This is a genomic window from Bacillota bacterium, assembly GCA_023511835.1.
In the GTDB taxonomy this organism is placed as follows: domain Bacteria; phylum Bacillota; class Sulfobacillia; order JAIMAT01; family JAIMAT01; genus JAIMAT01.
This window is the reverse complement of the sequence record JAIMAT010000009.1, coordinates 1-48,029: the sequence shown is the minus strand read 5'-3', so window position 1 is coordinate 48,029 and position 48,029 is coordinate 1. Positions and strand designations below refer to the sequence as shown.

The window sequence follows — 48,029 nt, the reverse complement described above, 5'->3', positions numbered from 1 at the left end:
CGGCCTCCACCGGCGCGGCCGTTGGCGCGAGGTGCTGCCGCTGGAGCGCTGCCCCATCGCGCTCCCCCCCATCCAGGAGGCGCTGGGCGCCGTCGCCCGCTGGGCCGAGGCCGAGGCGCTGCCGGGCTACGACAAGGAAGCCAACCGGGGATTCCTCCGCCACCTGCTCCTCCGCGCCTCCGAGGCCGGCGGCCGCTGGATGGCGGTGTTGGCCACCACCTCTCCGGCGGCGCTGGAGGGCGGGGAGGAGCGCTGGCGGGGGGCGCTGGAGCGGCTGGGCGAGCGGCTGGCGGCCGTGGAGGGCTTCGCTTCCTTGCAGTGGGTGGAGGATGAGGAGCCCGGCGACGCGCTCCACTTCGCCGGGGCACCCCGGCTCGTGCGGGGCGTCGCCGCCGTCGAGGAACGGCTGGGCGGCTTCCGCTTCGCCCTGGCCCCGCAGAGCTTCTTCCAGACCCACACGGCCCAGGCGGAACGGCTGCTGGAGGCGGCCCTGGAGCTGGCCGCGCCGGCGCCAGGCGAGCGGGTGCTCGACCTCTTCGCCGGCATGGGCACCTTCACCCTGCCGCTGGCGCGCGCGGTCGGTCCGGACGGCGAGGCGGTGGGCGTGGAGGTGGTGGAGGCCTCCGTAGAGGCGGGTCGTGCCGCCGCCCGCGCCAACGGCGTGGCCAACGCGCGCTGGGTGGCCGCCAAGGTACGGAGCTTCCTGGCCGGGTTGAGCGGCGAGCGCCCCTGGTCGGCCGTGCTGGGCGAGGCGCCGCTGCCCGCCGGCTGGCACCCCGACCTGGTGCTCCTCGACCCGCCCCGCTCGGGAGCGGGCCGCAGGGTGATGGAACGCATCGCGGCGCTCCGCCCGCGGCGCGTCCTCTACGTCTCCTGCAACCCGGTGGCGCTGGCGGAGGATCTGGCGGTCCTCCTGCCGCTGGGCTGGGAGCTGGACGTCGCCCGCCCGGTCGACCTCTTCCCCCAGACGCCCCACGTGGAGACGGTGGCGCTCCTCCGCCCCGCCGGGGCAGGCGGAGCCGGCTGAGGCGCCGCGACACGCCGCGCGCGAGCCCCCGGGGCCGGGTGTCGGGCGGGGTCGGGCGGCACCGTTCAGGCGATCCGCTCCAGCGCCTTGCGGAAGAAGCCGACGGGCAGGAGCGCCGCCAGGAGGGCGAAGGCCGCCAGGGCCAGAAGGCTGGGCGCCAGCTCCGGCGTCCATCGGCCGGTCACCAGCGCGCGGCAGAGGCGGACCACGTGGTAGAGCGGCAGGAACTCGGCCGCCGTCCGCACCACCGGCCCCAACCGCTCGACGGGGAAGAAGATGCCCGAGAAGAGGAACATGGGTTGGACCACCAGGCTGAAGTAGTAGGAGAGCTGCTCCTCCGCGCGCGCCAGCGAGGCCACCGCCAGCGCCGGCCCGCCGAAGATGACGCCGGTCAGCGCCAGGACCGGCAGGACGGCCAGCGCCCACCAGGAGCGGACCAGGCCGAAGGCGGCCAGGACCAGCAGAAAGAAGCCGCCGTAGAGGACCGCCCGCGTCGCCTGCCAGAGGAGCTCGCCGGCCGTGATCTCCTCCGGCGCCAGCGGCGAGGCCATCATGGCGTCGTAGGCGCGCGTCCAGTGGAGGCGGTCGTAGCCGCCCCAGACCAGGTCGAAGGAGACGGCGTTCATGGCCGTCGAGGCGACCAGGCCCGGGCCCATGAACTCGACGAAGCTCATCCCCTGGATGCGGGTGACGTAGAGGCCGAGTCCCAGCCCCAGCGCCAGCAGGCTGAGCACCGGCTCGCCGAAATGCGCCAGCAGGCTGGAGACGTAGAACTTCCTCCATGCCGTCCAGTCGCGCAGCCAGACCGTCAGCGCCCCCCGTGTCGGGCGCGGCCAGGCCCAGTCGCCCAGGCGCGGCCACTCTTCGCGTCCCCGTCCGGTCTCGCCGCTCATTCCTCCTCCAGCTCCCTCCCCGTCATGGCCAGGAAGAGATCCTCCAGATCGGCCTCCCGCAGGCGGTAGTGGCGCGTCCGCAAACCCTCCTCGGTCAGCGCACGCAGCAGCTCCTCGCCCGCCGGGGTGAAGAGCTGCCAGCCGCTCCGCGTCCGTTCCAGCCGGCGCACCAGCTGCGGGTGGCGGCGCGCGAAGCCGCCCAGCCGGCCGCCCAGGCCGTCGCCTCCGGCGAGCGGCTCGTCCAGCTCCACCACCTCGCCGCCCAGCTCCCGCCGCACCAGCGCCTCGGGGCGGCCGCGGGCGATGATCCGCCCGTGGTCCATGAGCACCAGGCGGTCGGAGAGCCGGCGGGCTTCCTCCATGTAATGGGTGGTGAGGACGATGGTGACGCCGCGGTCACGCAGCTCCGCCAGCCGCTCCCAGACCAGCACCCGCGCCTGCGGATCGAGGCCGGTGGTGGGCTCGTCCAGCACCAGCAGCTCCGGCTCGTTGACCAGGGCGCGGGCGATGGCCAGGCGCCGCCGCTGCCCGCCGGAGAGGTGCTGCGGCCGGACGGCCGCCTTCTCGCCCAGCGACATGAAGTCCAGCAGCCGCCACGCCCGCCGCTCCGCCTCGGCGCGCCGCAAGCCGTAGTAGAGGCCGTGCAGGACCAGGTTCTCCAGCGAAGTCAGCCCCTGGTCCAGGTTGTCTTCCTGGCTGACCACGCCCATGCGCGCCTTGATGGGCCGGAGCGGGCCGCGCACGTCCAGGCCGAGCACGCGCAGTTCGCCCCGGCTCGGCGGGACGCGGCAGGTGATCATGCGAATCGTGGTGCTCTTCCCCGCCCCGTTGGGCCCCAGGAAGCCGAAGCACTCCCCCCGCTCCACCCGGAAATCGACGCCCGCCACCGCCGTCAGCTCGCCATAGCGCTTGACCAGCCCCCGCGCCTCCACCGCGGGGCCGGCCCTCTCCCCGTTCCGCCAGGAGCCCCGGACCTCTGCCTCCTCGATCGGCTCGTCCCCCCTCGGGGGCCGGCAGGAGCGCCGGCGCACCCCCTGAAATTTAACCGCGGTGATCGAATGCCCCGGATCACGCCCGAGGGTCTGCAGCAGCTCCAGGAGGAGCTGCACCGCCTGAAGACCGCCGGCCGCCGACAGGTGGCCGACGCCCTGCGCGCCGCCCGACAGCTCGGCGATCTGGTCAACAACGAGGACTACCAGCAGGCCCTGGCCGAACACGACCGCCTCGAGCGCCGCATCGCCGAGCTGGAGGCCTTCCTACAGGCGGCGGAGGTGGTGACCGCCGCCCCCGAGGGGACGGTCGGCCTCGGCTCGCGCGTCGAGGTCCGCGACCTCACCACCGGCGAACATCTTCGTTTCCGGGTCGTGGGCGCCTCCGAGACGGGCCCCGTGGAGGAGCTGGTCTCCGCCGACTCGCCCGTCGGCCGCGCCCTCCTCGGCCGCCGCCCCGGCGAGGTGGCCGAGGCGCGCCTCCCCGGCGGGGAGATCGTCCGCTTCGAGGTCCTGGCCATCGAGTCGTCCCGCTCCTCCGCCTGATCCACCCGACCGCCGGCCCGCCTCCGCGTGGCGATGATAGGCTAGGGCGGAATTCGCCGCCCCGGCAAGGAGGCGGCCGGAGGTGAACCGCGCGATGCAACCGACCAACCGGGTCGTCCACGTCGCCCCCGAGGTGGAGGAAGCCCTGCGGCGCGGGCGCCCGGTGGTGGCGCTCGAATCGACCCTGATCGCCCACGGCCTACCGTATCCGGACAACCTGGAGGTCGCCCGCGAGGTGGAGCAAGCGGTCCGCCGCGAGGGTGCCGTCCCGGCCACCGTCGGCGTCGTCGCCGGCCTTCCCACGGTCGGCCTCGACGCCGCGGAGCTGGAGCGCGTCGGCCGTTCCGACGTGCCCAAGCTGGGCGTACGCGACCTGCCCGTCGCCGCCGCGCTGGGCAGCGACGGCGCCACCACCGTCGCCAGCACCGCCTGGCTGGCCGCCAAGGCGGGCATCCGGCTGATGGCCACCGGTGGCCTGGGCGGCGTCCACCGCGACGCGCGCGAGAGCTGGGACGAGTCCAACGACCTGGTCACCCTGGCGCGGACACCGGTGACCGTGGTGGCGGCCGGCGTCAAATCGATCCTGGACGTGGCCGCCACGCTGGAACGCCTGGAGACGCTGGGCGTCGCCGTGGTGGGCTGGCGGACGCGGCGGTTTCCGGGCTTCTACGTCCGCGACAGCGGCCTCGCGCTCGACTGGAGCGTGGAGGAGGAGGGGCAGGTGGCGGCCATTATGGCGGCGCAGACGGAGCTGGCCTGCGAGTCGGCGCTGCTCGTCGCCAACCCGGTGCCGGAGGAGGAGCAGCTCGACCCGGCGCTCCACGACCGCGTCCTGCGCGAGGCGCTGGCCGAGTTGGAACGTCGCGGGATCCGCGGGAAGGGGGTCACGCCCTTCCTCCTGGAACGCTTCCACCAGGCCACCGGCGGCGAGAGCCTGCGTGTCAACCGCCGTATCGTGCTGCACAACGCGCGCCTGGCCGCCCGCATCGCGCGCGCCTGGGCCGAGCGGGCGCGGCAGCGGCCCCGGCCGTGAGCCGTCCCGGGCACCCTGCCCAGGCGGCGGGAGCACGGAGGCGGCGGCACCGGCCCGTCATCCTTTGCGTCGGCGACGCGGCCACCGACCTGGTCGTACGGCTGGCGGGACCCGTCGCCCGCGGCGGTGACACCCCGGCGCGCATCGAGCCGCGGGCGGGCGGCTCCGCGGCCAACACCGCAGCCTGGCTGGCCCGCTCGGGCCGGCCGCTGGAGGTCCACTTCGCCGGCCGCGTCGGCAGCGACCCCTGGGCGCGCTTCCAGGAGCGCGAGCTGCGCCGGCTGGGGGTCCACACCCACCTGGCCAGGGATCGGGGCAGGCCCACCGGCCTGATCGTGGTCCTGGTGGAACCCGGCGGCGAACGCACGATGCTGACCGACCGCGGCGCCGGCTTGGCTCTCCAGCCTTCCGACCTGCCCGCGGAGCTCTTCGCGCCCGGTGGCCACCTCCACCTCTCCGGTTACGTGCTGCTCGATCCGGGCCCGCGCGCCGCCGGCCGGGAGGCCATCCGCCGCGCCCGCGCACGGGGCATGAGCATCAGCGTCGACGCCGCCTCGGCCCCCCTGCTGGCGGCGGCGGGCGCTCCCGCCTGGTTCGCCTGGACGGGCGGTGCGGGCCTCCTCTTCGCCAACGAGGCCGAGGCAGCCGTCCTCCGCCCGGAGGCGCCGACGCCCGAGGCAGCGGCGCGGGCGCTGGCCGCCCGCTACGGGGAGGCGCTGGTCAAGCTGGGCGCCGCCGGCGCCGTCTGGGCCTCGGCCGACGGGCGGCTTCTGCGGGCTCCGGCCGCGCCGGCCGACGTCCTGGACACCACGGGCGCCGGCGACGCCTTCGCCGCCGGCTGGCTGGCCGCCCGCCTGCACGGCGCGACGCCCGCGGAGTCGCTGGATGCGGCGCTGGCCCTGGCGGCCAAGGCGGTGCAGACGGTGGGAGCCCGGCCGGGGTGAGCCTCCGGCGCCTCGCCCCGACCGGGCTCCCTCCCGTTCCGTCCCGGCGCCGGCGCCCGCGCGGGTGCAGGCGGAGGCGGGACGATGGAAGCCTTTTACTGGACCTCGATCTGGCCGTACATACCCAGGTCCTTGTGTCCCGGCTGCGTGCACCAGACCTGGTAGGTCCCCTTCTGCAGCGTGACGGTGACGCTGGTAGACTGCTTCGGCTGGAGCGCCTGCGGGTTGCTCTGGTCGACGCCCGGCCCCTGGATGGCGAAGTCGTGCGCCATGGTGCCGTCGTTGGTCACCTTGAAGGTGACCTGGCCCGGCTTCATCTGCATCGAGCTGCCCTTGGTCAGCGCCGTGCCGTTGATGACGATCTTGTACTCCTGCAACGAGACCTGGGCCGTGTTGGAGCCGCCGCCGGCCCCGGCCGAGCCGCCGCCGCAGGCGGCGGCCACCAGCGCCAGGGCGGCTACGACGGCCCATGCGGCCAGGAGCGGCCGCCATCCCTGCCTCCACGCAGCACGCATCGAAGCCCGAACCCTCCTAGAACCTGGATAGGCGGGGCAGGCTACCCCACGATGGCAGTCTGCACTGCGGAGGCGGTCGCGACTATCACCACTTTGGGCTATTGCGTATTGTCAAACCGGCATAACGCCGCTCAGGAAGCGCCCTGCCGGCCCGATCCCCAGCGGCCGCTGTAGACGCAGGGACCGTCGTCCACCGCCGCGCAGCCGGTCCGCTCCAGTCGCACCCCCAGCAGCCGCTCGTAAAGGGCGTGGTCGTGGGCGCAGGCCTCCGGGTAGCGGGCGGCCACCCTGGCAATGGGGCAGTTGTACTGCAGGAAGTCGAACTTCTCGCCCTCGCTGCGCAGCTCGCCCCGGTAGCCGCCCTCCCGCTCCGCCTCGATCAGCTTGCGGAGCCGGCCCGCCCCCTGCTCCTCGCCCAGGCGGCGCGCCAGCAGCGCCCCCATCTCGCCCGCGCGCTCGGCGAAGAGCCGGTCGACCAGTTCCCGTCCGCCGACGCGCTCGGCCGCGCGCAGGAACTCCAGGGCGAAGGCGTCATAGGCCTGGCCGAAGGTCTCCTGCCCCGCCTCGGTCAGGAAGTAGACGTGCGCCGGCCGCCCCGCGCCGCCGCGCCGGCGGCCGACGCGGACCAGGCCGTCCCGCTCCAGGATGGCCAGGTGCTGGCGGACCGCCATGGCCGTGATCCCCAGCTGCGTGCTCAGCTCCGCCACCGTGGCGCCCGGATGCTGCTGGAGAAGGCCGAGGATCTCCGCCCGCGTCGATCGCGTCCCCTCCGTGCCGGCCACCCCCTCCACCCCCCGTCCTGGCGGGCGGGAAGCTCTTTTGTTGAGATTACCCTCTTGGCCCGCCGGCTGACCATCACCCTTGCGCGCGACCCGCCGTCGCCCCGCCGCCCCGCCGCCCCGCCCGGGGCCGGCCGCCGGACGGAGCCGCCGGGAAGGGGCCGCCGCCCGCGCGCGGAACCTTCCAGAGGTCGGCGCCGCCCCTGCCGGGGCCGGCGCGAAAGGATGGTGGAGCATGGGCAGGCGCCTGCGCCTCGAGGACTACTACCTGCACCGCAGCGTGCTGGAGACGGCCCTGTCACCCGACGGGCGGCTGGCGGCCGTGGTCGTCCGCTACGCCCGGCGGCGCCCCGACGAGCACCAGCAGAGCCTCTGGCTGCTGGCGACGGACGGCTCCCAGCCGCCCCATCGTCTCACCCGCGGCGCCACGCACGACCGCGCCCCCGCCTGGTCGCCCGACGGGCGGTATCTCGCCTTTCTCTCCTCGCGCGCGGACGAGGTGGAGGTTGCCGACGCGCGTCCGTCCGGGGAGGGTGACGAGCGGCCGGCGGCCGATGCCGGCTCGCCACCGGGGAAGGGCCGGCGGGGCGAGGCCAGAGCGCAGATCTGGTGCCTGGACCTGCGCCTGGGGGGCGAGCCGCGCCAGTTGACCGACCGGCCGGAGGGCGTGGCCGAGTTCGCCTGGTCGCCCGACGGCCGGACGCTGGCCTTCGCCGCACGCGACCCCTCCGAGGAGGAGCGCCGCTACCTGGCGGCGCTGCGGGAGGGCCGCGGGCCGGTGGTCATCGACCGCGTGCAGCACAAGTTCGACGGGCAGGGCTTCCTGGACGACGTGCGCACGCATCTGTTCCTGCTGGACCTGGCCACGCGCCGGGTCCGCCGCCTCACCTCCGGGCCCTCCGACGAGCGCCAGCCCTGCTTCTCGCCGGACGGCCGTTGGGTCGCCTTCGTCTCCAACCGGACCGGGGATCCCGACAACAACCGGCGCAACGACCTCTGGATGGTGGCCGTCGACGGCGGCGAGGCCAGGCGGCTCACCCTCGGCGACGTGGACGCCCGCTGGCCCCGCTTCTCGCCCGACGGGCGCTGGGTGGCCTTCGTCTCCCCGCTCGAGCCCGAGAACGTCTACAAGCTGAGCCACCTGCTGGCGGTCCCGGTGGAGGAGGCGCGCCCGGTCGAGGACCTGGCCGGCCACGTCGGCAAGGGCTGGCGGAGCATCGGGGGCGTCGTCCCCGACCTGCCGCCGGCGGCGCTCGCCGGCCCGGGCGCGCTCCCGGAGGAGGAGCGGGTCCGGAACGCGCGGCGCTACCCCGAGCCGCTGGAGCGGACGCCCGCGCGCCTCCTGACGGCCGGGCTGGACCGGCCGGTGGAGGGGCCGCCCCTCTGGCTGGACGGGGGCATCCTCTTGGCCACGGTGGCCGACCGCGGCCAGCGGCGGCTGGCGCGCCTCCGTCTGGAGACGGCGCCCGCGCTGGCGGCCGAGCCCTCCGGCGTCGCCGGCCGGGCGCCGGAGGCGGCCCGCGAAGAGGGGGCGCCGGCGGCCGAGCTCCTCCTGCCCTTCCGGCGTGACCGGACGCTCTTGCAGGCGCAGGCGGCGGCCGGCCGCCTTCTGCTCCTCCTGGACAGCCCCCAGGGCGGGCAAGAGGTGGTCAGCGGGCCGCTGGAGGCGGCTGAGCGGCCGGAGGAGACGGCCTGGATCCCGCTCTTCCGCCCGCAGGCGGAGCTCCTTGCCGAGTGCGAGGCGGCGCGCATGGAGCGCATCGCCTTCCGCGACGGGGACGGCTGGGAGGTGGAAGGGCTGGTGACGCTTCCTCCCGGGTGGGAGCCCGCCCGGGGCGCGCGTCCCCTGCTGGTGGTCATTCACGGCGGCCCCATGGCTTACGACCAGCCGGCCTTCCGCTTCGACGTCCAGTGGTGGGCGGGGCTGGGCTACCTGGTGCTGCAGGTCAACTACCGGGGCTCCACCGGCTACGGCGAGCGCTTCTGCGAGGTGATCCGCGGCGACTGGGGGCCGCGCGAGCACGACGACGTCATGTGCGGCGTGGAGGAGCTGGTCCGGCGCGGCTGGGCGGACCCGGAGCGCCTCTTCGTCACCGGCTTCTCCCAGGGAGGGATCATGACCAACTGGGCCATCGGCCACACCGACCGCTTCCGGGCCGCCGTCTCCGAGCACGGCATGTGGGAGTACGCGGCCGCCTTCGGCACCGATGACTCGCACCTCTGGTGGCAGGACGACCTGGGCGTCCCCTGGCAGAACCCCGAGGGCTACCGGCGCATCGCGCCGGCGCAGGCCGTCGCCTCCATCCGCACGCCGGTTCTGATCATGGCCGGGCAGGAGGACTGGCGCTGCCCGCTGGATCAGGCGGAGATGATGTACGTGGCGCTCAGGAAGCGCGGCCTGCCCGCGGAGCTGGTCGTCTGGCCCGGCGAGCACCACGCCGTCTCGCGACCGCGCCGCGCCGTCGACCGACTCAGGCGGGCCGCCCTCTGGCTGGAGCGGTGGGGCGGCCAGCGCGTGCCCGAGGAGGACCGCCGCCTGCCCGAGACAGGCGAGGCGGAGGCCGGCCGGGCCGGGGCCGGCGGCGGGCGGTGAGCGGCGTGCGTACGGCCGCCCTGGAAGTGCTGGAGCGGGCCGGCGTCACCTACGAGCTGCGCGCCTTCGAGCAGGTGGAGCGGACGGCCGGAGAGGCGGCGGCCAAGGTGGGCTGGCCGCTGGAGCAGACCTTCAAGACCCTGCTGGCGCGCGCCGTACCCGAGCCGGGCGGGCGCGGCGGGGCGTACTTCCTCGCCTGCCTGCCGGGGGACGCCCGCCTCTCGCTGAAGAAGGCGGCGCGGCTGCTCGGCTTGAAACGGGCGGAGATGGCGCCCGAGGCCGACCTCCGGCGGCTGACGGGCTACGTGCGCGGCGCCTGCTCGCCGCTCGGCTCCAGGCGCCCGCTCCCCCTCCTCGTCGACGAGCGGGCGCTTCTCTACGGGCGGATCATGGTCAGCGCGGGCGCCCGCGGCCTCCAGCTCCTCCTCGACCCGCGCGACCTCGTCCGGCTGACGGGGGCGACGGTGGCCGACCTGGTGGAGTGAGGCGACCGAAGGGGGTGGAGAGCCCGATGGAGAACCGGCTCCTCGTCCGCCGCCCCGTGCCGGGCACGGCCAGCCGGCTCAGCCTGGTCCGGGGCGACATCACGCGCGAGCATGTCGACGCCGTCGTCAACGCCGCCAACCCGAGCCTCCTCGGCGGGGGCGGCGTCGACGGCGCCATCCACCGCGCGGCGGGGCCCGAGCTGGACGCCGAGTGCCGCCGCCTCCACGACGAGCTGGGAGGCTGCCCGCCAGGCCAGGCGGTGGTCACCACCGCGGGCCGCCTGGCGGCGCGCCACGTGATCCACGCCGTCGGCCCCGTCTGGCATGGAGGCGGCCGCGGCGAGGCGGCGACGCTAAGCAGCGCCTATCGCCAGGCACTCGCCCGCGCGCGCGAGGCGGGCGACCGGAGCGTCGCCTTCCCCTCCATCAGCACGGGCGCCTACGGCTACCCCGTGGCCGAGGCGGCGCGCGTCGCGCTGCGCGCGCTGGTGGAGGACCTGCGCGAGGCGGCCGGCCGCGGGCTTCCCGCCGTCGAGGAGGTGCGCCTCGTCCTCTTCAGCGACGCCGACGCCGCCGTCTACCAGGCGGCGCTGGACGAGATCTTGCCCGAGGGGGTGCCTGAAGCCGTGCGCGTCGAACTGGACGCCGTCCGGCGCGAGGACCTGCCGCTCTTCGCCCGCTGGTTCCGGGAGCCGGAGCTGCTGGCGCTCCTCTACCCCGGCCCGCTCCTGCCGAACAACGAGGAGGACGAGGAGGAGTGGTACCGCCGCCAGCGCGAGGCCCGAGCGGCCGGCCGAGAGTACACCTTCGCCGTCCGCCTGCGCGGCTCGGGCCAGCTGCTGGGATCGGTCGCCCTGCGCCTGCACGAGCCCAAGAACCGCTCGGCCACCTTCGGCATCGCCCTGGGCGATCCGGCGGCGCGGGGGAAGGGCTACGGCTTGGAGGCGACACGTCTGACGCTGGACTTCGCCTTCGGCGAGCTCAACCTGCACCGCGTCGAGCTGGAAGTCTTCGCCTACAACCTGCGCGCCTACCGCATGTACCTGCGCGCCGGCTTCCGCGAGGAAGGGCGCCGCCGCGAGGCCGTCTTCCGCGAGGGTCGCTATCACGACGCCGTCTGGATGGCCATTCTGGAGGAGGAGTGGCGGGCGCAGCCCCGCGACGACCTCCCGCGCTGGCTTCCTCCTGTCGGCGCCGGCCCCGCCGTTGCCCCCGCCTCCGGCCCCGCCTGAGGCGGAGGCCTGCGCCGGGGCGCCCGCCTGCCATCCCGCGCCGGCGGCGTTCAGGCGCCGCCGGCCGCCTCCTCCCGCTCCGCCTCCGGCGCCGTGCGCCAGCGGCGCAGCAGCCGGAGCACGTCGGCCAGCGTGGCCGCCGTGGCGTCGGGCAGGACGCGGCCCACGTACGGCTCGTTCCAGGCGTTGGGCACCTGCGTCAGCCAGACGGCGCGCATGCCGGCGCGGCGCGCGCCCTCCACGTCGGCGGGCAGCAGGTCGCCCACCACCGCCACCTCCCCGGGGCGGAGCCGCCACCGGCGCGCCACGTGCTGGAAGATGGCCGGCGCCGGCTTCCGCAGCCCGAAGCCGGCCGAGCTGACCACCGGGTCGAGGTAGGGGGCGAAGCCCAGGCGCTCCACCTCCTGCTGGACGAAGCGGTGGCGCGAGGCGTTGGAGACTAGCCCGACGTGGAGGCCCTCGGCGCGGAGCGCCCGCAGCACCTCCACCGCCCCGGGCAGCGGCCGCCAGCCCAGCAGCTCCGGTTCGAAGAAGGCGTCCAGCGCCTCGCCGGGCGAAAAGCCGGCCGAGCCGGCCACCCGCTCCAGCCCCGCCTCGCGCAGCGCCCGGGCCAGCAGCTCCTCCGCCGTCACCTCGCGCTCGCCGTGCTGGTACGTCTGCCAGGTCGCCCGCCAGATCCGCCCGAAGGTGTCGCGGAGCGCCCGCGCCGCGGCGGCGTCCAGCCTCGCCGCCGCATACCCCTCCAGGGCCGCCAGGCCGGGCTCCAGGAAGGCCTCCCAGTAGCCGTCCGCCCGCATCAGCGTGCCGCCGAGATCGAAGATGACGCCACGCAGCGGCTCCTCCCGGCGCTCCTCGCCCATCTTCAGGCTCCCTCCCTTCCCGGACCGCAGCCCTCGGCCACCGGCTCGCCCCACCCCGGCCGCCCGGGGCCCGCCGCCCGCTCCGCTTCCGTCTCCGCCGCCTCCTCTCCCTCCCCCCGCGTCCTGGGCGCGCCCTCCTCGTCGGCCACCGCGTAGGCGGCCGGATCTCCGCCTGGCGTCCGGAGCGCGAAGAGAAGCGCCAGCCCCCCGGCCGCCACGATCCCCCAGAAGGCGGCGCCCAGCGCCGAGCCCAGGGCGCCTCGCAGCACGCCCAGGTAGGCCGCTCCCAGCTCCGCCCGGCGCGAGGGATCGAGGAGAAGGTTGACGTCGGCCAGCGGTCGACTGGCGGCGGGGAGACGGCCCGCCGCCGCCAGCGGCCCCAGAAGACCGAGAAGGCGCGCGTCCAGGAGGAGGCTGAGGACGGCGACGCCGACGGTGGAGCCCAGGTTGCGCACGAACTGGTTGAGCGCCGTCGCCACCCCGCGCCTTCCCCAGGGCACGGAGCTCTGCACGCCGATGAGGAGTGCCGTCGAGCTGAAGCCCAGCCCCAGGCCCATGACCACCATCAGCGCGACGGTGAAGGCGAGCGGCGTTCCCGCGTGGAGCCCCAGCGCCAGCAGGCTGGCCGCCAAGTCGAGGAGCATGCCCAGCACCACCATGCGCCGGTAGCCGGACCGCAGCACCACCCGGCCGCAGAGGATGGAGCCCAGCGGCCAGCCCACCGACATGGGCGCCACCACCGATCCGGCGGTGGCGGCCGTCCCCAGCTGCACCCCCTGCACGAACATGGGCACGAAGGTGGTCATGCCCGTCATGGCCGCGCCCGAGAGGAGCCCCACCAGGCTGGCGACCAGGACGATGGGGTTGCGAAAGAGGTCGAAGGGCAGCATGGGCTCTGCGGCGCGCCGCTCGGCCGCGACGAAGGCGGCGCCGGCGGCGGCGGAGGCCGCCAGCAGGGCGACCGCCGGTCCCGGGGAGGCCGCCTGCCCCTGACCGAGGAGTGTCAGCGCCAGCAGGAGCGCCACCACCGCGGCGACCAGCGTCACGGGGCCGGCCACGTCGACGGGCGGCCGCCGGCGTACCCGCGACGGCTCCTCCAGGAAGCGGGCCACCAGCAGGACCGCTGCGACGCCCAGCGGCAGGTTGACGTAGAAGATCCAGCGCCAGCTGAGGGCGTCCACCAGGAAGCCGCCCACGGCGGGGCCGATGATGGCCGAGACGCCCCAGACGCCCGAGAAGAGGCCCTGCATGCGGGCGCGCTCTCGGAGCGAGAAGATGTCCCCGATGATGGTGGCGGTGATGGGCTGGACGCCGCCCGCCCCGAGGCCCTGCAGGGCGCGGTAGGCGATCAGCTGCGCCATGGAGTGCGCCTGCCCGGAGAGCGCCGAGCCCGCCAGAAAGAGGAGCGTGGCGGTGACGAAGACCCGCTTCCTCCCGTACAGGTCGGCCAGCTTGCCGTAGATCGGCACCGTGGCGGCCGAGGTGAGCAGGTAGGCCGAGATCAGCCAGGAGAAGAGCTCGACCCCGCCAAGGCTGCCGACGATGGTGGGGATGGCCGTGTTGACCACGCTCATGTCCATGGCGGTGAGGAAGGTGGCCACCATCACCGCCACCGTCACCATGCTCCGGCCCCTTCCGGCGGCGCCGCCCGCCGGGACGCCCTCGGACGCCGCCCCCACCCCCTCTCTGCTCCCCTTCCCCGGCGACCGCGACATTCTATAGCGTCCGGCTTCTTTTTTCACGGCCTCCCGGCCTCCCCCTCCCCCGCCGCCGGGAGAGGAGCGGCGCCCGCCGGCGGCGAAAGGAGCGCCATCTTCGAGAGGAGGCGTCCGCATGGAGCCCGGCCCGGAGAGGGCGAACGCGCAGCTCCCCCTGGCGCAGCTGAAGGGTGAGGTCGAGCGGCTGGTCGACGAGCTGGCCGCCCCGCTGGAAGAGGTGGCCCGCTCCATCCACGCTTACGCCGAGACCGCCTTCCGGGAGGAGCGCTCCGCCGCCCTGCTGGCGGGTCGCCTGGAGGCGGCGGGCTTCCGCGTGCGCCGGGGCGCGGCGGGCATGGCCACCGCCTTCCTCGCGGACTGGAGCCCCGCGGGCGACCGCGCCCGGCCGGCCGTCGCCCTCCTCTGCGAATACGACGCCCTCCCCGGTCTGGGCCATGCCTGCGGGCACAACCTGATCTCGGCCGCCAGCTGGGCGGCCGCCGTCGCCCTCAAGCGGGCGCTGGAGCCGCTGGGCGAACGCTTCCGCGGCCGTCTGGCCGTCTTCGGCACGCCCGCGGAGGAGGAGGGCGGGGGCAAGATCCTGCTCGTGGAGGCGGACGCCTTCCGCGACTTCGACGCGGCCATGATGTTCCACCCGGCCACCCAGGACGTGGCGGGCAGCGACGCCCTGGCCTGCGTGGACGTGCGCTACCGCTTCCACGGCCGGGCCGCCCACGCCGCCGCCGCGCCGCAGCAGGGGATCAACGCGCTGGACGCCGTCCTCCTCTTCTACGACGCCGTCAACGCGCTCCGCCAGCAGACCTCCCCCTCCGCCCGCCTGCACGGCATCATCACGCGCGGCGGCGACGCGCCCAACGTCATACCCGACCTGGCCGAGACCACCTGGATCGTGCGCGAGCGCGACGTGGAGTCGCTCCTGCCCCTGCTGGAGCGGGTCCACGCCTGCGCCCGCGGCGCGGCCCAGGCCACGGGCTGCCGCCTGGAGGTGGAGCAGGGGCGGGTCTACGCCGAACGCGTCCCCAACTCGGTGCTGGAGGGCCTCTTCGCCCGCAACGCCGCCCGCTTGGGCCTCCGCCTGGGCGAGCCCGATCCCGCGGGCTCCGGCTCCTCGGACATCGGCAACGTCAGCCGCGTCCTCCCGACCCTCCACCCCTACCTGGCCATCGCGCCCGCCGACCAGCCCAACCATTCGCGCGCCTTTGCCGAGGCGGCCGTCTCGCCGCGCGGGCTGGCGGTGGCGCGGACGGCCGCCAAGCTGCTGGCGGCGACGGCGCTCGACCTCCTCTTCACCCCGAGCCTGGTGGACCAGGCCTGGGAGGAGCTCCGCCGCCGGCGGCGCCGCTGAAGGCCGGCGCGGCCGGGCGGGCGCACGGTCGCGGACGTTCACCCCTCCAGCCAGCCCTCGGCGCGCAGGCGGTCCTCCAGCCGCCGGCCCTCGTCGGCCGCCAGCGGCCGCAGCGGGCGGCGCGGCTCGCCCAGGTCGAGGCCGCGCAGGCGCAAGGCCGCGTAGTGCGTGGAGACGGCCGGCCCCTCGCCCAGCAGGACCCGCAGGCGGTCCAGCCTGCGCTGCGCCTCGGCCGCCTCCACCGGGCGGCCGGCGTGCCAGGCGTCCAGCACGCGGCGGAGCGCCTCGGGGAAGACGTTGGCCACGCCCGAGACGGCGCCCGTGGCGCCCAGCGCCAGCGCGGGCAGCAGGTGGCTCTCCGTCCCCACGTAGAGCGCCAGCGGTCGGGACGCCTCGCTGACCGCCGCCAGCATGGCCTGCACGTGGGCGAAGTCGCGGCTGGAGTCCTTGACACCGGCCAGGTTGGGCAGTTCGCCCACCAGGCGGCGGAGGAGCGCCGGCGTCACCTCGTTCCGCGCGTGGCTGGGGATGTTGTAGACGTAGAAGGGAAGCCCGTCGGCCGCCTCGCCCACGGCCAGGAAGTGGTCGCGCAGCGCCTCCTCGTCGTACGGATAGTAGTAGGGCGTCACCGCGGCCACCGCCGAGGCGCCCGCAGCCCGCGCCGCGCGGGCCAGCCGGACCGCCTCCGCGGTGGTGGCCGCGCCCGCGTGGACCACCACGGGCACCCGGCCGGCGGCCGCCTCCACCACGGCCCGCGCCAGCTCCTCGCGCTCGCCCGGCTCCAGCAGCGGGAAGAGGCCGTTGCTGCCGCCGACGAAGAGGCCGTCCGCCCCGCCCTCCAGCAGCCGGTCCACGTAGGCGCGCAGCCTCCCCGTCTGCGGCCGTCCCGCCGCGTCGAAGGGCGTCAACATGGCCGGCAGGAGCTCCGGCGCCTTCCCGTTCCCCGTCATCCCGCCCGCCTCCCCTCCACCTCGTCCAGCGCCGCGCGCAGCCGCCGCGCCCCCTCCTCCAGCGCCTCCGCGGGCACGAAGGAGAAGCAGAGGCGGGCCCGGTCGCCCCCCTCGCGCCCGAGGAAGAAGGCTTCCCCGGCGACGAAGTCGACGCCGTGCCGGCGCGCCGCCTCCAGGAGCGCCTCCGCCTGGACGCCAGGCGGAAGCGTCACCCAGTGGAAGAAGCCGCCGCCCGGGCGCGACCAGTGCAGCCTTCCGCCCAGCTCCCGGCCGAGCGCGGCCTCCAGGACGTCGCGCCGCGCGCCGTAGTGCCGGCGCAGCTCGGCCACGTGCCGTTCGAAGAGCGGCACGCCCTCCCCGTCGCGCGCCTCCAGATAGCCGGCCACCGCCGCGGCCGCCAGCGCCACCCCCTCGCCGCCGGGCTGCACCCGCGCGTAGGCCTCGCGCAGGTGGCGCGGCGGCAGGCACCAGCCCAGGCGCAGCCCGGGCGCCACCAGCTTGGAGAAGGTGCCCAGCAGCACCACCCGCTCGGGCGCCAGCGCCTTCAGCCGGGGCGGGGGCGGCTCGTCGAACCAGAGCTCCGCGTAGGCGTCGTCCTCCACCAGGTAGAAGTCGTACGCCTCCGCCAGCTCCGCCAGCCGCCGGCGCCTCTCCTCCGGCAGGAGGGCGCCGGTGGGATTCTGGAAGCTGGGGACGACATAGAGGAACTTGGGCCGCTCCGCCGGTGCCGCCTCCTTCAGCGCCTCCTCCAGCCGCTCCACGTCCACCCCCTGCTCGTCGCAGGGCACGCCCCGGAGACGCGCCTCGTGCAACCCGAAGACGCGGAGCGCCCCATAGTAGGCGGGCTGCTCCACCCAGACGGGATCGCCCGGGTCGAGGAAGAGCCGCGCCACCGCGTCGAAGCCGCGCGTGCTGCCCGCCGTCAGGAAGAGCTCCTCCGGCTCCACCGCCAGCCCGCGCCGGCCGAGGAGCTCCGCCAGCGCCCGCCGCGCGCGCGACGGGGCGCTCCCTCCCCCGTACTGCAGCAGCCGGTCCGGTTCGGCGGCCAGCGCCTGCCGCAGGGCGGCCTCCAGCTCCGCCACCGGGAAGGTGGCCGGATCCGGGTATCCCCAGCCCAGGCTGATCCGGTCGCCGGAGACCCCTTCGCCGCCCGGAAGGGCGGCGCCGGGCAGCTCCTGCGCCAGGGCGCGGCGTGCCAGCCGCTCCTGGCGCCCCGTCACCCCCGTACCCCTCATCGCCGCCTCTCCGCCTCCCTCGAGGAGTCGTCCGCTGCCGCCGTCCCGGCCGCCCGCCCCGTCGCGCCCCGCCCGGCGGGCGCCGGCACCACCCAGACCTCGGCCGCCGTCGCCTCGGTCAGCGTGTATACCTGGTCGCCCCGGCGGATGACGCAGCCCTGGTAGGGATCCGAGGTGAGCAGCTCCAGCTCGGCGCCGGGCACCAGCCCCAGCGCCCCAAGGTACTCCAGAAGCGGCCGGATCTCTTCCGCGCGCTCGCGGATCCGTTCCACGCGCAGCCGGCCGGGCGCCGCCTCGCTGAGGGGCGCCCCCCGCTCCCGCGCGCGCGGCGCGTTGCCGGGGATGGGGTTCCCGTGCGGGCAGGTGGCCGGCGAGCCCAGGTGGCGGTCGAGCGCCGCCTCCACCACCGGCGAGACGGCGTGCTCCAGCGCCCCCGCCTCCTCGTCGGCGGTCGCCCAGTCCAGGCCCAGCCGGTCGGTCAGCCAGCGCTCCACCAGCCGGTGGCGGCGCACGACCCGCTCGGCTTCGCGCCGGCCGCGCTCGGTCAGCTCGATGCGCCGGTCGCCGCCCACCCGGACAAAGCCCTCGCGTTCCAGCCGGTGGAGCGCCTCGCTCACCGCCGGCGCCGAGAGCCCCAGGAAGTCGGCGACACGGGCCGCGATCACATGGACGCCCTCGTCCTCCAGGATGTAGATGGCCTTGAGGTAGTCCTCCGAGCCGCTGGTCACCCCGTCCCTCCCCGCCGCTCCGGAGCCGCCGGAAACTTGCCGGACCATTTTCGCGCCGCGTGGCCGCGCTCCTCCAGGGCCACGAAACGGCGGGGCGGCGGAGGCCCCGGCCGGCCCCGCCGCCCCGCTCGCCCGCCCTGCGCCCCCGGCGCCGGGCGACCTACTCGATGGGCACCCGGTGCCCGTCGTCCTCCCGTTCCGCCCGCGGGATGTGCAGCTCCAGAAGCCCGTGGCGGAAGGTGGCCCGCGCCTTCTCCGGCACCACCGCCACCTCCAGGGGGATGACGCGGTGGAAGCTGCCCTGGCGGCGTTCGCGCCGGTAGAACTGGCCCTCCTCCACCGTCGTCTCCTCCTCGCTGCTGCCGCGGATCACCACCCGGTCCTCGTAGACCCGGACGTCCAGGTTCTTGGGGTCGACGCCCGGCAGCTCCACCTTGACCACCAGCTCGTCGCCGCTCTCGTAGACGTCGCTGCGCGGGCCCCAGAGCCGCGTCCAGGCCAGCGCCGGCTCCTCGAAGAGGCGCATCAGCTCGTCCCGCATCCTCTCCAGCTCATCGAAGGAGCTCCACATCCTGCGGGCCCGCCAGCGCCTGGGAAGCGGACGATCTTCGAACATGGGCGATCCTTCCTTCCCGTCTCGGGGCGGGACGGCCGCCGCGCCCCGCGGCCGGCCGGAAGCCCGCCGGTCAAAGATGGTTTCCGCCGTCACCGCCTTTGATGTACGACGACGCCGGCGGGGGGTCAACCGGATCGCCCCCGTCCTGGGGTAGGCTCAGTGGGGGGTGATGGAGGCGTGTCGGGCTTCCTGGGTCGCATCTGGCGCCGCCGCCGGGGACCGGCCGAGTCGCTCCGCTGTCTCCTCTGCCAGGAAGCCTTCCCCGTGGAGCCGCTCCCCCCCACCCCCGGCCACGGCCAGCGCCAGGCGGTCTGTCCCCGCTGCGGCGCCGTCTACCGCCAGGCCTACGGCTGGGATCGCCAAGGCTTCTGGCAGGGTCCATGGAAGCTGGTCCGCGAGTAGCTCAGCGCGGCGCTTCCAGCGCTTGGCCGGCGCCCACGTGCCTCTGGCCGTGCTCCCAGGCCCGGTAGGCGCGCTCGTACGGGTGCGGCGGCTCCGGCAACACGCCCAGGCGGAGGGCGGCCTCCTGCGGCCAGCTGGGGTGGCGGAGCAGCTCGCGCCCCAGCACCACCAGGTCGGCCCAGCCGTTGGCCACGATGGCCTCGGCGAATTCCGGCTCGGTGACGCGGCCCACCGCGGCCACCGGAAGCGACAGCTCCCGCCGCACGCGCATGGCCGCCTCCAGCTGGTATCCGGGGTACTCCTCCGGTTGGAGCGGGACCGCTCCCCCCGAGGAGCAGTCGAACAGGTCGGCGCCCTCCTCGTGGAGCGCACGCGCGATGCGCACCGTCTCCGCCGCGTCCAGCCCGCCGGGGGCGTAGTCGCTGGCGGAGAGGCGGACGGCCAGGGGGAACTCGCTTCCCACCTCGCTGCGGACCGCGCGCACCACCTCGCGGGCGAGGCGGAGCCGCCCCTCCTCCGAACCGCCGTAGGCGTCCTCGCGCCGGTTGACCAGCGGCGAGAGGAACTCGTGGAGAAGGTAGCCGTGGGCGGCATGGATCTCGATCCAGTCGAAACCGGCGCGGAGCGCCCGCCGCGCCGCCTCGGCGAAGCGGGTCACCACCTCGGCCAGCGTCCGGGCGTCCATCGCCACGGGGACGGGATCGCCCGGCCGGAAAGGCTCCGCGGTCGGCCCGATGATCCGCTCCCCGCGGGCGCGGCCCTTCCTGCCGGCGTGGGCGAGCTGGACGCCCGCCGCCACGCCCTGGGCGTGGAGGAAGTCGACGATCCGGCGGAGCGGTCCCACCTGCTCGTCGCTCCAGAGCCCGAGGTCGTGCTCGGTGATCCTCCCCCGCGCCTCCACGGCGGTCGCCTCGAGCACGATCAGGCCGGGCCCGTAGGCCGCCCGGCTACCGTAGTGGACCAGGTGCCAGTCGCGGGCAAGCCCGTCCTCGGCGGCCATGTACTGGCACATGGGGGACATGACGATGCGGTTGCGCAGCTCGAGGCCGCGCATCCGGAAGGGACGGAAGAGATGGGTCACGCGCTCACCCTCCTGCGTTCGGCGCGAGTTCGAAACCGTTCCCTAGCCTAGCAGGTTCGGGTGAGAGGCGGGACCGACGGCCGACGGGCGCGACACCCGGCTCCCAGGCCGGCGGACCCTGCGGGTGGGAGCCCGGTTCTCTCAGCCTTCCGCACCCGCCGCCCCCGCCGGCAGGAGCAGCTCGCGCAGAACGGGCAGCGCCGGCGCCCCATGGGCCAGGAGCTGGTCGTGGAAGGTGCGCAGGTCGGCGGAGAGGCCCTCCTGCCGCCGCCTCCTCCGCCAGGCCTCGCGCAGCTCGAGGATCTCCAACTTGCCCAGGGTATAGGCGAGGTACATGGCGTCGGTCGTGCCTCGCAACGCTTCGCGACGTGCGGCCACCGGCTGCATGTGACACTCGCTGCGGAAGAGGTCGACCGCCTCCTCGAAGCGCATGCCGCCCACGTGCAGGCCGATGGCCACCAGGTAGCGGCCCGCCCGCTCCAGCGCCTCCATGGCCTGGCTCAGGCGAAGGCGCGGGTCGCCTTCGCCCAGCCCCTCGTCCAGCATCATCTCCTCGGTGTAGTGCGCCCATCCCTCGGTGAAGGTGGTGGCTCCGAAGACCTTGCGCACGCGACTCGACGAGGCCGGCAGGTGGAGGAACTGCACGTAGTGGCCCGGGAAGACCTCGTGGACGGCGATGATCTCGGCGGTGTAGCGGTTGAGCGTCCCCAGGTGCTGCTCCTGCTCCTCGGCGCTCCAGCGCGGGTCGGGGAGCGTCACCTGGAAGAAGGCCCGGTCGGACTCCCGCTCGAAGGGGCCGGGGGGATCGATGGAGGCGAGGGTGGTGGAGCGCATGAAGGGAGGCGTCTCCACCACCGCCGGGTCGACGGGGCTGGGGATGGTGACGATCTGCCGCTCCTCGCAGAAGCGGCGGAGCCCCGCCAGGAGCCCGCGCGTGAAGTCCAGCACCTCGCCGGCGGCCGGGTGCTGGCGGGCCTGCTCGTGCAACACCTCCAGCGGGTCGCGGCCCGGGTCGATGCGCCCGGCGGCCTCGCGGAAGAGCTCCTGCAGCCGGCGCAGCTCCTCGCGGCCGCGCCGCTCCAGGAGCTCCAGCGGCTCCTCCACCCCCTCCTCCCAGCGCAGCTTGGCCCGAAAGAGCTGCTCGCCCAGGGCGAAGCTGCCGTGCGCCCGCGGAAGGAGCTCCTCCTGTACCCAGGCGGTGTAGCGGCGGAAGGCGTCGACCACGCGGCGATTGGCTTCCTCGAAACGGGAGCGCAGCGCCGCGTCGCCCACCCCCCGGAAGGCGGCGGGGAGGTCGCGCTCGAAGAAGGCCGTGGTGGCCGGCAGCTGCTCCAGGGCGATGCGCGCCCGCACCTGGGGCGGGTTCTCCAGCTGGTCCTGCGCCGCTTCGAAAAGCGCCGGCATCGCCTCCTCGCGCGCCACCAGGGCGGCGAGCCGTCTCTCCGGCGTGGCGAAGTCGCGCCGCGCCAGTCCGAGCACGGACCAGGCGGCCATCTCCATGGGGAACGAGGGATCCGTGGCCCAGGGCCGCTCCTCTTCCAGCTGGAGGCGGAGGCTCTCCAGCGCCATGCGCAGCGTCTGCCAGTCGGCTCGCTCCCGGGGCTCCAGCCCGGCGGGGTCGAAGGCCTCCAGCTGGTGGAGGAGCTGGCGCGTCTTGCGCGCCGCCTCCGCGACGGCCTCGCGGCGGAAGTCGCCGAGGCGGTCGTCGCGGTCGTGGATCCCCAGATCGGTGGCCATGGCGGGCGTCCAGTCCAGCTGGTGGTCGATGACGCGCGCCGCCAGCTCCTCCAGCTCGCGGCGCGCCTCTTCCCGTCCGTCTTCCCGGTTCGTCCCCGAGCCCCCCTCCCCGCGCGGCCCGGTCCGCCCCGTCGGCGGCCGGCCGCCCACAAGGAAGTTCCCTGGCAGCGCCGCCCTTCCCTCCCTTCACCGGTTGCACAGGGGGGCCGAGGGCGGCCGGGGGACCGCCGCCGGCCCCCGTCGCGCCCCGCGGGCTACCCGGTCAGCTGCCTGCGCCACCGGGGCGGAAGCCGCCCGGCTCGTTCCAGCCGTAACCCGGCCCGGCCGCCGGCGCCGGCTCGCCCGAGCGGACGTCCGGCCGGCCCCACGGTTGCGGCGCGGGCGCTCCCCAGCCGCCGTCGCCGATGGGGCCCGGCCCGGCGGGCACGCCGGCGAAGCGGCCGGCCCGGCTCGCCCAGACGCTGCCCAGGTCGCTGCGCATGCGGTCGAGGGCGCTGCGGAACCAGGCGACGGTCTGGGGGTCGGCGTTCCGCGGATTGTACCAGTTGTGCCGGTTCATGTAATTGAAGATGTGCTCGGCCGCGCGCACCGTCTCGTCCGTCACCCGTTGCAGCTCGCTGCGGACGCGCCCCGGCATCGCCTCGAGGGTGGCCGAGAGCAGCATCTCGGCGGTCCGCTTCTCGGTCATGATGACGTCGCTGGCGATCTCCTTGTCGCCGATGGGAAGCGCTGGCATTCCTCTCACCTCGCCCGCCGGGATCTCACATCATGGTGGTGACCGCCGAGGCCAACATGTCCAAGTGGTGCCGGTGCATGCTCGCCAGGTCGTCGCAGACGCGCTTCAGCTCCACGTCGGTGGCCAGCTCGCTGTAGGCGAGGTACTTCCTGGCAGCCTCCTCCTCGGCCTTGGCACACTCCTCCAGCCACCAGCTCTCGGTGTACGTGATCGCCAAGCAACATCCCCCCACACCGGAGCGACGTCGGGCTGGCGTCACCCGCCGCCGCTGCCGCATCTCGTGACCGCTTCCAGTCTTCCCCGCGGACGATGGCCTATGCGCCCGCCCCCTCGCCGCCGGAGCCGCCGACAAAAAGGCCCGCGGCGAACGCCGCGGGCGAAATTTGGTGCCGGGAGGGGGCCTCGAACCCCCACGCCCTCTCGGGCAAGCGATTTTAAGTCGCCCCTGTCTGCCTCTTCCAGCATCCCGGCGGCAGGATCAGGTCCGCTCAGTGACCGCGCCCGCCACGCTTCCCCTCGGCGCGCTTCCGGGCGTCCCGCTGCCGTTCCTCGCTCTCCTTCATGAACCGGGCCAGTTTCTCCTCGAAGCTCTGGGGTCCCCGGCGGGGTCCTCCCCGCCGTCCGCCCTTGGGCTTCGGCTTCCAGCCCTCCTGCGCCTGCCGGATGGAGAGACCGATCCGCTTGGCCACGGGGTCGATGGAGAGCACCTTGACCCGCACGTGGTCTTCTTTCTTCACGAAGTCCTCGATGTTCTCGACGTATTCGTCCGAGACTTCCGAGATGTGGACGAGGCCCGTCTCCCCGGTCGGCAATTGGACAAAGGCGCCGAAATTGGTCACGCCCGTTACGACGCCCTCCACCACGCTGCCGACTTCCAACGCCATGCGGTCGGCTCTCCTCCTCCAGCTCCTTTTGCACCGATTCTAGCCTAGCCGCCGGCGGGGGTCAAAAGGCGCCGGGGTGCGCTCAGCGGGCCAGGACGGCCCCCAGCGCCGACCCCAGCGAGGAAGCGTCCCCCGGGAGCGACGGTCCGCCCCCCGCGCCGGAGGCCCCCACGTCGCCGCCGCCCTGCCTCCCCGTCATGCGGTAGACGGTCTCGCCGGGCCGGGCGAGCCCGAACTCGCTCCTGGCCATCCGCTCCACGTAGGCGAGGCTCTGGCGTTCCGCCGCCTGCCGGTCCAGCGCCCGGTTGGCCGCCTCCTGCTCGGCGATCATCGCCTGGGCCGTGGCCAGCTGCCTCTGGGCCTCAAGGAGCCGGAGGCCCGACCACCCGATCTGCGCCAGGAGGGCGCTCCCCACGACCACCGCCAGGAGCCGCTCCGGCCGCGCCAGGCGTATGCGCGGCCGCTCCCGCTCCCGGGGCGCGCGAAGAGGGCGCGGGAGCCCGCCCCGTTCGGCCGGGACGACCGCCCCCGCTCCCCGCACCGGCTCCTGCGCCTCTTCCCAGGCGGCATCCATCGAGCCTCACCTCACCCTACGGCTCCGCCTCGCTCCCGGCTCCCTCCGCAGCGGAGAGGCCAAGCGGGTCGCCCTCGAGCACGATCACGACCTGGTAGCCCTTGCTGCGGGCGCGGTTGAGCAGCGTCGAGACGGTGGCGGGCGCCAGGGAGAGGGTGGCCGCGATCTCCTCCGTCGAACGGCCCATCTCCTTCAGCGTCACCACCTGGCGCTCCCGAAAGCTGAGACGCTCCACGCCGCGGATCTCGATCCGCACCCCACAGCCTCCCGGGCCGCTTGTACACAGCTGTGGAGAAGTCTGTGTACAAAGTTAGTACAAGCTGTGTACATGGTGCCATTCGCGAGCGGCGGCCCGATCCCTGCCGGGCCGCGCCTTCCCGTCCCGCGGGCCGAGCCGCCGGCCCGGGTGCCCGACGGCACCGGGCAGGGAGACGACGGGCTGCGTGGAGGAGAACCGGCGGGGCGGGCCGTTCGGGGGATCGGTCAGCGCCTGCGCGGTGGCCGGCGACGCAGGCGACGCAGGCGGCCGAGACGTACCAGGCGCCGCAGGCGCCCCAGCCGGCGCCGCTTGGCCCGGGAGAGAGGCCGCCGCAGGGCGGTGGTGAGACGGCGAAGCCCGGCCCCCACCCGCCGGGCGACCGGGGAGAGGCGACGCCGCCCACCCAGGACGACGCGCCGCGCCCCCGCTCCGGTCGCTCGGCGAAGGGCGAGGAGCGAGCCGTAGACGGCCGGGCTGGCGAGGGTGAAGTAGAGAACCAGGCCGGCGCCCACACCCAGCAGGGGATAGAACCGGAACTCGAGCCAGTTGCCCAGGACCATGGCGGTCGCCAGGAGGAGGGAGGCGGGCAGCCAGAAGAGCAGGTCGAGCAGGTCGCCCCAGCCGCGCTTCCGGGCCGGGCGCAGCGTGGCGCGGAAAAGGTCATAGAGCAGACCGACGGCGTCACCCGCGAGCAGCGCGAGAAAGAAGACGTAGACCTGGCCGCCCAGCGCCGCCGGGGAAGCGGGAGACGGCACGGCCGCTCACCGTGTCATGCGCTGTAGCAGGCCCCGGCCGCGGTGCCGCAGGGCCCGCGACTCGCGGTACTCCAGGGCCGCGATCTCGCCCTCGATGGCGAACTCGCTGGCGTCGAGGTCGAGCTGGCGGATGTGCAGGTTGCTCCCGCGGATGTAGAGCAGACCGAGGGGCGTGGCGAGGAGCGCCTGGTTCTCGTCGAAGTTCTCCACGTTCTGGACCCCGACGACGCGCAGGCTGCTCCGGTCCACCAGGTGGAGTTCGTGCCGGCCCTGCTCCGTCCTCTCCATGCCCGCACCCCCGTCCGGGCGTGATCGTTGCATCCTATGTCGGACAGACGGGCGCAAGCACGCTCCTCAGCCCGCCTCGCCCGGAGGGGGCTGCCGCTCCTCCTCGAGACGGAAGACCGGCTGGGCATTCCCGGGACGGGGCTCGCCCTCCAGGACGGTCACCTCCAGGAGCCGTCCTCCCAGCAGGAGACGCAGGCGGTCCCCCTCGCGCACCTCGCTTCCCGGCTTGGCCGGGCGTCCGTTCAGCCATGCCCGCCCCGCCCGGCAAAGCTCCTGGGCCACCGCCCTCCGCTTGACGAGGCGGCTCTCCTTGAGCCACTTGTCGAGGCGCAACGCCACCACCCCCGTCCGGCAAGAAACAGGCGGGCCCTCCGGCCCGCCTGCCGCCTCTTCGCTTTCCGGTCCGGCGCCTTCAGCGCTTGGTGACCATCTCGCGGAGCGTCTTGCCGGCCTTGAAGGTGGGCACCGCGTTGCCGGGGATCTGGATGGTCTCGCCGGTACGCGGGTTCCGGCCCACGCGCGACTTGCGCTGCCGGACCTCGAAGGTGCCGAACCCCACCAGCGAGACCCGCTCGCCGCCGGCCAGCGCTTCCTGGATCCCGTCGATGACGGCGTTGATCACGCGCTCGGAATCCTTCTTCGTCAGGCCGGTCTTATCGGCCACGGCAGCCACCAGATCGTTCTTGTTCAAGGTCGATTCGCTCCCCCGTCAGAGTTTTTCGGAGGCGGTATTCGCGCCCGTTTCCCACATTCCTCCCAAATCCGTCAGCCGCCCGGCTTGAGATCGCTCCTCTCCGCCTCCCCGCCGCCTCGGGCCAGCCCCCGCTTGGCCTGCTGCCAGAGCCTGTCCAACCCCGGGGCGTCGAAATTCGTCAGGCCGCCTCCGGAGAGGCCCTCCATGACCTGAAACCTGTGCACGAACTTGCGGTTGGCTCGCGCCAGGGCCACTTCCGCATCCACCCCGTACCATCGGCAGAGCTGGGCCGCGGTGAAGAGGAGATCGCCCGCCTCCTCCTCCCGCGTCGCCGGCTCGTCGGCCTGCCGCAGCTCGCCGGCCTCCTCGCGCAGCTTCTCCCAGACGGCCTCGACGCTATCCCAGTCGAAGCCCGCCGCCGCCGCCCGCTCTCCCAGCTCCTGGGCAGCCGCCAGCGCCGGCTGCTCCAGCGGCGGCCGGCCCAGGGCCGACTCCGGCCCCCCGCCGGAGGCCGCCCGCTTGATACGCTCCCAGTTGGCCTCCACCTCGCGGGCCGTGCGCAGCTCGGCCTCCCCGAAGACGTGGGGATGGCGCCGGATCAGCTTGCGCGTGAAGTGGTGCAGGAGGTCCAGCAGCGAGAACTCGCCCGCCTCTTCCGCGATGGCGGCGTGCAGCAGCACCTGCAGGAGGAGGTCCGCCAGCTCGTCAAGGAGGGCGCCGGCCTCGCCCCGGTCGACCGCCTCCGCCAGCTCGTAGGCCTCCTCGATGGCGTAGCGGCGGAGGCTCCGGTGATCCTGCCGGCGGTCCCAGGGGCAGCCGCCCGGCGCGCGCAGGCGGCGGACCGTCTCCGCCGCCTCCGCGAAGGCCTCGCCCAGCTCCGCCCGCCCGGCCTCCAAACCGCTCCCTCCTTCGCGCCCGGACTCCTTCGCCCCTCATTCCACCCGGGCCGGCCATCCCCTCCTGCCCGTCCTCCCAGGAAGCGCAGCGCGCCAGAAGGCCGGGGCGTCCCGCCCCGGCCTTCGCACCCCCCTGGCGCTCACGGCTCCATCTGCTTGCCCAGCACACTGGCAGCCGCGCTCACCAGCTTCTGCTCGGTTTCGCCCATGGAGGCCCCCGCCTCGTGCGAACAGAGGACGACCGCCCCGATGGGATCGCCCAGGGCGACGATAGGCGCGATGGCGTAGACGGTCAGGTGCGCATTGCCCTCGTCGTCGGCCGGCAGGAGCGGCTCCTGCTGGTTCTGGCCGATGATCACCTGGCGCTCCGCCATCGCCCGTTCCACGGCGGGGCCGATGCGCTTGTCCATGAACTCCCTCTTGGCCGCGCCAGCCACCGCGATGAAGACGTCGCGGTCGCTGACCAGGGCCACGTGCCTGGAGACCTCGTGCAGCGACTCGGCGTACTCCTTCGCAAAGTCGCTCAGCTCCCCGATGGGGGAGTATTTCTTGAGGATGACCTCGCCGTCGCGGTCGACGAAGATCTCCAGGGGATCGCCCTCGCGGATGCGGAGCGTCCGGCGGATCTCCTTGGGGATCACCACCCGTCCCAGATCGTCGATCCGTCGGACGATGCCGGTAGCCTTCATGTCTACCCCCCTCTCCCGCACCGCCCTCACCGATAGTGTACGGGGGCGTTTCGACGGTTTATGCGGCGGGGGGCCTCCGCTCGCGGCGGGCGGGCCTCGCCGCCGCGCTAGCCCGAGGTGACCGTCGCCTCCGTCCCCGGCGGCCGGCTCCACCGCCGCAGGCCGTCCAGCCCCGCCACCGCTTCCAGCACCCTCTGGACGCGCGCCAGCAGCTCGCGCCCCGAGACGGCGCCGATGGCGATGCGGAAGCCCACACGGCCGCCTCCGTCGACCCGGGCGCGCCCCACTCCCGGAACGACCAGCGCCTGCAGCTCCGGCCGAAGGTGCTCCAGGAAGCCTGCGAACTGGACGTGGAGCTCTCGCCGTTCCTGGGTCAACGCCAGGATCCCCATCTCTGTGGCGGCGATACGGAGGCGGGCCAGCTCGAGCAGGTTCCGGACCTGCTCCGGCGGTTCCCCGAACCGGTCGACCAGCTCCTCCAGCAGCTCGTCGACCTCCGCCGCCCGTTCCAGGCGCTGCACCCGCTTGTACAGTTCGATCTTCTGCCTCGGATCGCGCACGTAGCCGTCGGGAACGTAGGCGTCCAGCGCCAGCTCCACGGTCGCCCGCGTGGCGGGCACGGAGCGCTCGCCACGCAGCTCGCGCACGGCTTCCTCCAGCATCTGGGCGTAGAGGTCGAAGCCGACCGAGGCGATGAAGCCGTGCTGCTCCGCCCCCAAGATATTGCCCGCCCCCCGGATCTCCAAGTCCCTGAGCGCGATGCGGAAGCCCGAGCCCAGCTCGGTGAAGTCCTTCAGCGCCTCCAGCCGCTTCTGGGCCGTCTCGGCCAGCACCTTCTCCTTCCGGTAGGTGAAGTAGGCGAAGGCGACCCGGTCCGAGCGGCCCACGCGACCGCGCATCTGGTAGAGCTGGGCGAGGCCGAAGCGGTCGGCCTCCTCCACGATCAGGGTGTTCACCCGCGGGATGTCGAGCCCGTTCTCGATGATGGCACTGCAGACGAGGACGTCCGCCCGGCCCTCCAGGAAGTCGCTCATCACCTGCTCCAGCCGCTCGTCGGAGAGCTGGCCGTGCGCCACCAGCACCCGCGCCTCCGGCACCAGGCGGCGCACCCGCTCGTAGGCCTGGTCGATGGTCTGGACGCGGTTGTGCACGTAGTAGACCTGGCCGCGCCGGGCCAGCTCCCGCTCCAGCGCCTCCCGGATCAGCGCCTCGTCGTACTCCACCACGTACGTCTCCACCGGGAAGCGGCCCGCGGGCGGGGTCTCGATGACGCTCATGTCGCGGATGCCCGCCAGCGACATGTGCAGCGTCCGCGGGATGGGCGTGGCCGTCAGGGTGAGCACGTCCACCGCGCTCTTCAGCTTCTTGAGGAACTCCTTGTGCTCCACCCCGAAGCGCTGCTCCTCGTCGATGATCACCAGACCCAGGTCCTTGAAGGCGAGGTCGGGCTGGAGCAGGCGGTGCGTGCCGATGAGGATGTCCACCTCGCCGCGCCGGGTGGCGGTGAGGATCGCTTCCTGCTCGGCTGTGGAGCGGAAGCGGCTGAGCGCCTCCACCCGGACGGGGAAGCCGGCCAGGCGGCGGCGGAAGGTGACCAGGTGCTGCTGCGCCAGCACGGTGGTCGGCACCAGGAGTGCCACTTGCTTGCCGTCCATGACCGCCTTGAAGGCGGCGCGCAGCGCCACCTCGGTCTTGCCGAAGCCCACGTCGCCGCAGAGGAGGCGGTCCATGGGGCGGGGGCGCTCCATGTCGCGCTTGATCTCCTCGAGGGCGCGCAGCTGGTCCTCGGTCTCCTCGTATGGGAAGCTCTCCTCGAACTCGCGCTGCCAGGTCGTATCCGGCGCGAAGGCGTGACCCTCCACCGCCTGGCGGGCGGCGTAGAGCTGCAGCAGCTCGTCCGCCATCTCCCGGACCGAGTTGCGCACCCGCTCCTTGACGCGCTCCCACTCGTTCCCGCCCAGCCGGTAGAGGCGCGGCGCCCTTCCCTCGGAGCCGACGTACTTCTGGACCGCCTCGATCTGCTGCGTCGGCACATAGAGGCGGTCGCCGCCCTCGTACTCGAGGATCATGTAGTCGCGGTGGACGCCCTGGACCTCCATGGTCTGCACGCCCAGGAAGCGCCCGACCCCGTGCTGGACGTGGACCACGTAGTCGCCCGGCGCCAGGTCCTCCCAGCGCGCCAGCGCCTGCCCCACCGACTCGTAGCGCGGCCGCGCTCTCCTGAGGCCGGGCCGGCGACCGCGCAGCTCGCCGGCCGTCAGCACCACCAGCCGCAGTCCGGGCAGCTCGAAGCCGGCGCCCAGGGAGCCGTCCAGCAGGCGGATGGCGCCGTCCGGCAGCTCGCACTGGCCGTCCGGCGCCTCCAGTGGCTCCAGCCCCAGGTTGCGCAGCTCCCCTGCCAGCGCCTGGCGCTGGGCAGACCCCTCGGTGACGATGAGGCAGCGCTGGCGCCGCGCCCGCCAGCGCTCCAGCTCCTGCTGGAGGAGGGCCAGCTGGCCCCGGAAGACGGGTACGCCCCGGGAGCGGATCTCCACGGGCCGGCTCTCGCCCGCCGAGGCCGGGGCCAGCCCGGAGAGGTCGGCTCCCGGCCGTTCGGTCCAGAGCGGACGTACCCGCGACGGCTCCAGCACCAACGCCTCCTGGCCGGGAAGCAGCGCTCCCTGCTCGACCAGGCCGGCGACCCGCTCGCGCCACTCGCGGTGGATGCCCTCCAGCCGCTCCTGCAGCCGCTGGGGCTCCAGCGCCAGCGTGATCGCCCCGCGGGTCAGATAGGCCTCCAGGCCCACCACCGGGTGGATCAGCGGCAGGAAGCGCGACGGGTCCCCGGCCCCCAGCAGCTCCTGGCGCGAGGCTTCGTCCAGCCGTCCGCCGGCGCGCCCGGCCGCCTCCTCGCGCTCCGCGGCGCTCGCCTGCACCTCCCAGGCGGGCGAGAGCAGCACCTCCTCCAGCGGGTGGAGCGACCGCTGGCTCTCCAGGTCCAGGGCGCGCAGGGAGTCGACCACATCGTCGAAGAACTCCATCCGCACCGCCTCGCCCGCGGGCGGGGCCACGTCCAGGATGTCGCCGCGGACGGCGAACTGGCCCGGGCCATCCACCCGTTCCAGGCGCTCGTACCCCGCCTCGGCCAGCCGCCGGGCCAGCCCGTCCGGCTCGAGCCGGTCGCCGGGGCGCAGGCGGAGCAGATACCGGCGGAAGACCGAAGGCGGCTCCAGCGCCCGCACCAGCGCGTCCACGGGCGCCACCACCACGGGCGGCTCGCCCTCCAGCAGCTGCGTCATCACCTCGAGGCGAGGCGCGAGGAGATCCCAGGAGCGGGCGGTCAACCGGTAGGGTGTCGCCTCCATGGGCGGCAGGACCAGCACCGGCCGGCCCGGGCGCCACCACTCCACGTCTCGCGCCAACTGCTCGGCCTGGCGCAGGTTGGAGACCACCACCAGGAGCGTACGCCCTTCCAGGGCGCGCGCCAGCATGGCCACGGTCATCGGCTGGGCGCCCTCCGTCAGGCCCCACAGCCATGCCCGCTGACCCTTGCGGATCCGGTCCAGCACCCCGGGGCTCTCCGGCCGTTCGAGCCACTCCCGGTAGAGCCGCTCCCAGACGTTCAATCCGGTCGCATCCCTCCGCTTCCGCGCCAGCGGTTGGCCTCGTTCATCGCCTGCTCCAGCCCCCGGGTGAGCAGCAGGCGGACCACCTCGCCCGCCCGCGTCACGCTTTCCTCGAATACGGCCCGCTCCTCCCCCGCGGCTGCGCCCAGCACGTAGGCGACGACCTCCTCCTTCGCCGCCGGGTGGCCGATGCCGACGCGCAGGCGGGCGAAGTCGGAGCGCCCCAGGGCCTCGATCACCGACTCGACTCCATGATGCCCCGCAGCGCTGCCTCCCCTGCGCAGGCGCAGGCGCCCCGGCGGCAGGCCCATGTCGTCGTGCACCACCAGGAGCCTCTCCACGGGCACGCGCCAGCGCGCCAGGGCAGCCCGTACCGCCGGGCCGCTCAGGTTCATGTACGTGAGCGGCTTGACCAGCACGGCGGCCGCCCCGCCGCCCTGCGCGGCCAGCTCCGCCCAGAGGTACTGCCGCTCGCTCCGCCAGCGGGAGGCCTCCGCCCGGGCCAGCTCCTCCACCACCCGGAAGCCCGCGTTGTGCCGGGTAGCAGCATACTCCGGCCCGGGATTGCCGAGGCCGGCGATCAGCCAGCGGCCGCCTGCGTCAGGCGCCACCCTGCCCGCCGGCGGCGCCCTCACCCTCGGCGGCCTCGCCGCCCGTGGCGCCGGCCTCCTCCGCCTGCGGCAGGGCGATGGTCAGCACCGCCTCCTCCGCCGGCGTGATCCTGCGCACGCCCTCGGGCAGCTGCAGATCGCCGGCGGTAAGGGTCGTCCCCGGCTCGAGCGCCGAGACGTCCACCCGGATCTCCTCCGGAAGCCGGGCCGGGAGCGCCTCCACCTCCAGTTCGTCCAGCAGGCGCTCTACGATGCCGTGCCGCTTCTGGAGCTCCTCCTCGCCCACCACCACCAGGGGTACGTCCGCCCGGACCGGCCGGTCGAGGGCGACGCGGTGGAGGTCGAGGTGGAGCGGCTGGCCGCTGACGGGATGCCGCTGCACCTCCGCCACCATGGCGGGTGAGAGGCTTCCTTCCAGGTCCAGGTCCAGAAGGCCGCGCACGCCGCCCGCCGCCACCAGCTCGTCGAACTCGCGCCGGGGGACGGCGATCGCCTCGCTCCCGCCCTCTCCGTAGACGACCGCGGGCAGCCACCCCTCCCGCCTCTCGCGGTTGGGATGCCCGGCGAGTCGCCGTCTCGCATGCAACACGGGACGCTCCAAGATACCGACCCTCCGTTTCTCCTATGCCGCTGGCCCGGCCGGCGCGCCAGGAGCCGCCCGGACGCCCGCGGAAACCAAGCTTACAGCATGTCCAGCGGCTCGTTGAACAGGGCGCTGACGGACATGTCGCTGTGGATGCGCCGGATCGCCTCCGCCAGCAAGGGCCCGGTGGAGAGGACGGTCAGCTTCCCGTCGATCTCGCTTCGCTCGGGCTGGGCGATGGTGTTGGTCACCACCACCTCCTCCAAGCCCGCCTCGCGCAGGTTCTCCCAGGCGTTGCCGGAGAAGACCGGGTGGGTGGCACAGGCGATGACGCGCCGCGCTCCCCGGCGCTTCAGCTCCAGGCTCCCCTCGCGCACGGTGCCGGCGGTGTCGATCATGTCGTCGACGATGATGGCGTCGCGCCCCTCCACGTCGCCGATGACGTGCGTCACCTCGGCCACGTTGGGCTCCGGCCGGCGCTTGTCCAGGATGGCCAGGCCGACGCCGAGGCGGTCGGCCATGTCCCGGGCGCGCGGGACGCCGCCGGCGTCCGGGGAGACGACTACGGTCTGCCGGTCGAAGCCCCGTTGACGCAGATACTGCGCGAGGAGAGGGACGCCCGACAGGTTGTCCACCGGAACGTCGAAAAAGCCCTGGATCTGGCCGGCGTGGAGGTCGACCGTCAGCACCCGGTTCGCCCCCGCGACGGTGATCAGGTTGGCCACCAGCTTGGCCGTGATGGGCTCCCGACCGCGCGTCTTCCGGTCCTGGCGGGCGTAGCCGTAAAAGGGGACGACCGCCGTGATGCGGCCCGCGGAGGCGCGGCGGAGGGCGTCGATCATGATCAGGAGCTCCATCAGGTTGTCGTTGACGGGCTGGCTCGTCGGCTGGACGACGAAGACGTCGATGCCGCGCACGTTCTCGCCGATGGAGACGCGGATCTCCCCGTTGGAGAAGCGCCCCACGTCGACCTGGCCCAGGGGCACCTTCAGGTGGTCGCAGATCTCCTGAGCCAGCCGCGGGTTGGCCGATCCCGAGAAGATCTTCAGGCCGCTGAAAGGCCGGTCCTCGGCTTCCTCGTGGTGGTTCACCGCGACTCCTCCCCGGAGCCGGCGTCGTCCGCGCGCCGGCGCGCCCACTCCGCCTTGTTCGTCTGCCGCTCCCGGGCGATGGCCAGCGCCCAGGGCGGCACGTCCCGGGTCAGCGTCGAGCCGGCCGCCACGTAGGCGTGCTCGCCCACGTGGAGGGGCGCGACGAGGTTGGCGTTGCAGCCGATGAAGGCACCGTCGCCGATCTCGGTCACATGCTTCTTCCGCCCGTCGTAGTTGACCGTGACGACGCCGGCGCCGATGTTGACCCCCGCGCCCAGCCGCGCGTCGCCGATGTAGCTGTGGTGGTGGATCTTGGTACCCGGCCCGACGCGGCTGTTTTTCACCTCGGCGAAGTTGCCGACCAGCGCGCCCTCGGCCAGCTCGCTCCCCGGCCGCAGGTGCGCAAAGGGGCCCACCTGCGCGCCGGGGCCGATCCGGCTCGACTCCACCACCGAGAAGAAGACCTGCGCACCCGCGCCCACCTCGCTCTCCACCAGGTGGACGCCGGGGCCGACGCGCGCGCCCGCGCCCACCCGGCTCCTGCCCAGGAGCCAGCACATGGGTTCGATGCGGGCGTCCGGCCCGATCTCCACGTCGGGGCCGATCCAGGTGCTCTCCGGGTCGACGACGGTGACCCCCCGCTCCATCCAGGAGTCCGCGATGCGTCGGCGCAGCCACCTCTCCGCCTCGGCCAGCTGACGCCGGTCGTTGACGCCCTCGAACTCTTCGCGCCGGCCCGCCCGCCAGACCTCCACGCGCCCGCCCGCCTGCCGGATGCGCGGCAGCGCGTCCACCAGGTAGTACTCGCCCTGGGCGTTCCGCGGCTCCACCTCGCCCAGCGCCCGGAAGAGCGGCCCGCTCTCGAAGACGTAGAGGCCGGCGTTGACCTCGCGGATCGAACGGGTCCGCTCGTCCGCGTCCGCCTCCTCCACCACCGCCAGGAAGTCCCCTTCCGCCGAGCGAACGATGCGCCCGTACCCGTGCGGGTCCGCCGGTTCCATGCTGGTCAGCGTGGCCGTCGCGCGCGTGCGCCGGTGCTCCGCGCGCACCGCCTCCAGGAGGGCCGGCTCGAGCCGCGGCATGTCCCCGTAGAGGACCCAGAGCGTGGCCCCCTGCGGCAGGAGCGGCTCCACCTGCCGCAGCGCGTCGCCCGTGCCGCGGGGCTCCGGCTGAACCACGTAGGTGCAGCGCTCTCCCAGGTAGGCCTGGATGGCCTCCCCCTCCGGCGGCACCACCACCAGCACCTGCTCCGCGCCCGCGCGCTCCGCCGCGCGGACGGCGTACTCGATCATGGGCAGGCCCAGCAGCGGCTGCATCACCTTGGGCTGCGCCGACTTCATCCGCTTCCCCTGGCCGGCGGCCAGGATGACCGCCACCATCCGATCCACCCGTCTCCGCCCCCGTCCGCTGGACTCGTCGGTCCCCGCGGCGGCCGCGGGTTCCCGCCCGTTGCTCTCCGTTCACATTAGAACTCTTCCGCGCCCCGATGGAGCGGAGAGAGACGTCCGCCGGCCTGGAAAGGGGCCGACGGGCCGGATCTCCCGGCGCACCGGCCCCGTCGGCAGGCGCCAGCCGCCTGCGGACGGCCCGCCGCCGTCCTGCGCGCACCCCGGTAGGGAGGCGGGAGGAGAGGCGACATCCGGCAGCAAGCGCGGCGAAGAGGCGTCCGGCAGCCACCAGGCGGGAGGGCCCGTCGCCGCGACGCCCGCCGGGGCTGCCGGAGGCGGCCTCCGGCACCTCGGCGGGCTTCCGGCCACAGAGGGGCCTTCCGCCGCCCGGCCCGTCCGAGCGGCGGCCCGCGCCATTATACACAGCTCGACCAGGGCCGTCCGGCGAGCCGCGGAAGCGCGCGTAGCGGCCTCCCACGCCCCTCAGGCCGTCTCCTCCCGGGGCTCCCCCGCCTCCTCCCCGGCCTGAAAGGCGGCCAGGACCGCGCCCTGGATCCGCTCGCGCATGCTGGCGGTTATGGGATGCGCCACGTCCAGATACTGCCCGGCCGGCGTGCGACGGCTCGGCATGGCGATGAAGAGGCCGTGCTCGCCTTCCACCACGCGGATGTCGTGGACGACGAAGGCGTCGTCGAAGGTGACGCTGGCGCTGCCCCGCACTCTCCCCTGCCCGGCCAGCCTGCGGATGCGCACCTCGGTCACTTCCACCGCGATCCCTCCCCGTTCGGGGGCTTCCTCCCGGCTTCGCCAGGCCTCCCCCGCTGCGGAGGGGTTCGACAGGGGAATTCCATTTCCTTCCAGTCCGCGGCGCAGCGCCTGGACGGCGAAGAGGAGGGCCGCCAGCACCACCAGGATGCGGACCACCCAGGAGAGCAGGCCGGCCAGAAAGCGCACGGCCAGCAGAAAGAGGACGCCCGCCACCAGCAGCCCAAGCCCGAGGCCCATCGCCCCGCCTCCCCGCCGGCGCTCAGCCCGTCACGTCGTAGCCGGCGGCCGTCACCCGGCCGTGGATCTCGGCACCGTGGGCGGCGTCGCGCACCTCCAGCGTCACCGTCACGCGCGTCCGCCCCACCGGGATGCGCGCGTCCAGCCGGTCGTGGACCACGTCCAGCACGTTGGCGCCGGACTCGGCGATGACGTGCAGGAACTGCTCCAGCGCCCCCGGCCGGTCGTCGAGGAGGGCGCTCCAGCGGACCACGCGCCCCTCCTCGTAGAGGCCGCGGTCGATGATGCGGGCGATGCGGTTGACGTCGATGTTCCCCCCGCTGACCAGCAGCACCACCCGGCGGGCGCCGCTGCGCAGGCGCTCGTGGGCCGCCAGCGCGGCCAGCGTCACGGCGCCCGCCCCCTCCACCACCAGGCGCTCACGTTCCAGGTAGTGGAGGATCGCCCGCGCGATCTCCTCTTCGCCCACCAGCACCACGTCGTCCAGGAAGCGCTCCAGGATGGAGAGCGTCCGCTCGCTGGGCCGCTTCACCGCAAGCCCGTCGGCCAGCGTCGGCGGATGGCCCGCGGCCGGGGGCGGAGCCGCCTCCGGCCCTCCGCTGCGCCGCCGTCGCAGGGCGTCGTAGGCGGCGGGAACGCTGGCCGACTGGACGCCAACGATGCGAACGGAGGGTCTGACCTCCTTCAGGGCCAGGGCGACACCCGCCGCCAGGCCGCCGCCGCCAATGGGCACCAGCACGGTGTCCGCCTCCGGCAGCTGCTCCGCGATCTCCAGCCCCACCGTCCCCTGTCCCGCGATCACCCAGGGGTCGTCGAAGGCGTGGATCAGGGTGGCACCCTGGCTTTCCGCCACCTGGACCGCCCAGGTGAAGGCCTCGTCGAAGCTCTCGCCGTAGAGGACGACCCGCGCCCCGTACCGCTCGGTGGCGGAGCGCTTGGTGATGGGCGCGTCCACGGGCATGACGATGGTGGCCGGGACGCCCAGCGCCTGGGCTGCGAAGGCGACGCCCTGGGCGTGGTTGCCGGCCGAGGCGGCCACCACCCCCCGCCGCCGTTCGCCCGGCGCCAGCTCGCTCATGCGGGCGTAGGCGCCGCGGACTTTGAAGGAGCCCGTCCGCTGCAGGTTCTCCGCCTTGAGAAAGACCTCCATCCCGTACCGCTCGGAGAGCGTCACCGAGCGCAAGAGCGGCGTCCGCTCGGCCACGCCCGCCAGCCTGCGGGCCACCTCGCGGACCAGCTCCGGCGTCGGCTCCAGGACGCTCGCCTCATCCCTCTCCACGCTCTCTTCCGCCTCCCGTCCCTGTGGCTGCCAGAGGGCGGAGCTCCACGCGCCTCGCCGCCTCGTCGACCCGCTCCACCTCGATCAGCGCCACGAACTCCTCCACCCGCTTCTCCCGCGGCTCCCGCGCGGCCGCCAGTACCCCCAGGCCGGCCACCTCGCAGTCGAACTCGCGCAGCAGTTGCCGGACCCCCAGCGCCGTCCCGCCCCCGCGCAGGAAGTCGTCCACCACCAGCGCCCTGCGCGCTCCCGCCAGCGCCCGCCGCGCCAGGGACATGGTCTGGATGCGCGGCCCCGAACCCGACAGGTAGTTGACGCTGACCGAGGAGCCCTCGCTGACCCGCGAGCCGTGCCGGATGACCACCAGGGGCAGGTCCAGCGCCCGCGCCGTCATCAGCCCCAGCGGGATGCCCTTGGTCTCGACGGTCACCACGCGGTCCGCCCCCGCCTCCCGGAAGCGGCTGGCCAGCATCCAGCCGATCCGTCCGGCCCACAGGGGATCGAAGATGATGTCGCTCATGTAGAGATAGCCGCCCGGCAGGATCCGCTCGGGATCGGCCAGGCGTCGCGCCAGCTCGTCCAGCCACACCCGCTCCAGCGCGGGCGACAACTCCGGGCGCAGGCGGAGGCCGCCGGCCGCCCCGGCCACCGTCTCCAGGCGGCCGATGCCCAGCGAGGCGAGCGTCGCGTCGATGATGGCGGCGTCCTCGCTGAGCGACGATTTGGCCACGCCCAGCTCCTCGCCCAGGCGCGAGAGCGAGATCAGCCGGGAGGGTCGTTCCAGGAAGCTCCAGGTCAGGGCCACCAGCCGACGGCTGCGCCGCGGGTGCGCCAGGCCCCGCCCCCCGTCCTCTCCGCTCAAGCCGGCCTCCTCCCCGCCAGCCTCTCCTCGGCCAGCCTCCAGTCCGACACCTTGTCGACGTCGATGCCGATCTCCGGGTCGGGCGAGACGACCGCCACCCCTCGGGCACCCCCCAGCCGCCGCGAAAAGTAGGCTTCCAGCTCGGCCAGGCTGGCGGAGCGGGTGAGCAGGCGGAAGATCATGCCTGGTCCGAAGAGTGCGGCCAGGCGGAGAGGGTTCTTGCGGGCGTCGTAGAGGCGCTGCACGCCTTCGATCACCCGCGGCATCACCTGCGGTCGCGCCAGGAAGAGATTCCCCATCGTGACCGCGCCCTCGCGCAGGCGGACGTAGGTGCGGTGGACCCCCGGATAGGCCCGCTCGCAGACCTGGCGCAGTACCACGGGAGCCGCCAGGTCGGCGCCCGCCTCCACGGCGGCGGAGATGAAGCGGTCGATCATGGGCCCCGTCACCAGCGGGATGTCGGCGGTGGCAAAGAGCAGCCGCTCCCGGCTCTCCAGGCCCTCCAGGGAGCGGAGTATGGTGCCGGCGAATGTGGTCCCCGGTTCCCGCAGCTCCGCCAGCCCCTCCAGCGCGGGCGCCAGAGCGGGCGGCCCCATCACCCGGATCCCCTCCACCCACTCCGACTGGCGGAGCGCCTCCACCACCCAGACGGCCATGGCCTTGCCGGCCAGCGGTATCTCGGCTTCGAAGGCGACGTCGGCCACCTCGCGCAACGGCCCCGTATTGGCGCCACCGGCCAGGACGATCGCGTGAACCAACCGCTTCACCCTTTCACCCTTTGGACGGGCTCGCCGCCGCGGCCTGGCCGCTCCTCCCCGCCGGGAGGACGGCCAGGCCGGAGGGGGCGAACCGGCTGCGGAAGAGCCGCGCGCCCTGCCGCCGCGCCAGGCGCTCCAGCTCCTCCCGTTCCGCGTCGCCGGCAGGCAGGGCGAAGAGTGTCGGCCCGCTGCCGCTCATGCCGCAAAGCGGCGTCACCCGGCGCCAGGACTCGAGGATCGCGCGGATGCGGGGCGCGCGGCGCGCCGCCGGTTCCAGGAGGTCGTTGTGGATCAGCCGGGCCAGGCTCTCCGCCCGCCCGGGACGCAGGGCGCCCAAGGCTCCGTGGGGGTCGTCGTGCCGCAGCCCGGGGTCGGCCGCCGCCAGCTCGTCCCAGGCGGCGTAGACCTCCCGGGTGAGCAGCGGCGGCTCCGGAACCGCCAGGAGCACCTCCAGGTCGCCCAGGAAGGCCAGCGGGACCACTTCCTCGCCCGTTCCCGCCACGAACGCGGTCCCGCCCCGCAGGGCGAAGGGTACGTCGGAACCGACGCGCCGCGCCACCGCCAGCCGCCGCCCGGCCTCCAGCTCCAGCCCGTAGAGAAGCTCCGCGGCTCGCAGCACGGCGGCGGCGTCGGCGCTGGCCCCGCCCAAGCCGGCCGCCACCGGGATGCGCTTGGCCAGCCGGACCGCCATGGGCAGCGGGCGACCGACCTCTGCCTCCAGCTCGGCCAGCGCCCTCCAGACCAGGTTGGCCCCGTTGGCCAGGCTCTCGTCGTCCACGCTCAGGGAGGTGGATTCCGCCGCCTCGCACTCCAGCCGGTCGGCCAGGGCGAGCGACTGCATCAGCGAGGTGATGCGGTGGAAGTCGCCGGCGCGCCCGGCGATGTGGAGCGAGAGGTTCAGCTTGGCCCTGGCCTCCAGCCGGATCGTCACCCCGCGCCCCCTCCCGCCGCCGCCGGCCCCGGCAGGCCGGCGTCCCGGAGTCCAACGTGAAGATGGGCGCTCCGCCGCCCCGCGTCAAGCACGGCGGCGGGGGCCTGGCCCACGAACAAACCGGCCACTCGCACGAGTGGCCGGTACCGGTTCACCGCGAAACTCCTGCGCATCCCCTCGCCCGGCCCGGGGCCGAGAAGCCCTCAGACCGCACCGGAGGGCGCCAGCAGCTGCTCGCCCTCGCGATCCAGGAGGCGAAGCTCCACCTCGCTGGTGAGGATGTCCTGGTAGGTGTAGGAGACATGACGCCCTTCGATGCCTTCCTGGAGGCGGATCACGAAAAGGCTCGAGTAGGTGCTCTCCAGCGTGCCCTCGCGCTCGACGAACTTGCGGCGTCCCTTATTCGCCCGAACCCTCACCCGCTCGCCGAGGTGCGCCTCCAGGACACGGCGGATCTGCAGCATCTCCTTCTGGCCCGCCACGCTGCCGCCACCCCTCTCCGTGCGTACATTGAAAATCTACCACGGGGGGGCCGGGTAGTCAAAGGCGAGCTATTATAGGCGGACGCCGCCCATCCGTCAACGGTGCCGGAGCTACTTGGTATATTTGTCGGCCACACTGGAGGCGCCGAACGAGTCGGGCTTGATGCGGGCTCCGAAACCGCTGCCGGTCACCATGCCGACGATCTCACGGATCAGCTCCTTGGTCTCGCCGTGGGCGCCGATGTCCAGGTGGATCTCCACATGGAGGCGGGCATAGCCGTTCTCCGACAGCTCCTCCGCCAGGCGACCGGCCAGCTGGAGGCTGAGCGAGGCCTCGTACAAGATGCGTTGGCGCAGGCTCTCCGTCCTGCGCCGAACGCGCTTCTCGTAGAAGTAGCGGCCGCCCTTGCCCCGTCGGTGGACGACCACCGCCGTGACGTAGACCACCTCGTGGCTGCGAAGCTGGGAGTCGCTGCCGACGATCAGGTTGTACTCGGCCTCCGGCTCCTCCTCAAGGAAGCGGACGATCTCCTCGAAGACGCCCTGGAAGTCGAGCAGACCCCGGGTAGGGCTGTAGAACGCCATCTCCCTCTCCGGCTCGCCCGCCGGCAATTCCTCCTCCGGCGCCCTCAGGGCGCCCCCCCATTATATCTCCGCCCCGCCGGCCTCCCGGGCCAGGCGCTCGAACTCCTCGACGCTCAGCTCCTCGGCACGCGACGAGGGCCGGATTCCGGCCCGCTCGCAGAGGCGCCGCACCGTCGCCCGGTCGGCCCTCCCCGCGAATCCCGGCCAGGCGAGGAGCGTGTTCTCCAACGTCTTCCGCCGCCTGGCGAAGGCCGCACGCACCAGCGAGTCGAAGGGCTCCCGCGGGGGCCGTTCCGCCCGGGGCCAGAGCCGGACCAGGGACGAGTCCACCTCCGGGACCGGCCAAAAGGCGGTGGGCGGGACTCGGCGCAGCCGTTCCACGGCCGCATACCGCCGGACCAGGACCGTCAGGGCACCGTACGCCTCCTCCCCCGGGGTGGCGAGCAGACGGTCGGCGAACTCCCGCTGGACCAGCAGCACCATCCGCTCCCAGGCCGGCCGCTCCCGGCCCAGGAGGTCGCGGACCAGGGGACCGGAGATCGCATAGGGCAGGTTGGAGACGACCATCTCCCGGGTCGCTCCCCGCATCGCCTCGCACCAGGCGGCCCGCCAGTCGAGGCGGAGGACGTCTCCTTCCAGGAGCCGCAGGCGTCCCTCTCCGGCCAGCTCTCCGGCCAGCCAGGAAGCCAGGCGGCGATCCCGCTCCACCGCCAGCACCCGGCACCCGCGCTCCAGAAGGGCGGCGGTCAGCGTGCCCGCGCCCGGCCCCACCTCCAGCACCGCCGTCTCCGGGTCGCAGGCCGCCGCCTCCAAGATGGCCTCCAGCAGCCGGCCGTCCACGAGGAAATTCTGCCCCAGCCGCCGGTTGGGGCGGATCCCCAGCTCGGCCATCAGCGCCTTCAGGCGGGCGACGGAGGTGCCCGGCAGCACCGCCCTCACCGCGCCCCGCCCGGAGGGCGGAGGCCGTAGAGGCGGGCCAGCCCGTGCCAGGCCGCCGCCAGCAGCGCCTCCGGCGATTCGCCGCGCAGTTCGGCCACGGCCGCAACCGTCCAGGCGACATGGGCCGGCTCGTTCCGTCGCCCGCGCAAGGGGTGCGGCGCCAGGTAGGGGGCGTCGGTCTCGTAGAGCAGGCGCTCGGCCGGCGCCCGCCGGACCGCCTCGCGCAACCGGTCCAACCCGCGGAAGGTGACCATGCCCGAGATGCCCAGATAGAGGCCCCGCTCCAGGTAGGCCTCCGCCTCCGCCGGTCCCCCCGAGAAGGAGTGGACCACCCCGCCCCGTTCGGGCAGGCCGACCTGGTCCAGGATCTCCAGCATCTCCCCCGCCGCCTCGCGTTCGTGTAGGACCACGGGCAACCCCAGCTCCCGCGCCAGCTCCAGCTGTCGCCGGAGCACCTCCCGCTGCACGGGGCGCGGCGAGAAATCGTAGTGGTAGTCGAGACCGATCTCGCCCACCGCCACCGCACCTCGCACGGCCATCTCGCGCAGTCGCTCCAGGAAGTCGCCCGGCGCCCGGGCGGCCTCGTGCGGGTGGACGCCCACGGCCGCTGCGACCGCCGGCAGGCCGCCGGCCGCAGCCTCTGCCAGCGCCCGGTCCGAGTCCTCCAGCGAAGTGCCGTTGTCCAGGATCCAGAGCACGCCCGCCGCGGCCGCCCGTTCCAGGACGGCTTGCCGCTCGCCCGCCAGGGCCGGGTCGCCCAGGTGCGCGTGCGCGTCGAAGAGCGGACCCGCGGCCGGCCGCTCCGGATCCAGGCCGCCCGCTCGGCGACCCTTGCCGCTCACGCGCGCGCCCCGCCCTTCACCGCACCCGGCTGCCCGGCTCCACCGGCCGCTCGGGCTCCACCAGCGCCAGGCCGGTGCCGTCGCTGGCGGCCAGGATCATGCCCTGCGACTCGACGCCCCGCAGTCGCGCCGGCTTCAGGTTGGCGACGAAGACCACCTGCCGTCCCACCAGCTCCTCGGGCCGGTACTGCTCCGCCACCCCCGCCACCACCTGCCGGCGCCCCAGCGGGCCCGCCTCCAGCGTCAGCTTGAGCAGGCGGTCGGCGCCCGGGATACGCTCCGCCGCCGCCACCCGGGCAACCCGAAGGTCAAGCCGCCGGAAGGTTTCGATGTCGACCGTCTCCGTCTCCGGCTGCGGGCGTCCCGCGGCGGACGACCCGCCGTCCGGCACGGAGACCCCGGCGGCCCCGGCCGTTTCGGCCTCGGCTGCCGGCGGCTCCAGTCGCGGGAAGATGGGCTCGCCGCGCCGGATCGGATCACCCTCGCGCAGGCCGCCCCACGCGGCCGCCTCCCACCCGCTGCGCGGCGAGCCCTCCACGCCCAGTTGCTCCCAGATGGCCTCGGGCGCGCGCACCAGGAAGGGCGTCAAGAGGACCGCCGCAAGGCGGAGCGTCTCCGCCACGTCGTAGAGGACGGCCTCCAGTTCGGCGCGCCGCTCGGGGTGGCGGGCCAGCTCCCAGGGGGCGCGTTCGTCCAGGTACTTGTTGGCCCTGCGCACCGGCTCCAGCGCCGCCTGGGCCGCCTCGCGCAGCGCCAGCCGCTCCATGGCGCGCGCGTACGCCTCTCTGGCCTCCTCGCTGGCGCGGCGGAGAAGGCCGTCGCTGGCAGCGGGCGAGGGCACCCTGCCGCCCGTATAGCGCTCCATCATGGCCGTCACGCGGGAGAGCAGGTTGCCCAGGTCGTTGGCCAGGTCGGCGTTGACGCGGTGGACGAAGCTCTCCTCCGTAAAGTCGCCGTCCTCGCCGAAGGGCGTCTCGGCGCAGAGAAACCACCGCACCGCGTCGACGCCGAACCGGTCCAGCAGGTCTCCCGGGGAGATGACGTTGCCGCTCGACTTGGAGAGCTTGGAGCCACGGTAGTTGAGGAAGCCGTGGACGAAGATCTTCCTGGGCAGCTCCAGCCCGGCGGCCATCAGCATGGCCGGCCAGACCACGGCGTGGAAACGGCTGATATCCTTGCCGATGATGTGCACGTCCGCCGGCCAGTAGCGCCGGAAGCGCTCCGGATCGCTGCCGTAGCCGATGCCCGAGATGTAGCTGATCAGGGCGTCGAACCAGACGTAGATGACCTGCGTGGGGTCCCAGGGGACCGGGATGCCCCACTCCATGTTGGCCCGGCTGATGCTGATGTCCTCCAGCCCGCCGCGAAGAAGCGCCAGCACCTCGTTGCGCCGCGTCTCCGGCTCCACGAAGTCGGGGTGGCGCCGGATGTGGTCGAGAATGGCGTCGCGAAAGGCGGAGAGCCGGAAGAAGTAGTTCTCTTCCTCGATATACTCGGCCGGTCGGCGGTGGACGGGGCAGAGCCGCCCCGGCTCCAGCTCCTTCTCGTGGTAGAAGGCCTCGCAGCTGGCGCAGTACCAGCCGGCATAGCGGCCCTTGTAGACGTACCCGTGGTCGTAGATCGCCTGGGCCAGCAGCTGGACCGCGCGGGCGTGACGCTCGCCGCTGGTCTGCATGAACTCGTCCAGCTGGAGTCCCAGCCGCGCGTAGGTCTCCCGGAAGAGCCGGTGCATGCGGTCGCAGTACTCCTTCGGCTCCAGCCCCTGCGACCGGGCGCTGCGCAGCACGTTGACACTGTGCTCGTCGTTGCCGCCCAGGAGGAAGCCGTCCTCCCCCCGCAGCCGGTGGTAGCGGACCAGCGCGTCGGCCGTCACCTTCTCGTAGGCGTGGCCCAGGTGCGGCACCGAGTTGGAGTAGTCGATGGCGACGGTGACGTAGAAGGAAGGCTTGCCGTTCTCCCCCGCTCGCGCCGCGGCTCCGTTCACTCTGTCCCCTCCCCGGCGGCCTGCCGCCGCCCTGCTCCCTCCACCAGGAGGACATACTCGCCCCGCGCCCTCTCTCCGGAGAGCGCGCTCGCCAGCTCGTCCAGGCTGCCGCGACGGAACTCCTCGAAGCTCTTCGTCAGCTCCCGCGCCACCACGGCGCGCCGTTCGCCGCCGAAGAGGTCGCGCATCTCGGCCAGCGTCCGCGCCACCCGTTCGGGCGCCTCATAGAGCACCACCGTCCGCGGCTCCCCGGCCAGCTGCCGTAGCCAGCGCTGGCGGGGGCCCGCCCGCCGCGGCGGGAAGCCGGCGAAGGTGAAGCTGTCGGTGGGCAGGCCCGAGGCGCTGAGCGCGGCCACGGCAGCCATGGGACCCGGCACCGGCACCACGCGCAAGCCTCGCTCGGCCGCCAGGCTGACCAGGCGATAGCCGGGGTCGCTCAGCGTCGGCGTCCCGGCGTCGCTGACCAGCGCCAGCTCCTCGCCGGCCTCCAGCCAGGCCACCGCCTCCTCCGCCCGCCTCCGCTCGTTGTGCTCATGATAGCTGACCAGCGGCTTTTGAATCGCGTAGCGCCGAAGCAGCAGGGCGGTGTGGCGCGTGTCCTCGCAGAGGATGCGGTCGACCGCGCGGAGGACCGCCAGCGCCCGCAGCGTCACGTCCTCTAGGTTGCCGATAGGCGTCGCCACCACGTAGAGGGTTCCCGCCAAAGCGCTACTCCGCCCCCGCCACCAGGCTGCCCCGCGCCTCCGCGCCACCCGTCTCCAAGGCGCCCGCCCACTCGTAACGCAGGCAGCACTTGAGACGGCCGCAGAGGCCCGAGAGCGACTCCGGATTGAGGGCCAGCGCCTGCTCCTTGGCCATGCGGATGGTGACGCTGCTGAACTCCCGGAGGAAGCTGGTGCAGCAGAGGATGCGCCCGCACGGCCCGATGCCGCCCAACATGCGCGCCGCGTCGCGCGGCCCCACCTGGCGCAGCTCGATCCGCGTCCGGAAGCGGCCTGCCAGCTCGCGGACGAGCCGGCGGAAGTCGACCCTCTCCGGGGCCGTGAAGAAGAAGAGGAGCCGTGACCGGTCGAGGGTGTAACGCGCGTCCACCAGGTGCATGGCTAGGCTCTCGGCCTCGATCAGGCCCGCGCAGACCGCGAACGCCTCGTCGGCCAGCTTCCGGTTCTCCCGCTCCGCCTCCAGGTCGGCTTCCGTCGCGAGGCGCACCAGCCGGGGCAGCTCCGAGGCCTCGGCGGCCGCGCTCCATCGCCCCCGCCGTGCCACCCAGCCCAGTTCCAGTCCGTGCTCGCCCTCCACCACCACGGCCGACTCCAGCGCGGGCTCCACCTCGCCGGTGACCGCCTGCGTCACCGGCCCGGCGGGGCGCAGCCGGACCCCGACCACCCGAACCCTGCCCTCGTCCAAGACCTCCACCTCCACCGGCGGCGGCGCATTTCGCCGCCCGCGCCGGTTCCGGTTCCCTATTCTGGCGCCCCTCCGCCGATCCTCTCCGGCCCCCGAGCCAGCCAGAGGCGCCTCAGCTCAAGCAGCAGGACGTCCAGCACCAGCTCGCCTCCCACGTTGGCGCGCAGCGCCTCCGCCGCCCGCGCCAGCGAGCGGGCGGCCTCCAGGCGAGGGCGCGCGGGCACCACCCGCAGCCGGGCGGGCCACGACGCCTGCCCGCCGTCGCCGTCGCGGCCCGAGGGCGGCCGGAAGCTGGCCGCCAGCGCCTCCTCCACCGCCCCCAGGCGCGCCTCCAGCTCCTCGCGCCCGAGCGTGGCCCAGTCGCGGGCCAGCTCCCAGATCCCGGCCGGTCGCGGCGAGAAGAGCGCTTCGAAACAGGCCGCCGCCAGGTCGCCGCCCCCGACTCCGTCCTCGCCGGGGCTCGACCCCTCCCGGCTCTCCGTCTCCCTCCCGCGCCCCGGGTGCCGCTCCGTGCAGCGCGAGCGGATGGTGGGCAGAAGCCGGTCCGGAAGGGCGGTAGCCAGCAGCAGCAGGGCGTCCCCCGGCGGCTCCTCCAGCGCCTTGAGCAGGGCGTTCTGGGCGACGCCGCTCAGGCGGTCGGCTTGTCGGAAGAGGAGCACGCGGCGCGCCGCCGCCACCGGGTGCAGGGCCAGCCAGCGGAGCGCCCGGTAGACGTCCTCCACACCCAGGCTCCCTGTGGAGGGTGGCTCCACCGCGAGCCAGTCCGGATGCGCGCCGGCCTCCGCCCGCCGGCAGGAAGCGCACTCGCCGCAACCGTGGCCGCGCTGGCAAAGGGCCCGGCGCGCTTCGTCCAGCGCCGCCCGCTCGGTCGCCTCCCGGGCGCCCACCAGCAGCAGGGCGTGCGCCCGCCGGACGGCGCCACCGGCCGCGGCGCTAGAACTTGGCGAAGTGCTCCACGTCGAGGACGAAGACGGTGGCACCGCCGACCGTCACCTCCACCGGATAGGTCATGTAGCTCTCGACCTGCCCGGCCGCCGGCGGCATGGGGTTGACCATCTGCTGGCGCGACTGGCAGACCTCGCCGATCAGGCCCAGCACGTCCGCCACCTCGTCGTCCTGGACGCCGATCAGGAGCGTCGTATTCCCCTCCCGGAGAAAACCACCCGTACTGGCCAGCTTGGTCGCGGAATGGCCGCGGTCGACCAGCGCCGCCAGCAGGCGGCCCGAATCCTTGTCCTGGACGACGGCGATCACCAGCTTCACGTCGCCCCACCTCCCTCCTGCCTCGAGCGCCAGAGCCGCCATGCGTCCTCCAGGATGGCAGCGTGCAGCCGCCCGGGCGGCCTCCCCGCCTCCAGCACCAGGAAGCGCCCGCCTTCGCCGCGCGCCAGCTCCAGGTACCCCTCGCGCACCCGCCTGTGGTACTCCAGCTCGCGCCGCTCGATCCGGTCCGGCGGAAGCGGCCCCTTGCGCCGTCGCTCCAGTCCCGCCTCGGGCGGCAGATCCAGCAGGTAGGTCCGGTCCGGCTTCCTGCCGGCGGTGGCCCACTCGTTGGCCGCCTGCACTGCGGCCAGCGGCTCCCCCAGCCCGAAGGCCTGGTAGGCCACCGTCGAGTCGGCGTATCGGTCTGCGATGACGCACCGCCCCTCCGCCAGCGCCGGCAGGATCCGCTCGCGGGCCAGCTGCGCCCGCGCCGCCAGGTAGAGGAAGCTCTCCGCCGCGGCTGCGAGCGGCTCACCCGTCCCCAGCAGGAGCTCCCTCACCTTCTCCCCCAGCGCCGTGCCGCCCGGTTCCCGCACGCGCAGCACCGGCACGCCCCGCGCCGCCAGCGCCTCGGCCAGGAGCGCCGCCTGCGTCGACTTGCCGGCGCCTTCGCCGCCCTCAAAGCTCAGGAAGAGCCCCTCGATGGCACCTGCCTCCCCGCGTAACGTACCAGAATCGCACTACCACTCGCACCGACGGCACCCCCCATCCCCCCACCGGAATATAGAACGGCCCCCTGCCCGCGGAATACGGAACGGGCCCCTGCCCAAAGGCAGGGGCCCTTACCAAATTGGCTCCTGGTGCAGGACTCGAACCTGCAACCCTCCGGTTAACAGCCGGATGCTCTACCATTGAGCTAACCAGGAAGGAAACTCCGGACCGGCGACGGCAGCGACCTACTCTCCCGGGCGGTCGCCCGCCGAGTACCATC

The 48,029-nt window shown here is 74.1% G+C and carries 51 protein-coding genes, 2 tRNA genes and 1 pseudogene; 9 read left to right on the top strand and 45 right to left on the bottom strand.

What is annotated here, in order from left to right; translation table 11 throughout:
* The coding region (locus tag K6U79_03325) for a methyltransferase domain-containing protein (GenBank protein MCL6521387.1) at positions 1-1,027 on the top strand (1,027 nt) is incomplete at its 5' end.
* Positions 1,028-1,092: 65 nt separating this feature from the next.
* Here K6U79_03325 and K6U79_03320 read toward each other — a convergent pair.
* Both K6U79_03320 and K6U79_03315 read right to left on the bottom strand, forming a co-directional pair.
* On the bottom strand, positions 1,093-1,920 hold the full coding sequence (locus K6U79_03320; GenBank protein MCL6521386.1) for an ABC transporter permease: 828 nt from the start codon (positions 1,918-1,920) through the stop codon (positions 1,093-1,095).
* Positions 1,917-2,909, bottom strand: a complete 993-nt coding sequence (locus K6U79_03315; GenBank protein MCL6521385.1) for an ABC transporter ATP-binding protein — start codon at positions 2,907-2,909, stop codon at positions 1,917-1,919. Before K6U79_03315 ends, K6U79_03320 begins: the two co-directional genes overlap by 4 nt.
* A gap of 69 nt (positions 2,910-2,978) precedes the next feature.
* Here K6U79_03315 and K6U79_03310 point away from each other — a divergent pair, with 69 nt between their 5' ends.
* The 3 genes from K6U79_03310 (at position 2,979) to K6U79_03300 (ending at position 5,432) form a co-directional block, all read left to right on the top strand.
* Positions 2,979-3,455, top strand: coding sequence for a transcription elongation factor GreA (locus tag K6U79_03310; protein MCL6521384.1), 477 nt, complete (start codon positions 2,979-2,981; stop codon positions 3,453-3,455).
* 94 nt (positions 3,456-3,549) lie between these two features.
* Complete coding sequence (locus K6U79_03305) at positions 3,550-4,488, top strand: pseudouridine-5'-phosphate glycosidase (GenBank protein ID MCL6521383.1); 939 nt, start codon at positions 3,550-3,552, stop codon at positions 4,486-4,488.
* A gap of 59 nt (positions 4,489-4,547) precedes the next feature.
* Entirely contained in the window at positions 4,548-5,432 is an 885-nt protein-coding gene (locus tag K6U79_03300; GenBank protein ID MCL6521382.1) for a hypothetical protein, read from the top strand.
* A 95-nt stretch (positions 5,433-5,527) separates the two neighbouring features.
* On the opposite strand, the gene K6U79_03295 is transcribed toward K6U79_03300, so the two are convergent.
* A complete protein-coding gene (locus K6U79_03295; GenBank protein MCL6521381.1) occupies positions 5,528-5,947 on the bottom strand; it encodes a hypothetical protein in 420 nt (139 codons plus the stop codon).
* A 131-nt stretch (positions 5,948-6,078) separates the two neighbouring features.
* A complete protein-coding gene (locus K6U79_03290; protein ID MCL6521380.1) occupies positions 6,079-6,729 on the bottom strand; it encodes a winged helix-turn-helix transcriptional regulator in 651 nt (216 codons plus the stop codon).
* 232 nt (positions 6,730-6,961) lie between these two features.
* Here K6U79_03290 and K6U79_03285 point away from each other — a divergent pair, with 232 nt between their 5' ends.
* Genes K6U79_03285 through K6U79_03275 form a run of 3 tightly spaced genes read left to right on the top strand, consistent with a single transcriptional unit; the run spans position 6,962 to position 11,036 of the window.
* Complete coding sequence (locus tag K6U79_03285) at positions 6,962-9,319, top strand: S9 family peptidase (GenBank protein MCL6521379.1); 2,358 nt, start codon at positions 6,962-6,964, stop codon at positions 9,317-9,319.
* Complete coding sequence (locus K6U79_03280) at positions 9,316-9,804, top strand: aminoacyl-tRNA deacylase (GenBank protein MCL6521378.1); 489 nt, start codon at positions 9,316-9,318, stop codon at positions 9,802-9,804. Before K6U79_03285 ends, K6U79_03280 begins: the two co-directional genes overlap by 4 nt.
* A 26-nt stretch (positions 9,805-9,830) precedes the next feature.
* The gene (locus K6U79_03275; GenBank protein ID MCL6521377.1) at positions 9,831-11,036 is read left to right on the top strand and encodes an O-acetyl-ADP-ribose deacetylase; all 1,206 of its coding nucleotides are present in this window, start codon (positions 9,831-9,833) and stop codon (positions 11,034-11,036) included.
* A 50-nt stretch (positions 11,037-11,086) separates the two neighbouring features.
* Here the strand turns inward: K6U79_03275 and K6U79_03270 are convergent, their stop codons facing one another.
* Entirely contained in the window at positions 11,087-11,896 is an 810-nt protein-coding gene (locus K6U79_03270; GenBank protein ID MCL6521376.1) for an HAD family hydrolase, read from the bottom strand.
* A 2-nt stretch (positions 11,897-11,898) separates the two neighbouring features.
* Positions 11,899-13,518, bottom strand: coding sequence for an MFS transporter (locus K6U79_03265; GenBank protein MCL6521375.1), 1,620 nt, complete (start codon positions 13,516-13,518; stop codon positions 11,899-11,901).
* Between the two features lie 211 nt (positions 13,519-13,729).
* Here K6U79_03265 and K6U79_03260 point away from each other — a divergent pair, with 211 nt between their 5' ends.
* Positions 13,730-14,959, top strand: coding sequence for an amidohydrolase (locus tag K6U79_03260; protein MCL6521374.1), 1,230 nt, complete (start codon positions 13,730-13,732; stop codon positions 14,957-14,959).
* A gap of 38 nt (positions 14,960-14,997) precedes the next feature.
* Here K6U79_03260 and K6U79_03255 read toward each other — a convergent pair whose 3' ends face one another.
* From K6U79_03255 to K6U79_03240, 4 genes are all read right to left on the bottom strand, one after another.
* On the bottom strand, positions 14,998-15,909 hold the full coding sequence (locus K6U79_03255) for a dihydrodipicolinate synthase family protein (protein MCL6521373.1): 912 nt from the start codon (positions 15,907-15,909) through the stop codon (positions 14,998-15,000).
* Positions 15,906-17,144, bottom strand: a complete 1,239-nt coding sequence (locus K6U79_03250; protein ID MCL6521372.1) for a PLP-dependent aminotransferase family protein — start codon at positions 17,142-17,144, stop codon at positions 15,906-15,908. The genes K6U79_03255 and K6U79_03250 overlap by 4 nt, the downstream gene beginning before the upstream one ends.
* Entirely contained in the window at positions 17,141-17,920 is a 780-nt protein-coding gene (locus K6U79_03245; protein MCL6521371.1) for a metal-dependent transcriptional regulator, read from the bottom strand. The genes K6U79_03250 and K6U79_03245 overlap by 4 nt, the downstream gene beginning before the upstream one ends.
* A 112-nt stretch (positions 17,921-18,032) precedes the next feature.
* Positions 18,033-18,488, bottom strand: a complete 456-nt coding sequence (locus tag K6U79_03240) for an Hsp20/alpha crystallin family protein (protein MCL6521370.1) — start codon at positions 18,486-18,488, stop codon at positions 18,033-18,035.
* Positions 18,489-18,665: 177 nt separating this feature from the next.
* Here K6U79_03240 and K6U79_03235 point away from each other — a divergent pair, with 177 nt between their 5' ends.
* Entirely contained in the window at positions 18,666-18,890 is a 225-nt protein-coding gene (locus K6U79_03235; GenBank protein ID MCL6521369.1) for a hypothetical protein, read from the top strand.
* A 1-nt stretch (position 18,891) separates the two neighbouring features.
* Here the strand turns inward: K6U79_03235 and K6U79_03230 are convergent, their stop codons facing one another.
* The 35 genes and pseudogenes from K6U79_03230 to K6U79_03060 form a co-directional block, all read right to left on the bottom strand.
* On the bottom strand, positions 18,892-19,971 hold the full coding sequence (locus K6U79_03230) for an NADH:flavin oxidoreductase/NADH oxidase (protein MCL6521368.1): 1,080 nt from the start codon (positions 19,969-19,971) through the stop codon (positions 18,892-18,894).
* Between the two features lie 141 nt (positions 19,972-20,112).
* Complete coding sequence (locus K6U79_03225; GenBank protein MCL6521367.1) at positions 20,113-21,858, bottom strand: DUF885 domain-containing protein; 1,746 nt, start codon at positions 21,856-21,858, stop codon at positions 20,113-20,115.
* A 112-nt stretch (positions 21,859-21,970) separates the two neighbouring features.
* Positions 21,971-22,444 carry a spore coat protein gene (locus K6U79_03220; GenBank protein ID MCL6521366.1) on the bottom strand — a complete coding sequence of 158 codons (474 nt, stop codon included), beginning with the start codon at positions 22,442-22,444 and terminating at the stop codon, positions 21,971-21,973.
* A 25-nt stretch (positions 22,445-22,469) separates the two neighbouring features.
* Positions 22,470-22,661: a hypothetical protein gene (locus K6U79_03215; GenBank protein ID MCL6521365.1), complete on the bottom strand. Its 192-nt coding sequence runs from the start codon at positions 22,659-22,661 to the stop codon at positions 22,470-22,472.
* 167 nt (positions 22,662-22,828) lie between these two features.
* Positions 22,829-22,915: transfer RNA gene (locus K6U79_03210), tRNA-Leu, on the bottom strand.
* A 17-nt stretch (positions 22,916-22,932) separates the two neighbouring features.
* The gene (locus tag K6U79_03205) at positions 22,933-23,328 is read right to left on the bottom strand and encodes a S1 RNA-binding domain-containing protein (GenBank protein MCL6521364.1); all 396 of its coding nucleotides are present in this window, start codon (positions 23,326-23,328) and stop codon (positions 22,933-22,935) included.
* A gap of 82 nt (positions 23,329-23,410) precedes the next feature.
* Positions 23,411-23,902, bottom strand: coding sequence for a septum formation initiator family protein (locus tag K6U79_03200; protein MCL6521363.1), 492 nt, complete (start codon positions 23,900-23,902; stop codon positions 23,411-23,413).
* A gap of 16 nt (positions 23,903-23,918) precedes the next feature.
* Positions 23,919-24,158: a LuxR C-terminal-related transcriptional regulator gene (locus K6U79_03195; protein ID MCL6521362.1), complete on the bottom strand. Its 240-nt coding sequence runs from the start codon at positions 24,156-24,158 to the stop codon at positions 23,919-23,921.
* A 227-nt stretch (positions 24,159-24,385) separates the two neighbouring features.
* Entirely contained in the window at positions 24,386-24,916 is a 531-nt protein-coding gene (locus K6U79_03190) for a hypothetical protein (GenBank protein ID MCL6521361.1), read from the bottom strand.
* A gap of 6 nt (positions 24,917-24,922) precedes the next feature.
* The gene (gene yabP / locus K6U79_03185; protein MCL6521360.1) at positions 24,923-25,204 is read right to left on the bottom strand and encodes a sporulation protein YabP; all 282 of its coding nucleotides are present in this window, start codon (positions 25,202-25,204) and stop codon (positions 24,923-24,925) included.
* Positions 25,205-25,270: 66 nt separating this feature from the next.
* Entirely contained in the window at positions 25,271-25,537 is a 267-nt protein-coding gene (locus K6U79_03180) for an RNA-binding S4 domain-containing protein (GenBank protein MCL6521359.1), read from the bottom strand.
* 79 nt (positions 25,538-25,616) lie between these two features.
* Positions 25,617-25,895, bottom strand: a complete 279-nt coding sequence (locus K6U79_03175) for an HU family DNA-binding protein (GenBank protein MCL6521358.1) — start codon at positions 25,893-25,895, stop codon at positions 25,617-25,619.
* 74 nt (positions 25,896-25,969) lie between these two features.
* The gene (gene mazG, locus K6U79_03170; GenBank protein MCL6521357.1) at positions 25,970-26,794 is read right to left on the bottom strand and encodes a nucleoside triphosphate pyrophosphohydrolase; all 825 of its coding nucleotides are present in this window, start codon (positions 26,792-26,794) and stop codon (positions 25,970-25,972) included.
* Between the two features lie 140 nt (positions 26,795-26,934).
* Positions 26,935-27,483: a stage V sporulation protein T gene (gene spoVT / locus K6U79_03165; protein MCL6521356.1), complete on the bottom strand. Its 549-nt coding sequence runs from the start codon at positions 27,481-27,483 to the stop codon at positions 26,935-26,937.
* A 107-nt stretch (positions 27,484-27,590) separates the two neighbouring features.
* The gene (gene mfd, locus K6U79_03160) at positions 27,591-31,088 is read right to left on the bottom strand and encodes a transcription-repair coupling factor (protein ID MCL6521355.1); all 3,498 of its coding nucleotides are present in this window, start codon (positions 31,086-31,088) and stop codon (positions 27,591-27,593) included.
* A complete protein-coding gene (gene pth, locus K6U79_03155; GenBank protein MCL6521354.1) occupies positions 31,085-31,699 on the bottom strand; it encodes an aminoacyl-tRNA hydrolase in 615 nt (204 codons plus the stop codon). The genes mfd and pth overlap by 4 nt, the downstream gene beginning before the upstream one ends.
* Positions 31,689-32,300, bottom strand: a complete 612-nt coding sequence (locus tag K6U79_03150) for a 50S ribosomal protein L25 (protein ID MCL6521353.1) — start codon at positions 32,298-32,300, stop codon at positions 31,689-31,691. The genes pth and K6U79_03150 overlap by 11 nt, the downstream gene beginning before the upstream one ends.
* An 80-nt stretch (positions 32,301-32,380) precedes the next feature.
* A complete protein-coding gene (locus tag K6U79_03145) occupies positions 32,381-33,331 on the bottom strand; it encodes a ribose-phosphate pyrophosphokinase (GenBank protein MCL6521352.1) in 951 nt (316 codons plus the stop codon).
* Positions 33,332-33,369: 38 nt separating this feature from the next.
* A complete protein-coding gene (gene glmU / locus K6U79_03140) occupies positions 33,370-34,761 on the bottom strand; it encodes a bifunctional UDP-N-acetylglucosamine diphosphorylase/glucosamine-1-phosphate N-acetyltransferase GlmU (GenBank protein ID MCL6521351.1) in 1,392 nt (463 codons plus the stop codon).
* A gap of 483 nt (positions 34,762-35,244) precedes the next feature.
* Entirely contained in the window at positions 35,245-35,529 is a 285-nt protein-coding gene (gene spoVG / locus K6U79_03135; GenBank protein MCL6521350.1) for a septation regulator SpoVG, read from the bottom strand.
* A gap of 259 nt (positions 35,530-35,788) precedes the next feature.
* Positions 35,789-37,021, bottom strand: coding sequence for a threonine ammonia-lyase (gene ilvA, locus K6U79_03130; protein MCL6521349.1), 1,233 nt, complete (start codon positions 37,019-37,021; stop codon positions 35,789-35,791).
* A 10-nt stretch (positions 37,022-37,031) separates the two neighbouring features.
* On the bottom strand, positions 37,032-37,880 hold the full coding sequence (gene purR / locus K6U79_03125; protein MCL6521348.1) for a pur operon repressor: 849 nt from the start codon (positions 37,878-37,880) through the stop codon (positions 37,032-37,034).
* Between the two features lie 23 nt (positions 37,881-37,903).
* Positions 37,904-38,674: a nucleotidyltransferase family protein gene (locus tag K6U79_03120; protein MCL6521347.1), complete on the bottom strand. Its 771-nt coding sequence runs from the start codon at positions 38,672-38,674 to the stop codon at positions 37,904-37,906.
* A 4-nt stretch (positions 38,675-38,678) separates the two neighbouring features.
* Positions 38,679-39,596: a 4-(cytidine 5'-diphospho)-2-C-methyl-D-erythritol kinase gene (gene ispE / locus K6U79_03115; protein MCL6521346.1), complete on the bottom strand. Its 918-nt coding sequence runs from the start codon at positions 39,594-39,596 to the stop codon at positions 38,679-38,681.
* Positions 39,597-39,799: 203 nt separating this feature from the next.
* Entirely contained in the window at positions 39,800-40,060 is a 261-nt protein-coding gene (locus K6U79_03110; GenBank protein MCL6521345.1) for a Veg family protein, read from the bottom strand.
* Positions 40,061-40,189: 129 nt separating this feature from the next.
* Complete coding sequence (locus tag K6U79_03105; GenBank protein MCL6521344.1) at positions 40,190-40,663, bottom strand: ribonuclease H-like YkuK family protein; 474 nt, start codon at positions 40,661-40,663, stop codon at positions 40,190-40,192.
* 60 nt (positions 40,664-40,723) lie between these two features.
* Positions 40,724-41,602, bottom strand: coding sequence for a 16S rRNA (adenine(1518)-N(6)/adenine(1519)-N(6))-dimethyltransferase RsmA (rsmA, locus tag K6U79_03100; GenBank protein ID MCL6521343.1), 879 nt, complete (start codon positions 41,600-41,602; stop codon positions 40,724-40,726).
* Positions 41,599-42,444 (bottom strand): TatD family hydrolase, encoded by an 846-nt coding sequence (locus tag K6U79_03095; protein ID MCL6521342.1) that lies wholly within the window; start codon positions 42,442-42,444, stop codon positions 41,599-41,601. Before K6U79_03095 ends, rsmA begins: the two co-directional genes overlap by 4 nt.
* Before the next feature lie 16 nt (positions 42,445-42,460).
* The gene (gene metG, locus K6U79_03090) at positions 42,461-44,428 is read right to left on the bottom strand and encodes a methionine--tRNA ligase (GenBank protein ID MCL6521341.1); all 1,968 of its coding nucleotides are present in this window, start codon (positions 44,426-44,428) and stop codon (positions 42,461-42,463) included.
* Positions 44,425-45,132, bottom strand: a complete 708-nt coding sequence (gene rsmI, locus K6U79_03085) for a 16S rRNA (cytidine(1402)-2'-O)-methyltransferase (protein MCL6521340.1) — start codon at positions 45,130-45,132, stop codon at positions 44,425-44,427. The genes metG and rsmI overlap by 4 nt, the downstream gene beginning before the upstream one ends.
* 4 nt (positions 45,133-45,136) lie before the next feature.
* Positions 45,137-45,835: a hypothetical protein gene (locus K6U79_03080; protein MCL6521339.1), complete on the bottom strand. Its 699-nt coding sequence runs from the start codon at positions 45,833-45,835 to the stop codon at positions 45,137-45,139.
* A 56-nt stretch (positions 45,836-45,891) separates the two neighbouring features.
* Entirely contained in the window at positions 45,892-46,815 is a 924-nt protein-coding gene (locus tag K6U79_03075) for a hypothetical protein (protein MCL6521338.1), read from the bottom strand.
* Positions 46,769-47,098 (bottom strand): cyclic-di-AMP receptor, encoded by a 330-nt coding sequence (locus tag K6U79_03070; protein ID MCL6521337.1) that lies wholly within the window; start codon positions 47,096-47,098, stop codon positions 46,769-46,771. The genes K6U79_03075 and K6U79_03070 overlap by 47 nt, the downstream gene beginning before the upstream one ends.
* 18 nt (positions 47,099-47,116) lie before the next feature.
* Positions 47,117-47,742: pseudogene (tmk, locus tag K6U79_03065) on the bottom strand (dTMP kinase).
* A gap of 147 nt (positions 47,743-47,889) precedes the next feature.
* Positions 47,890-47,964, bottom strand: a tRNA-Asn gene (locus K6U79_03060).
* Positions 47,965-48,029: the final 65 nt, after the last annotated feature.

Excerpts from the sequence above, each read along its gene's own strand:
- K6U79_03285 (MCL6521379.1), top strand. The coding sequence starts at position 6,962 with ATGGGCAGGCGCCTGCGCCTCGAGGACTACTACCTGCACCGCAGCGTG.
- K6U79_03260 (MCL6521374.1), top strand. The coding sequence starts at position 13,730 with ATGGAGCCCGGCCCGGAGAGGGCGAACGCGCAGCTCCCCCTGGCGCAG.
- K6U79_03310 (MCL6521384.1), top strand. The coding sequence starts at position 2,979 with ATGCCCCGGATCACGCCCGAGGGTCTGCAGCAGCTCCAGGAGGAGCTG.
- K6U79_03245 (MCL6521371.1), bottom strand. The coding sequence starts at position 17,920 with ATGGTCCGGCAAGTTTCCGGCGGCTCCGGAGCGGCGGGGAGGGACGGG.
- K6U79_03305 (MCL6521383.1), top strand. The coding sequence starts at position 3,550 with ATGCAACCGACCAACCGGGTCGTCCACGTCGCCCCCGAGGTGGAGGAA.
- K6U79_03320 (MCL6521386.1), bottom strand. The coding sequence starts at position 1,920 with ATGAGCGGCGAGACCGGACGGGGACGCGAAGAGTGGCCGCGCCTGGGC.
- K6U79_03110 (MCL6521345.1), bottom strand. The coding sequence starts at position 40,060 with ATGCTGCAGATCCGCCGTGTCCTGGAGGCGCACCTCGGCGAGCGGGTG.
- K6U79_03220 (MCL6521366.1), bottom strand. The coding sequence starts at position 22,444 with ATGCCAGCGCTTCCCATCGGCGACAAGGAGATCGCCAGCGACGTCATC.
- K6U79_03205 (MCL6521364.1), bottom strand. The coding sequence starts at position 23,328 with ATGGCGTTGGAAGTCGGCAGCGTGGTGGAGGGCGTCGTAACGGGCGTG.
- K6U79_03270 (MCL6521376.1), bottom strand. The coding sequence starts at position 11,896 with ATGGGCGAGGAGCGCCGGGAGGAGCCGCTGCGTGGCGTCATCTTCGAT.
- yabP (MCL6521360.1), bottom strand. The coding sequence starts at position 25,204 with ATGGAGAGGACGGAGCAGGGCCGGCACGAACTCCACCTGGTGGACCGG.
- K6U79_03250 (MCL6521372.1), bottom strand. The coding sequence starts at position 17,144 with ATGAGGGGTACGGGGGTGACGGGGCGCCAGGAGCGGCTGGCACGCCGC.
- K6U79_03255 (MCL6521373.1), bottom strand. The coding sequence starts at position 15,909 with ATGACGGGGAACGGGAAGGCGCCGGAGCTCCTGCCGGCCATGTTGACG.
- spoVT (MCL6521356.1), bottom strand. The coding sequence starts at position 27,483 with ATGAAGGCTACCGGCATCGTCCGACGGATCGACGATCTGGGACGGGTG.
- K6U79_03295 (MCL6521381.1), bottom strand. The coding sequence starts at position 5,947 with ATGCGTGCTGCGTGGAGGCAGGGATGGCGGCCGCTCCTGGCCGCATGG.
- K6U79_03200 (MCL6521363.1), bottom strand. The coding sequence starts at position 23,902 with ATGGATGCCGCCTGGGAAGAGGCGCAGGAGCCGGTGCGGGGAGCGGGG.
- K6U79_03105 (MCL6521344.1), bottom strand. The coding sequence starts at position 40,663 with ATGGCGTTCTACAGCCCTACCCGGGGTCTGCTCGACTTCCAGGGCGTC.
- K6U79_03240 (MCL6521370.1), bottom strand. The coding sequence starts at position 18,488 with ATGTTCGAAGATCGTCCGCTTCCCAGGCGCTGGCGGGCCCGCAGGATG.
- K6U79_03275 (MCL6521377.1), top strand. The coding sequence starts at position 9,831 with ATGGAGAACCGGCTCCTCGTCCGCCGCCCCGTGCCGGGCACGGCCAGC.
- K6U79_03265 (MCL6521375.1), bottom strand. The coding sequence starts at position 13,518 with ATGGTGACGGTGGCGGTGATGGTGGCCACCTTCCTCACCGCCATGGAC.